This window comes from Pseudomonas sp. Pseusp11 (assembly GCF_047304405.1).
GTDB lineage: Bacteria > Pseudomonadota > Gammaproteobacteria > Pseudomonadales > Pseudomonadaceae > Aquipseudomonas.
In genome coordinates, this window is record NZ_JBGLZF010000012.1 from 113051 (window position 1) to 169299 (window position 56249).

Consider the following 56249-nt stretch of genomic DNA (forward strand, 5'->3'; position numbering starts at 1 on the left):
AACCAGATGGAGTACATCGCTGGCAGGAACACCAGCGTCATGATGGTTCCGACGAACGTGCCTCCGATCAGCGTGTAGGCCAGCGTCCCCCAGAAGACGGAGTGTGTCAGGGGAATGAATGCCAGGATTGCCGCCAGCGCTGTCAGCAGTACCGGGCGGGCACGTTGGACCGTGGCTTCGACCACCGCGTGAAACGGATCCAGCCCTTCTTGCGCGTTGTGATGGATTTGCCCAATCAGAATCAGCGTATTGCGCATCAAAATGCCCGAAAGGGCGATTAGACCGACTAAGGCGTTGATACCAAACGGCTGCTGGAAGATAAGCAGTGTCGGCACCACACCAATCAATCCCAGTGGCGAGGTGAGGAACACCATGACCATCGCCGAGATCGAACGTACCTGCAGAATAATGATCAGCAGCGTCATGGCAATCATGATCGGGAACAGCGGCAACATCGCTTTACCGGCTTTGCCCGACTCCTCGATTGCACCCGCCTGCTCGATCCGGTACCCGTCAGGCAGCTTGTCGATGACTGGCTGCAACTCCTTGATGATGACGCTTGAGACGTCCGGTGGCTGCAGGCCTTCGGCAATGTCACCACGCACGGTAATGGTCGGCGTGCGGTCACGACGTCGGAGGATCGGATCCTCCATACGAACATCGACCTCTCCCACCTGAGACAGCGGAATCCGCTGACCCGCCGTGCCCACCAGCGTAAAACCTTCTATCCTGGCGGGATCGCGCCGGATATCACCCGCAGCACGACCAACCACCTGCACCGAGCGAATGTCCTCACGAACTGCGGTGATCGGTACTCCGGCCAACAGGAACTGCAGTTGCTGCGCGACTGAGTTTGACGTCAACCCCACCGCCTCCAAGCGATCCTGATCCAGAGCGAAATGCAGCGTCGGAGTCAGCGGTCCCCAGTCGGTGTTGACGGTTCTCATCATCGGGCTCGACTGCAACACGTCCTGTACTTGACCGGCGATTTCGCGCAATTTTGACGGATCAGGCCCCATCACCCGATAGGCAACAGGGAACGGCGAATACGGACCAAATACAAGCTGAGTCACCCTGACACGCGCTTCTGGGGCAAGTCCCTCAGCAGCGGCCTCGCGGAGACGGAACTTGAGGGCCTCGCGCTCCTCCTGGCTGTCCGTCAACACCACAATCTTCGCGAACGATGGATCAGGGAGTTCCGGCGCCATCGCCAGATAGAAACGCGGCGCGCCTTGCCCGATATAAGCGGTGACGATTTTTGCCTCACCCTGCTTTTGCAGCCAGGCCTCTATCTTGGCGGTGGTGGCGCTGGTCTGCTCAATGGAGGTTCCATAAGGCATTTGCACTTCAATCAATACCTCTGGACGGTCCGAGGTAGGGAAGAACTGTTTCTTGACCAGGCTCATGCCGAGAATCGCCACGCCAAACATTGCGATAACAGTACCGGCCACCAGCCATTTGCGAGCGATGACACGCGTCAACACCTGGCGGAAGCGGTTGTAGTTAGGGGTGTTGTAGATGGCCGCGTGACCACCCTCGACCTTCTTGATGTTCGGCAACATCTTCACACCCAGGTACGGGGTAAAAGCTACCGCAACCACCCAGGAGGCAATCAGGGCAATGCCCACGATCCAGAACATGTTGCTGGTGTACTCGCCGGCTGTCGATTGCGCGAAGCCGTTGGGCATAAAGCCGATAGCCGTCACCAGCGTACCGGAAAGCATCGGTGCGGCCGTATGACTCCAGGCATACGCGGAAGCTTTGATGCGGTCGTAGCCCTCCTCCATTTTCACCACCATCATTTCGATAGCAATGATGGCGTCGTCCACCAACAGTCCGAGCGCCAGAATCAACGAGCCAAGGGTGATACGGTCAAAGTTCTTTCCAGTGGCCGCCATCACCACAAACACCACCGCCAACGTCAACGGCACAGCCGCAGCGACCACAACGCCTACACGCCAGCCCATGCTGAGAAAGCAGACAAGCATCACCACAAGCAGCGCGACGAAAAATTTGACCATGAACTCGCCGACGGCCGAACTGATATTTACAGATTGATCGGTGACCTTGGAGAGCGTCATGCCCAACGGCATGCCTTCATTGATCTTGACCGTCTCCGCGTCCAACGCCTTGCCCAGGTCAAGACCGTTCCAACCCTCACGCATCACGATCCCCAGCAACAAGGCCTCTTCACCGTTATTACGCACGAGAAAGGTAGCCGGATCTTCATAACCACGTTCGATCGTCGCCACGTCCGAGAGCTTCAGCGTCCGCCCCTGAACCGCAATGGGTGTGTCACGAATCTTCTGCACCTTGTCGAAGGCGCCATCCAGCCGAAGAAAAACCTGCGGCCCGTCGCTTTCGATCGAGCCGGCAGGCGTGAGCACGTTCTGATTATTCAGCGCGGCAAAGATGTCCTGAGGTGATACGCCCAAGGTGGCCAGCCGATCATGGGAAAAGGAAACAAAGATGCGCTCGGGTTGCTCCCCAATAATGTTGACCTTCTTCACGCCCGGAACATGCAACAGTTGTTGGCGCAACGACTCTGCATCACGCACCAACAATCGCTGCGGTTCGCCTTTGGCTTTCAGGGCGAACAGTGCAAATGTCACGTCCGAAAACTCGTCGTTGACCATTGGCCCGATGACACCCGCCGGCAGCTTCCTGGCCTCATCGTCGAGCTTTTTACGCGCCTGATAGAACTCCTCCTGCACTTGCGAGGGCGGCGTGCTATCGCGCAGTGACACCATGGTGAAGGCGAGGCCAGGACGGGTGTAGGTTTCCGTGCGGTCGTACCATTTCAGTTCTTGCAGGCGCTTTTCAAGTGGCTCTGCTACCTGATCCTGCATCTCCTGCGCCGTGGCGCCCGGCCACGCGGTAATGACCGTCAACTGCTTGACCGTAAACGGAGGATCTTCCGCACGCCCCAGCTGGAAGAACGACAGGATGCCCGCAACGGCGATCAGGAAGATCAGAAACACCGTGATGGAGCGCTCGCGAACGGCGATCGCGGAGAGATTGAAGCGCCCCTCGCTCATGGATGACTCCCTGCGACCTTGACGCCATCCGGTTGAGCCAGCCTCACCTCCTCACCATCGCGCAGCAGATGCGCGCCTAACGCTACAATCTGCTCGCCGACCTTGAGATCGCCTGCGACTCGCGCTGCGTCGTCGCTCAAGCCCAGGACTTGAACAGGTCGCCAGGCCACCTTCGCCGGTGTACCGGCGATGACCCACACACCAGTGCCTTGGCCCGGGTCATAAACGGCAGCGATCGGTACTTGCAGCCCCTGCCCTTGCGTGGTGCCTTCAGCGATCCGAAGCGTGACGGTCGAACCTATCGGTGCATTGGCCAGCGCCCCCTCAAGCACATACCGCGCCTCGAAGGTGCGTGTCATTCGGTCGGCCGAGTCAGAAAGCAGCCTCAGCTTCGCTGTAACAGCACCCGTGGTATTGCCATAAAGCGTCGCCTGCGCGGTGGATCCTGCTGCGGGGCGTAGCGTCTCGGGCAGGTGCACGATGGCTTCGCGCTGCCCCGCCCGCGCCAGTCGAACCACGGGCTGCCCCGGGCTGACGACTTGCCCGGGCTCGGCGAGCGTCTCCACCACAACACCATCGGAATCCGCAAACAGCACCGCATAACCAGAAGCATTGCGGGCTACATCAGCCTGCGCTTCAGCAGCGCTGAGCTGCGCCTTTGCGGTATCCGCTGCGGCTTTGATCTGGTCGTAAGCCGATGCGGAAATAGCACCTGCGGCGACCAGATCGCGATATCGCGCCTCGTCATCTGCAGTCTGCTTGGCTCGGGCCCGAGCGGCGATGACCGACTCTTGCTGTGCTCGCGCCTGCAACCCCAGGTCGATTGGGTCGAGACGCATGAGTGGCTGACCACGCTTAGCGGTCTGACCGGTGTCAACCAGACGCTCAAGTATCTTGCCTGATACCCGAAAACCCAGATCGCCCTGGACGCGGGCAGCCACGACGCCCGTGAAAGAACGTGAGACGTCGGACGAACCCTGAACCGCAGAGGACCTCACCAGAGGGGCATGCGTGCGTGGATCTTCAACGGTGGATGAGTCGCCACACGCCGTCAGGACGAGAGGCAACAAGCAAGCGGCAATGGGGACAGGTCGAAGCCGGCGCATAGGTTCCCTTACTTAAAAAATAGGACAGGCGCCTCATTCTCAGCCTAGTGACCATAACTGTCAATGGTCACGAACTATGAAGTACCGAACCCCATGATCTCAGCACTAGTATTGCCTAACACTGCTGGCCAACCTCGAGCTTAGCTCAAAGAGCGTCGATTGACAGATAGTGACCATAACGTAATATAGTCACAAACATCCTCAATTGAAGGTACCTCAATGCCTCCCCTCCGCCCCATTGCTCTCTTGGTGAGTGCCAGCTTGATGACAGGTTGCGCGGTCGGTCCGGACTATCACCGTCCGGACGCCCCACTGTCGGACCATTACTTGGGGCAGTCTTCTGTCGAACAGAGGCCTGGGGCGACGCCGGCCAGTCTTGTCGCCTGGTGGGAAGGCTTTGGTGATCCGCTGTTAGCCGACTTCGTCTCCAAGGCACTTGAGCAGAACCTGGATCTGGCGCAGGCGTCGGCGCGAGTCACGCAGGCGCGGGCCGGACTGGGCGCCGCAAATGCCGCTTTACTGCCCTCGGGGAACATCAGCGGACAGGCCGCGCGCTCCTACCAGTCAATCGAGACGCCGCTCGGCCAGGTGTTGAACTCAACACCTGGCTATGATCGGTACGGAAGTTCCTACGAGGCCAACCTAGATGCCAGCTGGGAGGTAGATGTCTTTGGCGGATTGCGCCGCGGACGCGAGGCTGCTCTGGCCGAGTACCAGGCTTCCCAGGCGGGCGTCGCTGCCACACGATTGGCCGTCGCTGCACAGACCGCCGATATCTACATCACTATCCGCGGACTGCAGACCCGGCTGGACATTGCGAATCGGCAAGTTAAAACGCAGCAGGAGTTGCTAGAGAAAGTCCAGTTGCTCTACAGCAAGGGGCTCGCCGCCAACTATCAGGTTCGCCAGGCCGAGGGGGCGCTATCGCAGGTCCAGGCGACAGTGCCGGTCCTGCAGACCGGTCTGGATGCTGCCATGAATGCGCTGGATGTCATGCTCGGCACGCCGCCAGGCACTCACCGCACACAACTGGCCAGTGCGGGGAGCATTCCTGTAGCGCCGCAGTTAAAGACGATGGGAACGCCGGCCGATTTGCTGCGCCGCAGGCCAGACCTCATTGTGGCTGAGCGCCGTCTTGCGGCTTCAAACGCACGCATCGGGGAGGCGATTGCTGAGTACTACCCGAAATTCTCCCTCAGCGCATTGCTGGGTAGTGCTACGGCTGTATCCGCAGGCAATCTTTTCACCAGCGGTGCCAGCCAGTCGGCGGGCGTATTGGGACTGCGCTGGAGACTCTTCGACTTCGGTCGCATAAACGCCCAAATCGACCAAGCCAAGGGACAAGAAGCCGAAACCCTGGCCGCTTACCGTCAGTCCGTGCTGCGCGCCACCGAGGATGTCGAAAACGCGCTCTCCTCACTGGTGAATCGGGAAGCTCAAGCAACCACCCTCACCGGGGGAGAGGCGTCTCTGACACAGGCTCGCCAATCGTCGTTCATTGCCTATGAGAAAGGCACGGCCAGCCTGATCGATGTCCTGCACGCCGACGAGACGATGCTGCAGGCTTCCGATGCTCGGGCACAAGCACGAACGGAATCGGCACGGGCGGCGGTCGCGGCATTCAAGGCGCTCGGTGGTGGCTGGCAGCCTCCTGAAACTCAGCCTGTTGCGACACGATGATTTAACCAGGTGACGTAGCACTTGATGCACGCACCTCCCCCCTCTTTCAGCTACTACCCAATCCGAGAGTGGGTTCGCTCACCGACTGACGCGGTCAGCAGCCAATTGCTCAATAGAAACCAACCGGAGTAAAGCGAAATGAAGTCGAACGAAAATTCCTGGGTGCTCATCACCGGCGCATCAAGCGGATTTGGCGAGGAGTTTGCCCGGCAATATGCAGCGCAGGGAAAATCGCTCGTTCTGGTAGCAAGAAGGCTGAGTAAGCTCGAAGCGCTATCGGCGCAGCTGCGCGAACGCTTCGGCGTTGATGTGATTGTCGAACAAGTAGACCTGTCCTCGATCCCGGCGATCATCGAACTGCATGAGCGACTCAGCGAACGCAATATAGTGATCGATGTGCTCATCAACAATGCGGGTCATGGATTGCAGGGGCCTTTCCTGGATCAACCTCTGGATGAGTCCCTGACCATGATTGATTTGGATATCGCCAGCCTGACAGCCCTGACACGCCTTTTCGCGGCCGACATGCGAGCCCGCAAACGTGGGCACATCCTGATGGTCGCAAGCTTGCTGTCCTTCCAGGGCGTGAAGAGTTTCGCCGTTTACTCTGCCGCGAAAGCCTATGTTCTTCGCTTCTCTGATGCGCTTCATCGCGAACTGAAAAATGACGGCGTCGTCGTTACCGCACTGTGCCCAGGAATGTCGGATACCGGATTTGCAGAAAGCGCCAAGCAACGGATCACACCGGCCTTGAAAATGGTGATGATGCAGCCTCAACCCGTCGTGCGTGCAGGAATCCGTGCGCTGCAAGCCGGACGCATGAGTGTGGTGCCCGGTTTTGGCAACAAGGCCATTACTGTCTTGACTTGGGCCACGCCTCGTCGGTTTCATCAGGGCCTTATGGCGCAGGTGATGGGAGTCTGAGGGGGGCGACAAAGAGGTCTTTTACCTCAGGGGAAAGGCCCGAGATGTGTTCTTAAAGGTCGGGAGGCAACGCGTGCTCCCGACAGGACATTCATCGTGTAACAGCACTCAATTAGAAGCGGTAACTCACAGACGTACCGAGCCCGTTCGCACTGTTCTTAAATTTGGCACTGTATGCACCTCTGTTCGCAGAGGCGTCGTTGATCCGCACGCTCTCCTCCCATAGGTAGGAATAAGCAACGTCGATCGTGACATTGTCCGCCGGAGTCCAGCCAGCACCGAAGCTGATAACCTTCCGGTCACCCGTAGGAATACGTGGTCCACGGTTGGTGTTGTTGGTGGGAGACTGGTCGACCGAGAAGCCTGCGCGAAGTACCCATTGGCTGTTCAATTTGTACGCCGTGCCGATAGCGTGAGCCCACGTATCATGCCAGTTCTGTTCTTCGGTAATCGTGCCCAGCGAGCCGCTCAACAAAGGGGGTAAACCCGTGTTCTCGATGGTTAATTCTTTAAAGCGACTCCAGCGTGTCCAGGTACTCCCCAAATATAGAGTCCAGTCATTATTGAGCTGATGAGTCACCGAGAAATCCACTGACTCTGGGGTATCCACATCCAGCGATGCGTCATAACTCCGGCCGCTGACCCCCAACACACTAAAGATGCCGTCGGTGACCTTGGTCTTGGCGTCCAAGTGGTAACTGACCTTGGAATGGTAAGTCATGCCCAAGCGAGTTTGGTCTGTAGCCTGCACCAGGATACCGGCGTTGAAACCGAGGGCCGTGTCATCGCCCGTGCTTTTGAGTTTTCCGTCATTGCGACCTGGGCTAAGTGGATTGGGCACCATCCCGGACAGCTCACCGGTGATGCGGTTGATGGTCGGACCGAACCCGATCGAAACTTTGTCGTTAAAGGCATAGCTGATGGTGGGCTGGAACGTAAGGGTCGTGACCTCACTTTTGTTGGCGTAGTAACGCCCGGCAAAACCGCTGCCATAGTCAGTCATCAGACCGAAAGGTACATAAAAACCTACACCGAACGCCCAATGCTCATCGATGGGTTTGACGTAGTAACCCATAGGCACTGTGGTGGTTGGCACCATGTCGCCGTCTTCCTGGCCTCCGAATGTACTGCGGGTTTGGCTTATGTCGGTCTTCGCGAATAGAGTCGCCGCGCCCACGCTGACCTGCTCTCTTTTCAATCGAGACATACCCGCCGGATTACCGAAGACCGTGCTCGCATCTTCAGCGGATGAGGAGCGCCCGGCAAACCCGGACCCCATCCCACTGACGCTTTGTTCATTGAGAGCGAAACCGCTTGCAAACACATTTGAATATGCGAGCACGACAGCGAGGCCAAATGGGCTCTTGAGCAACATTTTTTTCATTGTTTGAACTCTATGGGATCACTGAGATGAAGCAGTAGAAGTAACGGCCCACCATATTTATTCATGTGACCAATTCAGTCAACGGTCACAACGCGAATAAATGAAATGCCCTTCGACGACTGGAAGAAGGGCAAAGTGAAAAGCCGTTTTGGTGATGTGTCGCTTACACAGGCATGACGTAAAACCGTTAGCCGAAGGTCAAGGCATGAGGCTACGCAAAATGAGGTTGGCGGTGAGCGTGGGCGCCTCCTCGACATAATCGAGGTTGTACTGCAGGAGTAAAGGATTGACGAAAGGCCGCAAAGCCAGATGTATCGCTTCTACTGTTTCGTCCAGGGGAGTCTTGCGTTCAAATTCGCCGATCTCTCGCCCCTCCCGCACGATTTGCAACACGAAGCGTTTGATCTGTGCGTCATAAGCCTGCGTACTGGGCCAGCTTTCCGACGCCGCAAATGCCGCAATGTCATAGAGTTTTCGGTCGTTAAAGAACAGATTCACGCCTGTGGCGACCACAGTTTTGACCAATCGTCGAAAGCGTTCCGTCGGCGACAGGTCTTCTACATTGATCGCCTGCTCCACAGCCGCGACGATTTCTGCCAGACAATTTGCACAGATGGCTTCACCGATCGCCTGCTTGGAATCAAAAAATTTGTAGATGTAGGCCTTGGAAAACCCAATGGCCCTAGCCAGGTCGGAAACCGTGGTTTTGCCGTAGCCGTACTGACTGAAGTGTTCGTTGGCCGCCGCAACAATCTGGTCTCGAATGTCGTGATCGGCTGGGCCACGGGGGCTGGGCGAAGCTGAAGATATTGATGGCTGATTCATGGGAACAGCTTACTCACCCAATCGCCGACTGACAACTTGTGACCGATAAGATATCTAGTCACGAATCGGCCATTTTGAACGACTTTTCCGAGCGCCCACAAACTTCATCACTTGAGCCGGTCGACAGTGGCTGCCTCGAGGAGTTGTTGCAGCGCGACACACGACTGATTTATTGGAGAACATTATCTGATAGTCCTTCAGTGGTGAGTGCGGCCGCTCCTGACACCGTTGACTATCGGCTGTGGATTCAACCGGTTGATGAGATCGCACAGGTCAACCTCACCTTCTGCCGCTGGATTGGCTACCGCAGGAGTGAGCTGGGTGCGGCCGCCGAGACTGGTTCGGGGAACGTAACTGCGAACGAAGGTGTCATCTGTATTAGGCACCGTGGTGTCGCAATCCTGTTGGGATAGAGAGGTGGTTTTCATGAACAATATTATCTACATCGTCGGGGCAGTTGTGATTGTCCTGGGTTATTCTATCGTTTGTCGGCCTTGTATAGCCTTAGCTGCCAGCTGAGAACCGTCCTGATGGCGCCTGCCTGACAGGGTGTATTTATGTTGCTACCCCCTGCCCTCGCAACATCGCAATATCCCGCTTGGGGGGTACGCCAAACAGACGGCTGTATTCGCGGCTGAACTGCGATGGGCTTTCATAGCCGACCTGGTAGGCTGCGCTTGATACTTCCTGATGCTCGTTGAGCATCAATCGCCTCGCCTCGTTCAATCGCAACCACTTCTGGTACTGCAACGGGCTCATCGAGGTGAGCTGGCGGAAGTGGTGATGAAAGGTGGGTGTGCTCATCTGCACTCGCGCCGCAAGTTCTTCGACGCGAAGCGCCGAGGCGTAATTCAACTTCAGCCAGTCGATGGCTTTTGCGATGCGATAACCCTGGCCATCGACCGAGGTAATCTGCCGCAACCTGGCAGCCTGATCACTCTTCAAGAGACGATAGTGAATTTCGCGCTGAATCAGGGGCGCAAGCACAGGGATGGCTTCAGGCTCATCGAGTAGCGCCAGCAAGCGCTCGAACGACGCCAACATGGCAGGCGTTACTGAACCAATCCCGACACCTTTCACCACTGATCGATCACGGGTTGGCGGCAAGTCACCCTGCACTATCAGCTCAGCCAGCATGCGCAGATCGAGCTTCAAAGTCAGCCCCAGGCATGGCTGCTCCGGGCTTGCCACCAGCACCTCAGAATTGGCGGGCAAGTCCAATGAGGTGATCAGAAATCGCGACGTGTCATACGGGTAACCCTCGCCACCGACCCACAGCTGTTTCTCCCCCTGGGCGACGAGGATGATGCTTGGCTCGACCATGCAGACGACGGGCGGCGACGGATGTTCGCGCCTGAAAAAGCCCAGGCCCGCAATGGGCGTTCCGTAGTCACCTGGTTTCGGGATCTGCTCGCCAATGATCCGCGCAAGCGTTTCTTGTGGCGACAGGTGTTGAGCAGCAGTGTCGTGTTTGATCGTCATGTTCGCCTTGTACCTCTTCGCTGAACTCTAACTCGCCCGCTCGCGACCGTCCTGCAAAAAAACAGAGACTCATAGAATCAGGCAAGTAATCCAGCGCAATGCACTACAGGGAGTCTGGGCAGAGCCGGAAAATGTTCATCCGACAAAGCCATTGAGGACTCTCCCATGCTTGTACAAGCCTATGGTGCTCATGCGGGTGACAAGCCCCTTGAACCGTTGCAAATCATTCGCCGTACACCCGCCGCCCATGACGTTCAGATCGATATCGCCTTTTGCGGCATCTGCCATTCGGACTTGCACCAGGTGCGCGCCGAGTGGGCAGGCACGCAATTTCCCTGCGTACCGGGGCACGAAATTGTGGGTCGTGTATCGGCGGTCGGCGCGCATGTTGTGGATTTCAAAGTCGGCGATCTGGTCGGTGTCGGTTGCATCGTCGACAGCTGCAAACACTGTGAAGACTGTGCCACGGGGCTGGAAAACTATTGCGACGGCATGGTCGGCACCTACAACTTCCCGACCCCGGACGCACCTGGCTGGACGCTCGGCGGCTACTCACAAAACATCGTGGTGCATGAACGTTATGTTCTGCGTATCCGCCATCCCGAAAAACAACTGGCCGCCGTCGCACCACTGCTGTGTGCGGGCATCACCACCTACTCCCCACTCCGTCACTGGAACGCCGGTCCGGGCAAGAAAATCGGCGTGGTCGGCATTGGTGGCCTGGGCCACATGGGCATCAAGCTGGCCCACGCGATGGGCGCCCACGTTGTGGCGTTCACTACATCCGAATCCAAGCGCGAAGCGGCGAAGGAGTTGGGCGCTGACGAAGTGGTGGTATCGCGCAACGCTGAGGAGATGGCCGCGCATGCCAAGAGCTTCGACTTCATCCTCAACACCGTCGCAGCCCCCCACGATCTCGATGCCTTCCTGGTTCTACTCAAGCGCGATGGTGCGCTGACCCTGGTCGGTGCGCCCGCCTCGCCGCATCCATCGCCCAACGTGTTCAACCTGATCATGAAACGACGAACGATTGCCGGCTCGATGATCGGCGGTATCCCCGAGACACAGGAGATGCTGGATTTCTGCGCCGAGCACGGCATCGTCGCCGACATCGAGTTGGTCCGGGTCGATCAGATCAACGAATCCTATGAGCGGATGCTCAAGGGCGACGTCAAGTATCGCTTCGTGATCGACAACGCCACATTGGCTGGCTAAGCGAAAGGCGCCAGCGAATAACCACTCATCAAAAGGACTATCCAGTGAAAGGCATTTTGCTTGCCCTAGGGCTGCTTGCTACCTCTTTTTCTTCAACGGGAGCCGATCTGTCGAACGGCGCGGACAACTTCTACAAAAGCGAAAAAGTGACGGTAGAAAAGGTCACCTTCAAGAATCAATACGGCATGAAGGTGGTGGGCAATCTGTTCATCCTGAAGAACCTCAATCCTCAATCGAAGAGTGCCGCGATCATTGTCGGTCATCCAATGGGGGCAGTGAAGGAGCAGAGTGCAAACCTCTACGCCACAAAAATGGCCGAGCAGGGATTTGTCACACTGTCGCTGGACTTGTCCTTCTGGGGTGAAAGTGAGGGCACGCCTCGCCAGGCCGTTTCGCCTGATATCTACGCCGAAGACTTCAGTGCCGCCGTGGACTTTCTCGGCTCTCGCCCATTGGTCGACCGTGAACGTATCGGCGTCATCGGTATTTGCGGCAGTGGCAGCTTCGCCATCAGTGCGGCCAAGATCGATCCGCGTCTGAAGGCCATCGCCACCGTCAGCATGTACGACATGGGCGCCGCCAATCGTAATGGCCTCAAGCACAGTGTAACGATCGAACAACGCCAGCAAATCATTCGCGAAGCGGCGCAGCAGCGCAACGCCGAATTCTGGGGTGGCGAAGTCCGCTATACCAGCGGCTCACCACTGAAGCTAACCGGCAACGCCGTGGGTGACGAGTTCTACGATTTCTATCGCACACCGCGTGGTGAGGTCACCCCTGCCGGCGCATCGGCGCAGACAACCACCATGCCGACGCTGACCAGCAACGTGAAATTCATGAACTTCTATCCGTTCAACGACATCGAGACGATCTCCCCTCGCCCACTGCTGTTCATTGCTGGCGCCCGGGCACACTCACTCGAGTTCAGTGAGGATGCCTACAAACGCGCGGCAGAACCTAAAGAACTGCTCATCATTCCAGATGCCGGCCATGTGGATCTTTACGACCGGGTCAACCTCATACCATTCGCCAAGTTGACCACGTTCTTCAAAAGCAACCTGAAGTAGCCTGAACAGAGCCCTGGCCGGGCATCCGTTCTCACGCGCGGCCTCGTTCCCGGGGCCGCGACGCTTCGCGCATTACAGGATTCAATCAATGATCCAACACACGCTCTCAGCCCCGCGAAAACCTGAACAATCATGGGGTGCCGTATTCGCCATGTCGCTCGCCGCCTTCGTCCTGGTGGCATCGGAGTTCATGCCCGTCAGCCTGCTGACACCGATTGCTGCCGATTTGCATATCACCGAGGGGCAAGCGGGCCAGGGCCTTTCCGTCTCCGGGTTGTTTGCGCTGTTTGCCAGCCTCCTGACCGCTTCGGTGGCGGCGCGGGTCGACCGCAAGTCACTGCTGTTGTCCCTGACGCTGCTGATGATCGTTTCGGGAACCGTGGTCGCGTTCGCGCCGAACTACTGGGTGTTCATGGCCGGCCGCGCGCTGATCGGCGTGGCAATTGGTGGCTTCTGGTCATTATCGGCGGCAACTGCCATACGCCTGGTGCCTGACGACCAGATCGCTCGCGCCATGGCAGTCGTCAATGGCGGCAACGCTCTTGCGACAGTGATTGCAGCACCTCTGGGCAGTTTTCTCGGAGCCTTCATCGGATGGCGCGGTGCATTTTTGTGCGTCATCCCGGTCGCGGTAATCGCCAGCCTCTGGCTTTGGGTGAGCCTTCCTGCGATGAAGTCGCAAAGCGGTTCAGGCACTGGAAATGTTTTCAGGTTGATGAAAAGCACACCAGTCGCGTTAGGCATGGCGGCGGTCAGTGTCTTTTTCATGGGCCAGTTCATGCTATTTACCTACCTGCGCCCGTTCCTTGAAACGGTCACGCACGTCAGTATTTCCATCCTGTCACTGATGTTGCTCGTCCTCGGTCTGGCAGGCCTCGCGGGAACCTTCCTGATTGAAGCATTCTTGAAAAATGGCCTGCATCGCACCCTCATCGTCATCCCGATATTGATGGCGGCGATCGCGCTGGCACTCGTTTCGTTCGGCAGCTCTGTGACTACCACCACCGTCTTGTTGGGTCTCTGGGGGTTGGTTGCGACCGCGGCACCGGTGGGATGGTGGACATGGCTGGCCAGAACATTGCCAGAGGATGCTGAAGCCGGAGGCGGCTTAATGGTGGCGATCATCCAACTGGCCATTGCATCGGGGGCGACGGTTGGCGGGTTGGTCTTTGACTCAAGCGGCTATCGAACGACCTTCGAGTTAAGCGCCGCGTCGCTGGGCGTGGCGGCTGTTCTTGCCTTCCTGGCTGCACGCGCAGCCTCGCGGGAGCCTGTTGCATCGGTGAACATCGCTTGAAAAAACCACAAGACGCGCCAAGGCGTTTCTTGTGGTTTCGGTGGAGCAAACGTTCGGAGCCGGACGGTAAAATCAGCGTGCGCTGTCGATGATTTGGCCACCGTCCGGCGTCAGGCTGTACCCCGTCAAAAATTGCCCATCCTTGCTGGCGAGAAACAGCACCACCGGCGCAATGTCCTCTTCGGGTGATCCATAACGGCCAAGTACGTTAGTGGGTGCAGGCACATCGGCCACAGTACCCCAAGTGTCTGCGACCGGCATGACATTGTTCACCGTTCCGCAAAGAGCCGTGGACGTTGATTACCTATTCAGGGGCAGATTAATCGCTGCTGGCGCCGTTCCGGGCAAACAAAATGATCACCCTTGAAATAGCTGACAGCCGACTGTTCTATGTACAGGCTCAAGGGACAAGCTTTCTTCTCTCGATGGGGACAGACAAGACAATGCTTGTACGTGTCTCACCGTACGCGTTGATCTTCGCAATGATATTTTCGATATCGACCATTGACCTGGCATAGATCCTGATCAGGTAGGAGTCGTTACCCGTGACGTGCAGGCACTCAACGACTTCGGGTATGTCGTTGAGCGTCGCTATCAATTTGGATTTCGCAGGCTTGAGGGTGGTCATGCCGACGACAGCAGATATGCCGAACCCTAGTTTGGTTGGATCTAACTGAGCGCTATATCCCTTGATGACCCCAGAGTCTTCGAGCTTTCGCAACCGATCAGTGGTGGCGGGAATAGAAAGACCTGCGTGCTTGGACAGCTCCGTGATGGAAATGCGACCAAAGTCCTGCACCTTCCCCAAGATTTTGATGTCTATACGATCCATGTAAGCTCCCACAGCAATAAAGTATAAATTTTAATGAAAAGCACCCGGTTTTCATTAAAAAATAATGCACCAAAATAAAGCAGAGTGCTAGTCTATTTGCAGCCCGGTAAAGCCTAACAAGAACCCGGGCAATCAATAGCTCTGAATCCTTAGCATTACGCACTGCATAATAAAATATTCTCCTCCAGGGATGGTGTTCGTATGGAAGATGAAAAAATAAAGTGTGAAAAAAAATCCTATCCATCATTCGCGAATTATATTGGAACGCAAGTCCTAAGTTTTCGTGATTTCAAGATGGATCAGATTTTTATGTATCTGGCTGGCGTCGCCCTTTTCTCGGTGGGGGCCAAGCTTTTCATAGTCAGTCAACTGGGGACTGACCCCTTAGATGTCCTGATCATCTCGATAAATAAAATACTCATGCTCGGAATGGGCGTTTGTTCGGGTATCGTTTCTCTATTCTTTCTGCTGTGGTGGATGCTCTGGAACAAGAAATATGCTCCGATAAGCCCATTTATTACAACGACACTTACAGGCCTGTTGATTGACCTCTGGTCCGTGCTGGGGCTTGGAGAGTATTTGATTGTCAGAGTGAATGAGTACACGATGTTGGCGATGGGTCTGGTGCTGTGTGCTTATTCGTCTGCACTGATTATCATGAGCGGTATTGGTATCAGAATCATGGACCTTGTGGTGCTTACCATGGTGTCCAAATGGGCGTGGTCATTCACCAAAGCCAAAATGATAATTGAAATTGGCATCTTTTCAACCGGATGGCTTCTAGGCGGGCCCTTCGGTGTGGGAACCATTGCATTCTTGTTGGTCATAGGCCCTCTTATACAGCCATTCATGAATATAAACGCCAGGCGTTTTTCACTTAAGAATTATGGATTGACCAGCGTTTCTTCCGCCTATCAATAACTACTAGGGGATTGCTGCCACTGTGGCGGCGGGATTGTTTCGCCTCGACTATTTAAACCGATGATATTGACAGCAACTTCCGTGAAATGAGGAGTGAGAGATGGACACTACAAAAAATAAGAACTGGACCTTGGAAAGCACGCCTGCAAAGCTGGAAGAAATACTCCCGAACGGCGTTGTAAAGTGTCATCTTTCTCCCCGAAACTGTGTCATTCAGGAGGGTAAAGTAGGTTTTTGCAAGGTGCGCGGAAACAGAGGCGGCCGGTTAGTTACATTGAATTATGGCAAAGGCGTTCACAGCACCGAAGAGACCATCGAAACCGAGGCGGTATTCCACTTTGCTCCCGGAGAGCGAATCCTTTCCCTAGGCAATATCGGCTGCATGCTTAACTGCGGTTACTGCCACAATTGGAAGACCTCTCAGGCCAAGTATGTGACAGACAAAGATGTTTACTACTATACGCCTGAACAGGTTGTAGAAACTGCCTTGAAGCATGGTATACGCGTTATCTCCTGGACGTATAACGACCCTGTTGTCTGGCATGAATTCATCCTCGACACGGCAAAGCTGGCAAAAGAAGCGGGCTTAATCAATTTATATAAATCAGCTTTTTTTATCAGTGAAGAAGCCATTGACGAACTATTGCCAGTCATCGACATATTCTCGATTTCGCTAAAATCCATCTCCCCCGAGTACTATCGAAAAGTCACAACAGGCTGGGTAGAGCCCGTTCTGGCTGGCATCAAGAAAGTATACGATGCTGGTAAATATGTTGAAGTCAGCACCTTGATGGTTACCGATATCAGTGACGATGAGGATACCGCCAGGAAAATTAGCCAGTGGGTGCTGGATGAACTGGGCCCGAATGTACCACTCCACTTTGTAAGGTTTCACCCTGATTATAAAATGAGTAATAGCATCAGGACGCCCGTGGATAGACTCCTGAAGGCTCGGGACATTGCCCGGAGCATGGGGGTTGAGCATGTTTATCTGGGTAACGTAAATGATGTCGAGGGCACCAATACCAACTGCAATAATTGTAACGCTCTACTCGTTACCCGCTACGGTTTGAATGCTGAACTAATCGGATTGGATAGCAACGGTTGCTGTGCCCGTTGTGGGCACGACGCACACTTCAAGTTACTGGGCGAACACAAAGCGAACACACCTGTTGAACTGCGAGAGGCTGCATTGACCTCTTACGAGAAGCGAAAGTTCGAGTGGCATGGGGATATCGTATCGCTGCACGCCCAAGTGCTGAATACTGAAGACTTTGAACAGACCGTCTACCTGCGGCGCAACTATACCGACGGGCTCAACAGTGATTGGAAATCACTGACATTGCGGCCGTATGAAAGCTATCGATTCATTATTGCCAAGGCACGAATTGATGAATCAGGCCCTGAAGTCTGGCTTCCCAAGGGGGTGAACTCAAATCTTCATGAAGTATTCGACAGGGCTCACTTCCCAACCGAGTCGATTGAAGAGATTGGTATTTCGCAAAACGACATCACGCCGACCATTGGGTATGAGGGCAAGCAGAACATGTATGAGCAGGTTATCAAACTGGTGAGCAAATCATGAATGTGTCTACTGAAATTCTCCATATCAGGGTCGATGACCGAGAAGCCCATCCATCCGTGACGCCTATTTATCAGTGCAGCGCTTTTAGCGCTGACTCGGCCTTCTTCTACTCGAGAAAAGCCAATCCCAATGTGACTGAGCTGGAACAGGTTGTCGCTGCACTGGAAGGAAGCGAATACGCCTTGGCCTACAGCACCGGAATGAGTGCCATCTACATGGTGCTGGAGCTGCTGAAACCCGGTGGGTCGCTGGTGATCAACAAATATATCTATGGCTGTTCTTATAAGCTGTTTCAGCGATATGCGGCACGTATCGGTGCGAAACTGACGATTCTGGATCTCACTACGGAAAGTGGATTGAAAGAGTTGCCGTCGGACGTGGACATGGTCATTTTCGAAACGCCGACCAACCCCTTCCTGAAAGATATTGATATTCATGCGGTCAGCAAGGCGGTTAAGCAAAACAACCCACACGCTCTGGTGGTCGTTGACAACACGTGGGCCACTCCGATATTTCAAAAGCCTCTGAACTTCGGCGCGGATATTTCTCTGTACAGCGCAACGAAGTATTTCTCCGGGCATAGCGATGTCATGGGCGGCCTGGTACTCGTCAACAATGAAATGATTTATACGCGCCTCCTCGAAGGCCGCTTTTACTCAGGCTCAATATTAGCGCCTAATAGCGCATGGCTGCTTCGCAGAAGCATGCAGACATTTAACCTGCGCATGGAGAAACACAGCAACACAACCTCCAGCATGCTCAACTATCTACGGGAACTGCCCTTTATTGAGCATGTATATTATCCACGAGTCGATGGTAAACAATTGACCGGCTACGGTGGCATTGTGTTTGTTGATATTCGGCCCGATCTGGTCCCCTTTTACAAAACCTTCACCAGCTCCCTCAAATGGTTTGGAACGGGTACGGGAATGGCCTGTGTCACGTCAATGGTTGCGCAACCCTTTAGTGGAAGCCATGCCTCGATGACTGAGCAGGAAAAAGCGGATATGGGAATTGAAAAGGGTTTGGTTCGATTGTGTTTTGGTTTAGAGGCCCTTGAGGATCTTAAAGAGGATCTGCTTCAGGCATTTGTAGCCATGGAAAATATGGCCGATCAAAAAAGCGCACTTAAACCTGCGTAACAGATGTTAATCATGAGCAACGAGCCTTCAATGGCTCGTTGCTTTTTATGGAGAAGCGAGATTGCCCAGCGTACTCGAAAAAACGATATTCGAAGACCCTACTCTGAACGTTATCCATCTTCTAAATTCCATTTCCAGTGAAAATCCAGAGGCAATCTCTCTGGCGTCCGGTCGACCTGACGACGAGCAATGCGACCTGTCCCTCATCGATAAAGGGCTGGCCAGCTATACACGATACGCCGTCGATACGGAACACTCACTTGCGACACTACTTTGCCAATATGGAAAAACCACCGGGATTATCAACGGTATAATAGCCGAACACTTGCAGGTGGATGAAGGCATAAAGATTTTCAACCCTGAAAGTATTGTCGTGTGCATGGGGTTTCAGGAAGCTGCGACCTTGACACTGCTATCAATTTTTGAAGGAGGTGGTGTTTTATTAGTGCCTGACCCTGTGTTTTCCGGAATAACGGGTATTGCGAAATTATTAAGAATAAAAATTGTACCCGTTCCCGAGGACACCTTCCTCGATCCATCTGCCCTGCGCAAGGTAGCTGAAGATCTTGAGTCCAGGGGGGAAAAGGTAAAAGCGCTGTACGCGATTTCAGATTTTAGTAACCCTACTGCTAACAGCCTGTCCTATGAAGACAGAAAGGCCATGCTCTCCTTGGCCAATGAAATGAATTTTTTTATCCTGGAGGATAATGCCTACAGCTACTTCAGGTACGAGGGAGATAAAATCCCCTTGATGAAGTCAATCGACAGTAGTCGAGTATTCCTTCTTGGCTCTTTTGCAAAGTCAATTTTTCCGGGATTGCGTATGGGCTATGTAGTCGCCCCGGAGAACGCTGGGGTGATTTCCTTCAGCGCCAGGTTATGTAAAGCCAAAAGCTTGATCACCGTCAATACACCTGCCCTGTGCCAGGCAATTGTCGGAGGTTTGCTGATAGAGAACAATTACTCTTTAAAACAGCTTAATCAACCAAGAGTGTTGTCTTACAGGCAAAAAAGAAACTATATGATTGAATGCCTTGAACGTGAATTCCCGGTCAAGGCTGACTCTCGAAGAAGTGTCACCTGGAACCATCCAGAGGGAGGCTTTTTCATCAATGTACAGCTGCCTTTCACATTTGGATGTTTTGAAATGTACGAGTGCGCCAGGAACTTCAAGGTTATTGTATTTCCCACTTCCTTGTTTTCGCTGACGAATCAGGCTGTCACTCAGGTCAGGTTGTCGTTTAGCAATGCGACAGAATCAGAAATCAAACAAGCGATAGGCAGCCTCAGGGCGTACGTTGAATCCAGAATGCAGTAAAGTATCCTCCCGTCAGACCGTAGGGGATTGATGCCAAGGCTTACTCATCAGTCAATGAGAAATAAGCCTTGCCTCATTTCCCTATTAAGCTGCTGTGGCGAGCATAACGCCAGTGGCTACTTGGTAGGCACCCAGAATGGTGATGGTTGACCCGGAGAAATAGTTGATCAACCTGAGCTTTGATTGGGAAATTCTGGTCTTGAATATGGAGGAGAATCCGCTCAATCCCAGCCACCAGACAGCCGAGCCTAGAAATATACCTGTCACCATAGGCAGCACTGAGTGCTGACCGCTTTGATCATTAGCCATGCTGTCGCTCATGGCAGCAAATATCGCAATAAACGACAGGATGGTCATTGGGTTCGACAGTGTCAAAAACAGTGTACTCAAGTAGGCTTTTAACAGGTTGGCTCGTTCACCCGCCAGGGCTGTTGAGCTCGCTTTCGATCTTATTGTTTGATAGCCAATGTACGCGAGGAACACCCCCCCCAAAATACACAACCATGGCTTAAAGCTAATGAGTGTCGCTATGATGACTGTGATTCCCAGCGCACCGACAAATCCATAGATCGAATCGGCTGTGGCCGCCCCTAACCCTGTCGCGAAACCTGCTCTCCATCCAAGCGCAAGGCTCCTCTGTATGCACAACAACCCAATGGGTCCCACAGGGGCTGCAATACAAAGCCCAATGATCATCGACTTAATGAAAATCAACATAAATGCACCTCCGCAATTGATGCTTAAAGGTTAGGGGAAGTGCATCTTTTTATGAATTAATTATTAATTCCCATAGAGGCTTTTTCGATAATTTTGTAAGTAGTATTCTTATCTTTCCTTCATTATTAAGGTGAACCCTGTGATGAGCCTTACTAAACACGATCGGGATGCCATTCGCCTTTGACGATGATGCCGGCCAGGACGTTGCAGGCATTCCTGGACGACTTGGGTTTTGAAGGGCTTTGGATAAGAGGTTCGTTGGCGCATGGCGATCCGCTTGTGAGGCTAAAAATGGTGTCCACTGGGTCCATCCATATGACAGGATAGTTCGCGCAACTTGCACCGGGATCTGTTTACCAACGCATTCAAGATCGGCCCGCAATCCCCAGAGCCGCTCATGCATTCAGCCTGCGTCGCCTTCGGCATGGAGCGTCTGCTGTTGTCGCTGCTGGCGCAGATTGGAAATCCCGACACACTGCTGGCTCTTTTACGCGATGTGTTGGGCGACCATCGCGGCAGCCGCGAGACAAAGGAATGTGAATATGCGGCACTGGTTTGACGCAGGGGTGGCGAAAAGAATCGCCATCGTCTCGTTTCCGTTGATGGGGACGATGGTCGGCAATTTATTGATGATGCTTGTCGACAGGCTATGCCTGGCACACTACTCACAAGATACGCTGGCCGCCTCCGGTCCAGCAGTATTCACGAGCATGGCGATCATCGCTTTCTTCTGTAGCACCGTAGGCGTGTCACGTTCCTTTATTGCACAAGCGAATGGTCGATCGGGGCTCAGCGAGGCTTGGAATGAAGCCGCACTGGGGCTGCTCCTTGGTATTGCCTGCGGTGCCCTGCTGTTTGTCGCCGCTCCGTTGATCGCGATGATCCCACAGCTCAGCTCCCGCCCACCGCAGATTGTCAGCCTCGAATCGCAGTACATGCTCTGGGCGGCGATCTTCGGTGGCGTAATGACGATCGACACAGCGCTGTCCTCGTTCTTCAACGGTGTGGGTCGAACCCGCGAAACGCTCATGGTCGGCATCGTTGGTCAAGTAGTCGACTCAATCTTCACCGTCGGCCTGGTCTTCGGAAAGTTCGGGCTGCCCGAAATGGGAATGGCCGGAGCCGCTATCGGTACGTTGATCGGCACTCTGTCCATGCTGACGTGCTACGCAGTAATGCTGCCTCGAGAAATCTGGCTTGAGTTGATGAACATCTTCATTGCCCGTAGCGAGCGCCTACTGCCTCGGCTGTTTTTCCGGCTGCGTAGAGGTGTTCCCAGTGGCTTATCCGCCGGGGTGGATCAGCTCGGCAACACTGCATTCATCTGGATAGTCGCGGTACTGGGCTCTAGCGCGCTAGCGGCAAACAACGTCAATCTGACGATCAATTACCTGGGCATCATCCCGATCATCGGTTTGGGTATTGGTTACAGCATTCTGTGCGCCACTGCAGTGGGCAAGGAGCAATACACTGAGTTGGCAACGATCCTACGGGTGACCGTGACCATCGAGTTGTTCTACGTACTGCTGGTTTCCACCGTTCAAATCACTTTGCCACAGGTCTTGCTCAAGGCTTTCGGCGACCTGGGGCACAACCCGGAGATCGTCGCCCTGGCCATCGATACACAACGCGTACTGTGGACATTCTCCGCCGCCTTTGTCTTCTCTATGACGGGTGCAGCCGTCTTGGAGAGTATTGGCATGGCCAGATTTTCGCTGGTCGTGCGCCTGATTCTGATGTGGTTTATTAGCATTCCGTTGATCTATTACGTCGCAATGAGCAATCGCGATGTCCCGTCGTCGCTGATGACATGCTGGGTCATCGGTTCGGTGTTCGAATTTTCGATTGGCGCAATTTATTTCTGGCGAATCGCCAAAGCCATTCGAGGGGCCGAAAACCGTCTTCACGCCGATCCTCATCCGGCGAGCGAGAGCGCCCTATGAACCTGAATGAAGTCATTCGTTTCGCACCTTTAGCGATCAACAGCTTTACAGGAAGTCTGGCACAACTATCCAGACGAGGCGGTGTCCTCATCAATGAAGCACAACTGCTTGAGGCCGGCGACGGCTACCTCTGTACCGCGCAGGCCTCGATGAATGGGGCATGCCCGAATACACCTTCGCGGTTGAGAACGTCGGGCTTCGTGCTTGCAAGGCATTAGGCGCGCATGTGGCGCGATTGCCGATCGGTACAGATTGGGTCACGCAACTCAAGACGCTACTGATCGAGCACGCCGGCGTAGTCGTGTGGGTCAACTCTGCCTATCTGGTGGATTACGCGCCGGTCTACGGTAGCGACCCGGGTTATATGCACGCAGTGCTAGTGATTGGCATGAACGACACGTCCACCCACGTGAAGATTTTCGACTCACTTATCGTCGATCGCGAACCCTATGGTTGCGAGGCATGGCTGTCGCTTGAGGCGTTCGCCAGTGCGCACACTGATCGAGTGCGCACAGAGACCTACGACCAGGCGCGGGTATCGGCAGCGCGATTGCCGGCTTGGCGCCGGGCGAAGGAATCGCCGCTGCCATCCTCAGTGGAGAACTAGGCTTTATGGGCGGCGCTGCAGGAGCCGGCATCGGTAATCAGCTTGGAAAATAATTCCACCATGAATACTTGGCATGATAAGACTTTTGGCAGGACCGGCATATGGATTTGGCTTCCTGGAATAAGCCCTATTGTTCTTTTGGGAGTTTTTATTTTTCTTGCTTCTCCATACTATTACCTACAGGACTTTATAGGAGGTGAGATTTTATTAGGCCTGCCTGCTGCTTGGGGTATATTCTACATTTCCCAGGTCCGAACAGTACTGCAAGAAATTTCGCTGGATGATGATCGTATTTTAGGGAGGTTGTATTTCGGTAGACACATAGAGATCAAGGCGCCTGACATTAAGTCAATGTCTTATTATCCGATGACGTGGAAAATCCGACAAATCAACCTATTTGACCGAAATAAGCCCGGTATCAATATTGAGCTTCACAATGGCAGAATACTGCGAATAAATGCAAAAACCGAAGGGTTCGCCAGTTTGGTAGAAACATTAAAGGCGTTTGCTAAAGCATCCGACCAAATTTTTTGCAGCCTATAAAATAACTGTGATTTCTCCTCTGCACCACTCATATGGTGTCGTTCATAAATTTCGCAATTCCAAATCCAATAACGGGTACGGTTTTTGGCTGGTCGGGAACTGCTAGTTTAGATCGACATGGGAGCTGGTACGAGAGTGTATTAGGTGCAAGACTTGGAAAGTCTGCTAATATTATAACTGGAAGTATTACTGCATATGGAATTCGTGCATAATCTCATAACACCTGCCCCAGCAACATCCATGACTGCTATCATCAATAACGTCAATACTCCTCAGTTTGGTACGCAACAGTAGTGTGGTCGATAGGGTGATAATCATGATGCTCACCAGATTCGTATGTGCTCGCTCCCTGATCTTCTTAGTCTTGTTGTTCGGACTTGGATTGGGATGTTTGTCACTCTCTCAGGCTTCGGCATACGGAAACTGCCCTCCCGAAATGAATAGCCAAGCAGGGTCTTTTTTAGTTGATGCGCGTGGAGATTGGCCCTCCCTTTTCAAGCATCAGAGAGTCTTCGCTTCTTGTGATGATGGTGAGCTTGGCGAGGGCTATTCTGAAGCAGTGGCGAACCTCTTCGCCCAAGGATGGGATCAGTTCGATACATTTGCTGCACTTGCAAAAACACACCCTGACTTTCAAAATTGGGCGATGCGACATATCGATGCGACTGTCTCAGATGACGACCTAAATAGAATCATATTAAATTCCAATACATGCATTAATAATGCACCGGTGGAAAAACTTTGCAGGGTTATTCGACAGAGTGCTGAAAATGCCCTGATGGAATCTGCACGGATGCGACGATAAAATTTGGGATAGGTTCTACGCCTATGTCAGCGGCATCCTTGCTGTATGACGCCAACGGCAATATGACCAGTGACGGCAGCAATACCTACACTTGGGATTCGCGCCAGCGCCTGAGCACGCTCAAAGGCACCACGTCCGGGAGCTTCATTTATGACGCGGCCAACAGACGCAGCCAGAAGACGATTGCCGGACAGACCACCGGGTATGTTTTCGATGGCCTCAACCTGGTGCAAGAGCTGACCGGTGCCGTCCCCCCGACGGTGCGAGCCAATCTCCTCACGGGCGGTCTCGATAAAATCTTCAGCCGCACCGAGGCGGCAGCACCTACAGCTACTTGGTTGATGCACTGGGTTCAACTCAGGCTCTCACCGACAGCAGCGGAGCGCTCACCACGCAATACACCTATGACCCCTACGGCAAGACCAGCAGCAGCGGCTCCACCAGTGCTAACAGCCAGCAGTACACCGGGCGGGAAAATGATGGCACGGGAGTCTATTATTATCGGGCACGGTATGACTCTCCTAGCTTTGGACGGTTTATCTCAGGAGATCCGATTGGCTTGGCTGGAGGGCTTAATATCTATGCATATGTTCGTGGGAATCCGTTGAGTGGAATTGATCCATTAGGTCTTTTCGATATCCTCGCTTATAGCCAATGGATGAATTATCACGCACATACAAGTTCTCAGCATCAATGTACGAAGTATGTTCGGCGAGGTATCGAAGCTGGAGATGCAGATATTACTGGGCACCCTAGTGATGCGAAAAATTATGGGCTGACGTTGACAAACAATGGGTTTACGCCTATTCCTTCAGAAAATTACACTCCTCAAGCAGGTGATACCGTAGTATTTCAACCACATCCTGGCGGAAATCCGCCTGGATATATTGAAATATTCAATAGTGATCAATGGGTGTCGAATTTCAACAAAAATCATTTCTCACCAGGTATCGGATATGAAAACTCGACATATCAAATATATCGAGCACCAAATCAATAATATAAAATCTATAACATTAGCCTATTTGCGAAACCTGATATTCCTGCATGTCGCTGGAGTGCCGCTTCTATTTGCACAACCTGCCTACCCACAAGATGTCGAATCGACAGATATTGTATATCAACTATATAAGAATTATGGTTGGGAAGCGCTATTCTCATCTCCAGATGATGCCAAGAAGAGCATTGGAGACCCTCTTCTAATGCAATCGAAGGAAGAACTCGAGAAGTATTTTGATGACAAACTTGTGCACCTCATTTTAAAGGAGGCAGACTGTATTGCAACAAATCCCGGCGAGACTTGCAAGTTAGAGTTTAATCCAATATTTGCCTCACAAGATGCTTCCGCATCAGAATTGAGCATAAAGAGCATCAATCCAAGGCGCGTTGACGTGCAATTTGTTTATCCATCAAATCATGAAAAAATCAAGCTTTCGTATGTAATGATTGACTCTCCGAAAGGATGGAGAATTGCAGATATCAAATATATTGACAGTCATGCATCACTGAAGAATCTTCTGGAAAGATAAGGTAATGTAACCCCCACGGTACAAGCCAAATCTCCTCACGAGCGGCTTGGATGAAGTATTCAACCGCACCGAGGCCAGTGGCAGCACCTACAGCCACTTGGTTGATGCGCTGGGTTCAACCCCAAGCACTTGCCGACAGCACCCTTATGGCCAGACCAGTAGCAGCGGCTCCGCCAGTGTTAACAGCAGCAGTACACCGATCGAAAAAATGATGGCACGGGTCTCTATTACTATCGGGCACGGTATTACCAACCAGGTTTTGGGCGTTTTATCTCGGGAGATCCAATTGGTCTTGCGGGAGGGATAAATATATTTGCCTATGTATCGGGAAACCCGACAAATTTCATTGATCCATTTGGTTTAGAACTTACCCCAGTGCAGCAGGCAGCTGTGAAGATAGCAGCCCAAGACTGGTCAAGCTCCAACGTCCCATATGTCTGGGGCGGTGCTACGAAGACTGGGGCAGATTGTTCAGGATCCATTTCATCGATCTACAAACAAGCAGATATTGATATTGGACGAATGACAAGTGGCCAATTCTCTAGTAGCTTCCTCAAATAGAGATGTATGGAGCGCCTCACACACAGGAGGGCCAGTTTTTGCTCCCGCCAAAAGCTTCTGGTACGGCGCGCCGACTTTGTATCGTTACAAAGGAAATTAACCGATGAGCATCCCAAACATTAAGATCTTCATGATTGCAATTTCGTGCCTATTGCCGCCATTGACTGCATGGGCCAAATCACCCTGTGATGGTATTGACCGACGTTTAAACTTATCTGAAATACCGAAACTACGCATAGAGGTGGGACATCAATTAAATGTCGACAACGTAGAGATTTTACAATCTTTTAAAAGCCTTAGCTGGACGATTTTGTATGCAGCCTCAGATGAGACTGACCCTGCATTTTTATTTTATTCAGACAACCCAATCGACCATCACTTTATAACTCTATGGAGTGGCGGAGCGAAGCCTGATGAGGAGCAAGCTATTAGTTCATGGCTTCAGGAAAACGCCAAAGGCATTCCTACCAATCTAGCGAAATGTTTTGTATGGCATGTGACGAAAGATCGAGACATGTAAACAAATCTCCGTTCGAAAAGCTAAAACATCTTTCCCCATGCTGGGGGGAAGATCGATAATTTAGGCCACATCAAACAAGGTCAAGCCCGACTCCCCACATTGCTTTACGGTGAGGGCGGCAGTTGTCAAATATACGCCCCCAAGCGACAATCAGTTGCACTGGCAGCGAATGCACCCGATTAGCCCCGGAACTCCGCATTCCACCGATCGCCTTGGTGACACAATAAACACCATGAATAGAACCAACAACATTATCAGCCCTGATGGAACTGGAAGAATTACAGCATCTGTTAGTCCAATCGAATGACTAGTTTGACGACAAATGAGAACACCCTGCGTACGGGGGTAATTCTCCAGGAAAGATACTTCATTGATCTATTGAAAGGTGGTGCGCCATGATCATAAAAAAGTCGACACTTGAATTTTTGTTTACGCTACTCACACTTACAAGCTTAGGCATGCCAGCTTCGGGGAGTGATAGTTCACCCCATTGCCTAGAGGCAGTTATGATGTTTTTAACCACGCCAGAAAAGCGTACTCTTATTGCATTATCAGAAGCTAGCGAAACTGAATGCTGGTCGGTTATCGAGCAGTCGAACAGCAACCTCAACCAATTGATGCATTTGGTTGAACAAGGAAATGATTGGAGCGCTCAGTATTTAGTCGAGCACTTAAGAGTGCTAGATGGCGGAATTTTAGAAGACTCACTTATAGCGTTGGGGTTATTTTCTGACCACCATATGGAACGCTTATTGATTTTCGCAAAGAAAGGACAGCTCTCAAAGCAGGAACTCAGTGACACCTTAACCATGCTTCCACTTTCATTGAGTGATAATCCAGCGGGCCAATTGGATTATCTAAAAGCAAGAAGAAATCGAGTGATGCGTGTAACGAGAAAAAATCTATCTGAGCAAAAGACTCTAGCACTAAGCGCTATCGATAATTTTGAGTCCGAGATCAGGTCAAAAAACCCGCAACTCATTGAAAATCCTCAGCATTAGATTAGTGCTTTCATCACCCCCAAGCTCTACCGCCATCATGCTGGTGACGTCCAAAGGCGCAGCGGCGGTATCTGGCGGGAGTTTCGTGGTGTTTGCCGCGACGGTGACCGCCATCGGTGTACTGCCGGTCGAAGGCCTGGCCCTGCTGTTCGGCGTGTATCGCTTCATGTCGATGGCCATCGCCACCTGTAACACCATCGGTAATAGCGTGGCGACCGTGGTGGTATCCAAGTGGTCGGTTGAGTTCATCGAACAGACGGCGAAGGCTGAATACAGCCGCGTGTTCGGACGTAGTCCAGCGGCAGCGCTTTAAGCATCTATGGGTGGGATACCCGTGAACGACCGAAGATCGACCGCATCGCCTGCCCCTGGCTGATCACTCGCTTTTTTGTGGGGCCTCTGCAGATTGAAAAGCAGCAAACGAAGGCCATCAAACTTTACTGACGGCCAACTCTGCGGATCGCTCAAGGCAAAGCCTTGAAACTTCAACGCCGTCCACAAGACTCAAAATTCACTGTCGGTTCACGCTGAATCGTTGTCGATATTCACCAGGTGTCAGCCCCGTAATCCTGATGAAGATCTTTCGGAACGCACCGGTGTCGCTGTAACCGACATCCCACGCAATAGACTCCACATTCAAATTGCTGAATTGCAGCATTTCACGCGCCCGCCCAACGCGCAGTCTCTGACAATAATCGATAGCCGTAAAACCCGTTGCCTTTCGAAAGCGCCGAAGGAAGGTTCTTTCTTCCAGCCCTGAACGCGCTACGAGCGAAGCAAGCGCTGCATCCTTCGCTCCACTTGCCTGCAGCCAGTGTTGAGTTTTGAGCACGGCGGCATCGCCATGGGTCAGGTTCGGGGAAAACGCACTGTAGTAGCGTTGTTCTCGCCCAGGAGGATCCACCAATAAATAGCGCGCAGTTTGCGCCATGATCACAGGCCCGAGAAAACGGTCGACCAACTTCAAGCCAAGATCAATCCACGCCATCAATCCACCCGCGCTGATGATATCGCCGTCGTCGATGACCAATTTGTCTGTATCGAGATGCACATCGGGAAACCGTTGCCGAAACAGCTCGGCATGATCCCAATGCGTAGTGACCGACCGACCGGATAAAAGACCCGTTTCAGCCAACAGGAATGCGCCTCCACAGACGGAACACAACGTTGTCCCTGCACGATGATGGCTGAGTAGCCACTCAACGAAGGGCTCGGCCTCCTGTGTCGATATCTGCCCACCCAGTCGAGGGGGCATCAGCAGCACGGTAGGCGTTCCCCCCTCCTCCTCGCTTTCCTCATCGACCCTGACCGGCGTCCCGTTCGCTTCTTCAATTTGCCACTGGCTCACCCGCAGGAACACTGAGGATTTGTTGTGATGCTGCACGGCAAAGCGATCGGCAACCTTGAAGAGATCGATCAAACCGTAGATGGCGGCGAGCTGTACGCCGGGAAATCGGACGATGCCGATCTCAATGCTGGAAGGTAATGTCATTTGTCGATATTAACCCTATCTATGTCGAAATCGCCACGGGACACCTTCAGCTCTCCAGCCCATGATCCTCAACAGATTTACCGACCAATAAAAGGGCTGGCAGATGGCAAATCAAGTAGGTGCAATTGAAACTCCGCAGTGGCGAATCTCAGGCGAGTGGCTAGATGTCTGTTCGTGCAATTCGCCGTGCCCCTGCACATTCGCTCAGCCTCCTACAGGCAATCATTGCGAGGTGCTTTGGGCGTACAGAATCAATGAAGGTCACTATGGCCCGACTCCCATGGCAGGCCTGAAGGTTGTCCTGCTTGCCAACTTCACAGGCAATCTCTGGGATGGCGCCTGGCTGGATGCGGGGGTTTTCCTCGACGTAGACGCCGATGACGCCCAAAGAGCGGCTTTGGCGGCAATTTTCACCGGAGCGGCCGGTGGCTGGATGACGCAGTTTGTGCCCACACATGTGCGTGAGCTCAGAGGCGTCGAGTTTGCGAAAATTTCCGTCGATATCGAGAGCACACTTGAGCGCTGGCGGGTGACGGTCGATGACAAGGTCGAAGCGAGCGGCCAGGCCTTGAAGGGGCCGACCTCCGACCCGACGAAGCTGTTGCAGAGCTTCAACCCTCCCGGCAGCGAGGTCGGCCCGACCGACGCACCTGTTACCTGGGGCAAGAGCGTTGCCGGACGCTGGAAAGCATTCGGGTTTGATCAAAATATTCCGGCCGGCCAAGCGAGCAAGCACATTCCTTTCGACTGGCATGGGCCGGACGCACCATGATGAAAACCGTCATATCCGCTTCGCGAGCGGCGGCTTCAGTCCTCGGGCGAGGTCAACAAGGGCTGGGATGGACGATAGTTGTCGTTGCGCTCAGCCTGGCAACCTGGTTCGAGATGCTGATAGTCATGGGCAACATGGACGAGGGGCCAGGAACGCCACTGCACGACCTGCCAACTTACCTTACTGGCTGGGTTGTCATGCTGACAGCAATGATGCTGCCGTCAGAACTCAACTACATTACGGCCTTCGCGGGCATGCTGAAGTCCCGGGGAAGCAAACCCATCACACAAGCGCAGCGCATGACCTGCTTCATCGCTGGCTATGGTGTCGCTTGGGTGAGCTACGGCCTGGCTGCCTATCTCCTGGACTCCGCCATCCGGTCATTCGGCCTGGAATTCCTTGCATGGAACCGTATGGGCCCGTACTGGGCAGGAGCTGTACTTATCGTTGCCGGCGCCTTTCAGCTCTCATCCCTGAAAAATGTGTGTCTGACGGGATGTCGGTCGCCTTTCTCGTTTTTCGCTCGCTATTGGCGAGGCGGCAATGTCGGCGCCGTTCTGATGGGCGCGCGGCACGGCATGGTTTGCGTCGGCTGCTGCTGGGCGCTGATGGCGGTCATGTTCGCTGTCGGCGTCATGAGCCCCACCTGGATGGCGCTGCTGACGCTGTTGATGTTCGCTGAGAAGGTACTGCCCAATGGCCAGAAGCTGGCGACTCCGATCGCAGTGTTCCTGGTGGTGATGGGAATGTGGATCGCGATATCACCGGACACACTACCGCTTCTTAAAAATCCTTTGCTTCCCTCCATGAGCGTGTCCCATGTGCATTGACTTGTCAGTAATGACGCCGGCAAGTCACTGGCCACTGCAAGCAAAACGTCGCCTCAACTATCGAATGGAGCGTTATCGATCAGGTCGCACACGTTCGGGCAATCGAAACCATGGATGTGGCGGCGCCCGACATCCCCAAGGCCAGTGCCAATAGCCGTGCGAGGCTTCTTGCGAGCGACTTCGGCGACCGCAGCAGTGAATGCCGCTTTCATCCCGACACGGGGGTACAGCGCAAGAGTGTCGTCAATCAATGAAGGTGTGATCTCTTCAATGAAGAGACCCATCACATCGACGTGCGCGCCCATGTAAACAAGTGCAATTTCCGACTGCTTGCGATCAGCAATACCTGCACTGGAATGAAGGGCAATGGCGTCCCAGACAAGCTCGGCTTTCGACTCCGAATAGCCGTTCGCCAGCAGAAAGCGGCTGGCAGCATCGGCCCCGTCGACTTCAAAGCGCTGATCGGCAGCAAACTCATTTGTCAGTCCCAAATCATGCAATAGCGCAGCGAGGTAGACCGCCTCGCGGTCATATTTCAGGCCTCGCTTCTGTCCGATGAACTCGGCAAACCACCATGTCCGGTGTACATGGTGCAACAGCGCCGGTGGGTGGACGCGCTCTACGAGAGTGGAGGCCTTGCGGGCAAGTTCAGAGTCGGGGGCACCGAAGCCGCCAATGATGATAGGAGTGCTCATGGTTGTTTTCCTGTGAATGACGTTGGTTCGAAATTCAGTTTAAACTTCGCCGCTCGGCACAATTGACTATTTACGGATGATTCGTGCCAACACATTCATCACATTCCAGTGAGAAAGAGCGTTGAGCAGAACGACGAGAGCAAAACCTCCGCTTTCAGGCCGGGCGCAGAAGCGCGTGGTGATTTTGGGACTGCCCCCCGTGGACTCTCTCGACGTCACCGGGCCGGCAGAAGTATTCGCCTTTGCGAATAAGTTGCACCGCAGTGACGACAAGCCCTACATCCTCGAGTTGGTGGGGGTAGGCGCCGACTTACGATTGGAAAGTTGCACCGGCATTGCGCTTATGGCGCACAAGACACTCCAGCAAGAGCGTGATGAAAGTGCAGCGATTGATACCTTGATCGTGGTTTCAGGCTGGGAAGCGCAGGATCAGCTGGACGAAGCCGCCATCGACTGGATCAGGACAAGATCCGAAAATATCCGGCGAGTGTGTTCCATCTGCGTTGGTGCATTTGCCCTGGCCAAGGCGGGGCTTTTGAATGGTCGACGGGCAACGACTCATTGGCGTATGACACGCAGCCTGGCTGAGCGCTATCCCCTTGTGCAGGTCGATCCGAATCCAATCTGGGTCAAAGACGGCAATGTGTACACCTCAGCTGGCGTCTCGGCCGGGATTGATCTCGCGCTTGCGTTGGTCAGTGAAGACTTGGGCGATGGCTTTGCCATGGAAGTGGCAAAAAACCTCGTTTTGTTTCTACGGCGCCCTGGAGGGCAGGCACAATTCAGTGTCGCCCTCCAATCGCAGCATGTGTCTGGCTCGACTCTGGATGAGCTATGTGTCTGGATCAATGAGCATCTGACTTCGGAACTCACAGTTGAGATCCTGGCGGACAGGCTGTCCACAAGTGTCAGAACGTTGATACGTCTGTTCCAGCGAGAGCTGCAGACCACACCTGCAAAATACGTCGAAAATGTCCGGCTGGAGGCTGCCTGTCGATCGATAGAGCTAGGGGTTCGATCGATGGAAGAAGTCGCACGTCGCAGTGGATACCAAAGCGTGGACGTATTGAGGAAAGCATTCATACGACGTCTTGGTGTGAGTCCGAAAGAGTATGTGCACCGCTTTTCTCCAATCAGCGATTAAGTTGCCGTGACACTAATCGCCCGTAAATTGTCAATTATTTCAGATAACAGTATTTAAACTGTGTTTTGACTACTGACACATCGCAACCCTAGACGGATATAGAACAGTTCTGGCGACTGTGCGGTGTGACGCGCAACGGGCGCGCTATCACTACGGAGTTTTCATCATGCAAGGACGCAAGTATCTCGTCACTGGTGCCACGGGCAAAATAGGAACCCGCGCCATTCGCCACCTTCTAAAAGAGGGACACGCAGTTCGTGCTTTCATCCAACAGCAAGATGAGCGCAGTGAAATACTGGAGGACGACGGCGCTGATATCTTTGTGGGCGACCTCCTTGACAAGGATGACGTCAGTCGTGCGATGAAAGGAATTTCGGGCGCGTACCTGTATTACCCGGTACGTCCGGACTACGTCCAGGTAGCGGCGTATTTTGCAGATGCAGCTAAAAGAGCAAGACTCGAAGTTGTCGTCGAGATGTCGCAGATTTCAGTTCGCGAAAACTCGTTGAGCCATGCTGCGCGCAACCACTGGGTCGCAGAGCGTTTATTTGACTGGTCGAATGTCCCGACTGTCCACTTACGCCCGACGTTCTTTTCTGAATCGCTGACGTTCCCATGGGTGCTGGATCAGATCGTCAAAGACAACAAAATCACCCTGCCATATGGATCGGGAAGACATGCGCCAATCGCTGCAGAAGATCAGGCGCGTCTGATTGCGGCGCTTCTCACGCAACCTTCTGATCATATCGGGAAGACCTACTCACTCCACGGCCCTGAAGAACTCGGCCACGCGCAAATTGCTGAAGAAATCAGCAGCGTTTTAGGTCGCACTATCACCTATTCACCCTCGTCCATGATGGAGTATCGCAAACACTTGCAGACTTACAATCTGCCGGCCTTTTTGATCCAGCACTTCATGGCAGTGGCGATTGACTACCAAAATGGCATTTTCGAAGGCAAGGACGAGATTATCCGCGAGGTAACCGGAACGCCGCCTCAAACAGTCAGCGAATTCGTGCGAATGAATAAGCAGACATTCATGGCTTGATCGTGCTGATGTTTGCCGATGCCAGCTATGAGCAGCTTCGGGATCTGGCAAAAATCACCCAGAAACAGTCAATTTTTACCGTTGAGGATTACTTAGGCTTACCTGCCCAGGGCTGCCGGGTTGTCCGCCATCCCCTTCCCCCAAGAAGAAAGCATATGATTTCCGGATGGCTCTCAACTGCTCTCGCTCGCCGTAATATTCACTATGGCTGGGCCATGATCGCGGTCACCTTTTTTACCGCCCTGATCAGCGCCGCGTCGGTCGGCGCACCAGGTGTCTTCATCGTTCCGATGCAAATGGAGTTTGGCTGGAACACCGTAGAAATCTCATCAGCGCTGTCGATCCGTTTCGTGCTCTTCGGTCTGATGGCTCCTTTCTCCGCCGCGCTGATGAACAGATACGGCTTACGAAATGTCACCCTCACGGCACTGCTGGTCATCGTGATCAGCCTCTTGCTGTCACTGGGCATGACCGAGATCTGGCAGCTTTTCATCCTGTGGGGCATAGCGGTCGGCATAGGCGCAGGTATGACTGCGCTGACCCTCAGTGCCACCGTCGCATCGCGATGGTTCAGTGCTCGTCGAGGGCTTGTCGTCGGTGTTCTCACCGCCAGTACGGCAACAGGCCAGCTTATCTTCTTGCCAATCCTCGCGAACATCACCGATCACTCCGGATGGCGCTGGGCACTCGGTTTGATGTGCATCATGCTGGTGATCGCTGCACTGGCGGTGCTGCTGGTGATGAGGGATCGTCCGAGTGATATGGGCTTGCGACCTTACGGCGATGTTGGCACCGTCCCGATCCCTGCCGTTACTTCGAGTGGCGCATCGATCATCGCGGCCTCTCTGGACGCCCTCCGTGACGCGGCGAAAACCAGGATTTTCTGGATTCTGTTCGGAACATTCTTTATCTGCGGCGCAACGACCAATGGCCTGGTTCAGGTTCATTTGATCCCGATGTGCGGTGACTTCGGTATTTCGCAAGTCAAAGCAGCGGGGCTGCTGGCGGCGATGGGTGTTTTTGACCTTATGGGAACAGTCGCGTCCGGCTGGCTATCCGACCGCTTCGACAACCGTCGGCTGCTGTTCTGGTATTACGCCCTTCGTGGCCTGTCATTGATCGCGCTCCCTTTTACTGACTTCTCGATCTATGGCCTTTCGTTATTCGCCGTGTTTTACGGACTCGACTGGATCGCGACCGTTCCCCCAACGGTGAGGCTTGCCGCTTCCCGCTTCGGTGCAGAGCGCGTGGGGCTGGTGTTCGGCTGGATCTTTGCCGGTCATCAAATTGGGGCCGCTGTCGCAGCCTTCGGGGCAGGATGGTCAAGGGTGGCACTGCTTAGCTATTTGCCGGCGTTCTTTACCGGCGGCGTGCTCTGCCTGATCGCGGCCTTGACCCTATTGACGATCAGACAGCGGGATAAGAAACCAGTCGCCCAACACGCGTGATGGATGTCGTCTGCCGCTGCAAAGAGAAAGTGGCAGAAATCGTCTGGGTTATGTCACTTGCCCCCTCTACTGGCGGCATAGACTGATGTTCGCTGACACCTTGCATGACTCGCAACGTCCAGCGTTTGTGAGTTCGTCGTTGAGCGCGGAGAAGCAAAATGCATGTGAAGACCCGAGGTGCTCGGATATATGTGAACGAGAGCGGAAGCGGCGAGCCTGCGCTCCTGCTTCTCCATTACTACGGCGGTTCGAGTCGGACGTGGGACGGTGTGATCCGTGACCTTGATAGCCAGTATCGGTCGATTGCCATGGATCACCGAGGCTGGGGCGAGTCGGATGCACCCGAGCAGGGTTACACCCTTAGTGATCTTGCAAACGACGTGCAAGACGTCATTGAAACCCTCAACCTCGATCGCTACGTGATTGTCGGCCACTCAATGAGCGGAAAGGTCGCGCAGCTATTTGCGTCCGGTCAGCCGTCAGGACTTCAGGGCCTGATCCTCGTATCGCCGTCGCCTCCGTCACCAATGAACTTTTCACCGGAACAACGGGCTGAAATGTCCAGGATCTACGACAGCCGGGAATCGATCAGTTGGGCTCTCGATAACGTACTCACGGCAAAAAGCCTGACTCCGGAGCTTTACGAGCAGGTCATCGTCGACAGCCTTCGGGGCGCTCCGCAGGCTAAAGCTGCATGGCCACTGGGCGGTATGGTTGAGGACATTACCGCTGACGTCTTGTCCATCAACGTACCCGTTCTGGTGATCGCAGGTGAGCTCGATCAGGTCGATCCACCCGCTACGCTTCAAAGTGAATTATTGCCACGGATAGCCGGCGCGCGAATGCAGGTGCTGCCCGGTACCGGACACTTGTCCCCTCTGGAAAATCCCAATGAGGTTGCGGCAGCTACTCATGAATTCATGCAGGAACTGCGGACATAGCTCCAGGCACGATAAAGAGCGTTTACCTCATTGGGAGAAAGACGGAATGAGCGAATCGAGCATTCGCTTTGTGCAATGTCAGTGCTGGTTGTTCTGTTTAGGAGGTAATGATGCGCTTCTTTCCGAAAGTGATTGCTGCGCGCAAGATTGATCCTGATAAGCGAGCAAGTGCCGTCGATTTCGTCAACCGTGTGAACTGGCTGTTCGAGACATGGGATCTCGAAGAAATGATCAACTCGTTTACGGCCGACGCCAAGGTCTTCCATTTCAAGGGTGAAGTCAGCGGTGAAGCCAACATCCGCCATTTCCTCACTGAGATCTATCCCTATCTGGTTCCTGGAGTCAGTCGTTGCGGCTCGGGCCATATCGTGGATGAAGAAGAAAACGGGCTCGTTGCAGTCCGATACCACAACCTGCTCGTACGCTATGCGGTGCCTGAAGACGCTCCGAAAATGAGCGACGGCGAGCTGACCGAGAGTGACTACCTGCCGATGATCTGGATGTACTCGCCGATGCTTGACCGACTGCGCGAGACCGATAACGGCTGGATGATCGCCGAGCGCTACATAGGCGGCTCAACGACGAATCGGCAACTGACGCCGCCAGATATCTCCGCTGCCGCGATACGACCTTTCCTTCCTGGTTCCTGATGAGTATTTAAAAATGAAGATCAAGGATTCAGTCGTGTTCGTGACTGGAGCCAGTCGCGGACTCGGCCTGGCATTTGCCCGTGAAGCGCTGGCTCGCGGTGCTGCAAAAGTCTATGCAGGCGTCCGTAATCCGGAAGGCTTCATCGAGCCTGGCATCGTTCCAGTCAAACTCGACGTGACCGATCCCGCGTCCGTCATTGCTGCGGCACGGATCGCTTGCGATGTGACTCTGCTGGTGAACAACGCCGGGATTGCGGAAATAACCGAGTCTCCATTTTCCGAAGATGCTGAGGATCAGGCGCGGCGTATTTTCGAGACGAACTTTTATGGCCTGATGCGCGTGACTGGCGCGTTCCAGGCCTCCCTTCCCGACAATGGTAGCGGTGGCATCATCAATGTTCTGTCCGATGTCACCTGGAGAAGCGTGCCAATACTTGCGCCTTATTCAGCATCGAAGGCAGCCGCATGGAGCTATACCAACAACATACGTTTGTCTCTCAAAGAAAGGAGCATCCAGGTTGTCGGCTTGCATGTTGGCTTCGTGGATACTGACCTCACCAAGGACTTTGATGTGCCGAAGGCGAGCCCGATAGAAGTAGTTCGCCAAGCCTATGACGCAATTGAAACAGGGGAAAGTGAGGTTCTGGCGGACGCGGGGACTCGCGCATTGAAGCAATCGCTCTCCTCCAAAGTTCCGGGGTACATTGATCCTGAAGTTCTCGAATCGAGGGACGCCTGAACTAAATAGCACTCGCGACTCAGGTCGCCTGGAGCATTTCACTCATCAGCTATCCCACTCACATCACCGACTTTCACTTGGGCCAGATCCTGCCGGAGTGAAGCCACGTTTTCAGTGCCATTCAATTGCTCAAACTGACGCTGGGCTTCTTGCCAGAGTGGAGCGGTTCTTTTGAACAAACTCATGCCCTCCTCGGTTAGTGCTGCGAGGCGACTTCTACCGTCGGAGGGTGAGGGACTGATTGAGATCAATCCCCCTTTTTCCAGGAAGCCCGCCATTTTCCCCATCGCCGTGCGCTCGATGTCGAGACGCTCAGCAAGCGTATTGATCGCGGCAGTCTCCATTTCATAGAGCGCTGCCAATGTGAGGTATTGGGTGATTCGAAGACCCGATGGCTCAAGCTGCGCATCGTAAAAGCGAGTGATCTGCCGGCTCGCCTTCCTTATCGCGGAACAATTGCACTGGTCGATCCCTAACGGTTGGCTAACCGGCAACATCTGCATATTTCCTCGTTACTACTGATGATTATTTCAAGTGCCCAGCGGGCTGCTTACGCATAGACATCCCGGTACTTTTCGATAAACGCCTGCACGGTCAGCGCAGCCGTACCGGTGATCTTCTCCACGATGTCATTCACACCGGCAAAGACTCCCTGTTGGTAATCCTGCGCGACTTCAACCAAATGTTGTGTCAAGGCGGCCGGGAACTTGTACTCCTGCGTCATTTTACGCTCGAACTCTTCGATTGATGTCGGGGCGTACTCGATTTTCGCACCCAGCACCTCGCTCATGGCCGCCGCGATTTCGGTGTGATTCATCTCGACAGGGCCGTGAAGGCTGTAAATTTTACCTCCGTGCCCCGCCGGGTTAGCCAGGATGTGGGCGATCACGCGCCCTTGATCGTCGGTAGCTATGGGAGCGTGACGACCATTCGCAAAGGGGAATTCGATTTTTTTGTTGGCCCAAATCTCCTTGGCGAAGTGAGGGTAAGCGAGCCAGTCCGCGAAGAATGTGGGGCGCAGGTGCGTGGTCGGTACGCCCGACCAGTCGAAGACACGCTCAGAGATCCAGTGATCCTGTGCCAGATGACTCTTGGACTCACGCCGCGCGGAAATCTGCGACATGTTCACGATGGCCTCTACCCCGGCCTCTTTTGCGGCCTGGGCAAAATACGCTGCACCTTCGATGATTCCCGATGCCAGCGGATAAAGGAAATAGGCCGAACGGATGCCTTCCATCGCCGCACGAATGTCATCGATGTTGGTGAAGTCGCCGATGGCAATTTCAACGCCACGCGCCCTAAGGGCTGCGGCTCGCTCATCGTCCGTGCGCACATAAGCGCGGACACGTTTTCCCAATTTGAGCAGCTCATCGATGGTAGCCCCACCGGTACGCCCCGTTGCACCACTTACAAGAATTTCAGCTGCGCTCATGATCTTGGCTCTCTCGATTAGCTGGAGCAAATGCCCCTGGAAAACTCACATAGGAGCATATACCCCTATGTGAATTAATTTAGGTGCACATGCTCCTACTGTCAACGTGTGCGGATGACCGTTCAGCGGATGGAGGGAAGTTCATTTGCCAATCACGGGTGACTTCTGCCGATATATTTTTCCTGTCTCCGGATACGCGGACGTACTTCCAATGGCAAAGCTCACGAAACCAGTCGCCCCGCCTACAGATGCCGGGCAGAAGCGGGTTGTCATACTGGGCCTGCCACCGGTGGACGCGCTCGACGTGATCGGGCCGGCAGAAGTATTCGCTTGGGCGAACCAAATGGCTGACGGAGGAATGGCCCCCTACGTACTTGAACTGGTCTGCTCATCTCCTGACGTGCACTTGGAGAGCGAAACAGGCATTGGACTCAAAGGGCACGTTACCCTTGAGCAGGAGTGTCGTTCGAACAAACCCATCGACACCCTGCTGGTGACCGCGGGCGCCATGACCTTCGAACAAATCGATCAGGTCGCCATAGACTGGATTCGAATGCGCTCGCCGACAGTGCGTCGCGTCTGCTCCATCTGTGTTGGAGCATTTGCCCTGGCGGCAGCGGGTCTCCTGGACGGGCGCAGCGCGACGACACATTGGGGAGTCGCTCGACGCCTGGCTGAGCGTTATCCCAAGGTGAAGGTTGACCCAACCCCCATCTGGATAAAAGACGGCAACGTCTATACGTCCGCCGGTATCTCCTCAGGAATTGACCTGGCGCTTTCGCTTGTCGCCGAGGATCTGGGAAATGACCTTGCCCTGGAAATAGCGAAGAACCTGGTCCTGTTTTTACATCGTCCAGGCGGACAGGCGCAATTCAGCTTCGCACTACAGTCACAACGCGCACGCGATTCAAACCTGAACGAGCTATGCCTCTGGATCAGCGAGCATCTGCATATGGAACTCACAGTCGAGATAATGGCTGCCAGAGCCTCAACCAGCATCAGGACATTGATTCGGATGTTTCAACGGGAGCTGCAGACCACGCCCGCGAAATACGTCGAAAACGTTCGGCTGGAGGCGGTCTGCCGTTCACTTGCGTTTGGCGAGAAATCGATGCACGACATCTGTCGTCGCTACGGCTATAGCAGCGTCGAGGTGCTACGGAAAGCCTTTACACGCCACTTCGGTATAACCCCAGCGGAATATGCCCACCGCTTTGACAAGAGCTCCGAGCCGACTCAACCCTGAGAACTCAACAAGAACTCGGCAACTCGCTTGTTGAGTTGCGCGATCCTGGTATCACCAGAGGCGTGCGCAACAACGGTCGTGCCCGTGATAAGGCTTAAAAATTGCGGAAGAATGACCTCTGCCCTGCCCGGTTCCATGATCCGGGACAAGCGAGTGCCAATGAAACTGGCCCACTCGTCAAAATGCAAGCTGACCTTTGCACGCAAGTTACTTGAAGCTTCGTCGCTGAAGTCATTCAGGCCACGAGCAAAGGTACACCCTCGAAAATCCTCTTCGGAAAACCAGTATTCGAGGAAGTCAAAAACCGCCAGAAGTTCAGCTCTCGCATCCCCTCCAGCCCGCGCGGTGTACTTGTTCAGGTTCGTGAACCGAAGCCAGTGCGAAAAATCCAGATAGGCAGCAACCAGATCGGACTTCGAGGGAAAGTAGTTATAGAAAGTCCTTTTGGATACGCCACTTTCAGCAATGATTCGATCAATCCCGATCGTGTGTACGCCACCCTCGTTAAAGAGGGTAATCGCCGTTTTCAAAATACGATCGCGGGGCTTGAGAGAGGCCATTTCCTCAAGGCGCAGGTCTTTGAAGCCTGAAGCATCAATAGTCATAAGAATTCTCCAGCGTGCAGCCTATTGCAAGTACACAGATCTGTCTACTTTTCTATTGAACAGGTAGACAGATCTGTGTACTTTTGGCGTGTGGGCTCAGCCCGGCCACAAGAACCGTCCAGGATACCGGAGACAAAAAATGCCCAACCTCAATGATTTCTCGTTCAGAGCGCAACCACGGTTTAACGAATCGGAGTTCCGCCCTCTCTTCGCCAAGGCAGTCAATCTACGAACCGTGCTGATTCACTGTTTCGATCCACGTGCGTCGGAGGTTCCGGCCGTTGTCGCCCAGCATTTTGGCGAGGTCTACCCGGGAGAAAACGTGCTTGATGAAGCCGGTAACCGGGTGGGCCATACGACTACCCTGTTCCCGGTATCCGTTGCCGGGGGGCGGGCCGTCGCGGGGGTACAATCGATCGCGACCATGGTGCATCTGTTCGGCATAGAGAGAGTCGTTGTGGTGCACCACTCTTTCTGCGGCGCTACATCCTTCACCACTGATGGCATCATCGATGCGTTCAAACATGAGCACGGCAGCGATATTTCGTCCGCGTTCGACCACGACAGCATCTGTATTTCGGACTTCGAGAGTTCGCTAAAATATGACGTCGGCGTCGTCCGCGCTCATCCTGGGGTGCCACTGCATGTGAAGATCTACGGACTCTTCTACAACATTGATACCGGTGAACTCACCGAGGTCGTGAGCGATATTCCTGACAAAGTGAACGTTTGATATGAGTGCGGCGGCCAGACGCTGATCTGGTTGCCGCAGTAATAAGCCACAACCGAGCTTGGCACTATCACATTAAAGCACTTCAGTAGCTCACTCCTTTGAGCCACGTTTGAAACACATCAAACTCATCTGCGTGCCGCCGGGGGTCAGAGACCTTCGAAGTAAATCCGAACGCTACCCCCCTCCAAACGGACTTCGCCTTGCCAGCGGATCAACTTCCCGAATATTTGCTGGAGTGGCGATTGCAGCTAGATCTAGGGATGTAAGATTCCGCTCCTTGATGCGAAACAGTGTTCTTTCATAAGTCGCTTTCAGTTCGTCGAGCAGGCTAATTTGCCATCTCCAGCCAGCTTGCTGAGACCATGAGGCAAGTTACATACGGTGCAGCTACAAGAACAGCGGCAGTAAGCTGCAGCGGTGGGATGGTGGACATGGCTGGCCAGAACATTGCCAGAGGCTGCTGAAGCGGGAGGCGGCTTAATGGTGGCGATCATCCAATTGGCCATTGCATCGGGGGCGACGGTTGGCGGGTTGGTCTTTGACTCAAACGGTTATCGAACGACCTTCGAGTTAAGCGCCGCGTTGCTGGGCGTGGCGGCCGCTCTTGCCTTCCTGGCTGCACGCGCAGCAACGCGGGAGCCTGTTGCATCGCTGAACATCGCTTGAAAAAACCACAAGACGCGCCAAGGCGTTTCTTGTGGTTTCGGTGGAGCAAACGCTCGGAGCCGGACGGTAAAGTCAGCGTGCGCTGTCGATGATCTGGCCACCGTCCGGCGTCAGGCTGTATCCCGTCAGGAATTGCCCATCCTTGCTGGCGAGGAATAGCACAACCGGCGCAATGTCCTCTTCGGGCGATCCATAACGGCCAAGTACGTTAGTGGGAGCAGGCACATCCACCGCAGTACCCCAAGTGTCTGCAACCGGCATGACATTGTTTACCGTGATCCTGTCAGCGCCCCACTCCCTTGCCGCCGAGCGAGTCAAGGCGCGTACCGCCTCCTTCGCCATGTTGTAAGGGGCGTAGCCCTGCATTCCGAGGACGCCGGCCAGTGACGCAAAGTTGATAACTCTTCCCTCACCACTAGCTTTGAGGTGGGGATAACAGGCTTGCATTGTCCGCAGATAGGCAATCGGCCCCATCTCGAAATTGCGCTGCAGTTGCTCGGCCGTCAGATCCATCACCGATGAAAGGACAACCGAGGGGTCGAAGGCATTGTTCACAAGGATATCGATTCGGCCAAACGCAGCCACCACCTTGTCTACGGCAGCTTTGATCTGATCGGGATCGGCGATATCGCAGATTGCTCCTAGTGCGACGCCGCCCGCCGCCTGAATATCGGCGACGACGCGATCGACATTTTCAGCCGTGCGCGAAAGAACCGCCACCTTCGCACCTTGCGCCGCGAACAGCTTCGCTGTGGCGCGGCCGATGCCGCGACCGGCTCCAGTGACGATGGCTACTTTTCCATTGAGTCGGGACATGTTGCTCTCCAATCAGTTAGGACTTACTAAATTTGCTGTTGTTATTTGGCCGTAGGGTGACGGCACTTCACGCGCAGTGTTTTGGGTGAGGAAAGAAGCGACGAGCAACACCAGGCAAATAGCTGCTGGCAACGCACCGCCAGGTTTGCGGACACTGATGTGGGCTGAAGCGGAGAGCAGCAGGTGATAAAGCATGCCGGCGTAAGCGAGGTCGCTAAGCGGCACGTTGATGCGCAACAGAATGGCGGCCACCGCCAGGGTCTTCACTGCAATGAGAAACGTCACTAGATAGGCTGGGTAGCCGAGGTCGGCGAGTGCTTGGCGAACCCAGTCTCTTTTAACCAGGTACATAGTCGCCGAGGCCAGATACAGCAACGACAGCAGTGTCGTACTGATCCAATAAATATGGTTTCCGATCATGGGGGTTTTCCTAAGCAAGCGTTAATGCGTCGACTCAGGTCAAAGATGTCGCCTAATATGAAAAGCTACAAGTAGGATGAAAAAGTGATGCTTAGTATGGAAAACCAGACTAATGGTGGCGATCAGATCAACATGCACGAGGAAATGCGCCGTGCATTTGCGCTGCTCTCAGGCAAGTGGAAGCTGGAAATCATGTGGTTGCTGAACCAGCGGATCTATCGCTTCGGAGAACTGCGCAAGGCGATTAGCGGCATCACCCAGCACATGCTGACGGCACAACTCCGTGAGCTCGAAAACGATGGCCTCGTGTCGCGAACAGTTTTCGCGGAAGTGCCCCCTCGCGTCGAATATGAAATGACAGCAAAGGCCCGTGCGCTCGGGCCGACGATGGAGGCACTCGCGTTATGGTGGAGCGAGTATGGGAAAAGCGTGCCGGTGAAGCCAAACTCGCGCGGTCGTAAACCCAAAAGCACTTAAGCATCGGGCAAAAGTGATCTGCCAAGCGCCAGCTATATACTAAAAAATCGTGGTTGGTAGTGGTTTCGAGTGGAACCTGTTGGAACGAAAAAAGAGGCAAAAGTCTCTTTTTTCAATGCTGACAAAAAAATAGCGCGCAAAAAAAACGCCACTCAATGAGTGGCGTTTTCTGTATTTGGAGCGGGAAACGAGACTCGCATCTGGCGTCCGACTCATTGAAATCTAAGGGGTTTATTTTCCTTCCGAAGTAGGAATAGACTTAATCCTGGACTTGTTTTTTGGATGTTTCAAGAGAAACCAAGGAGAAATTCCATGGCAGTCGACTGGGCTCTGCACCTAGCTAGTTCTGGCAGTGATTGGCTTCAGTGGTGCCAGGATAGCCGCCATCAACCCAGTTTAGGCCTCATCCAAACACCGCATCACAAACAAGCTGACAATCAGGTCCAGGTGCGCACTACCCGCATTCTTGTACACGGTGATCTCCTCCTCTCCCCGCTCAAAGGTCAGCAATTGACTCAGATCGAAAAGATCCCCCTCGATCTGCGCATCACTGATCACTCCCGCTTCCAGCGGAATCAGAATATCCCCCGCCACTGCCGCCGACTGGCGGTCATCGACAAAGCCCCGCGCCTTGCCCAACAACACGTTGTCCGCCTCCTGCATGTCCGGACGGAAACCACCGACGAGGTCGACGTGAGTACCCGGCCGAACGTGACACCCGAGGATCAGCGGAGCAGATGAACTGGTGGCAGAGCTGATGATATCGGCCCGGGCATTACCAGCAGCACCTCGCTGTCCTCGCGGCTCAGCCGGCGCGCGGCCAGGACCGAATCGGCAATCGCAATACCAATTCCTCGCGCACTACCGGCTCCGCTGACAAGCGTTACCTGACCAGTCCAGTCCAGTCCGCAACCATTGCATTTTGCTCCTGTCGTCCGGGATTAGTCCCTGAGCCCATGGCAGTCTAGGGGAGAGAAATCATCTGAGCCAATCAGTCTCGAAAGGAAAGGTTTAGTGCGGTACCACATGTTCACGCCTTCGCTTTAATCGCATACAGTCCCCCAATAATCACCAACGCTGCGACAGCTCGATTACTTCGCAACTAACCCTATTTTTCAGGCGCAATTTCAGCATTGGCCATGGTCATCGTCCAGAATGCCAGGAGACATCTCGATGGATGTATCACTGAATTCTCAAATTGACCTGCCAGGTATGTTCAAGAGGTAAAAGGTCATGCAGTCGTACCCACAGATGTCGGAACAAGAACTCCTGATACAGGGAGTGGTGATGCAGGAGGCACTCCTGCGAATCCTTGACCGGCATTCTCAAGTGAGTGGTGTTGATGGCGTGGATACAGAAATCTGTATTCGCTGCTTGAGCAATGCACATTTGGGCATCGGCTTGCCTCCGTTCTCGGGCGCTTCCCTGCCCGCTTGCCTGGAGCACACGGTAGCGCAAGCATTGGCTGATGCTCCCCGAATGGAACGAGATTTCAAAATTCTGCTATCGGCTCTTGAGGCCCTGCTGTCCAGTAGTCGCTGGATAAAGCGATCCGCTTCAGAAGGGGACGATGATGCTTTCGAAGAAAAGCACCGACATGCGCTGATTTTCGATGCGCACCGCTTGGAGCGAACGGCAAATGGTCGGAGTGAAGCTTGCCACCGAGTTTCCTGGCAACTACCACCGATACCCGCTCTCCCCTTCGATTCAAGGTGTCTATATCGCGTTTGATGGCATCACTGACACCCCTGTGTTCGTTGCTGATGGTCGGTGCCGGTGACATGGCGGGCCCACTGATCGAGGCATTCACGGCATTGAGACCATCGTTGCGCCAGGTGTGTATCTGGAACCGCACTAGATCTCGCGCAGAGAAACTGGTTGCCGACCTTCAAATCCCCGGCGTTGAACTCACAGTTGTAGATGATCTAGACGCGGCACTACCTGCGGCTGAAGTTATCTGCGCCGCAACCATGAGCGACCAGCCTCTGACCCGTGGCGCCCAGGTTGCACCTGGCACACATGTCAATCTGGTGGGTAGTTGGCTGCCGCACATGCGTGAGGCCGATAACGATGTTCTGATTCGCGGCCAACTCTATGTGGACTACCGACCTACTGCCTTGGCAAGTGGAGAACTCCAGCTTCCGTTAGCGTCAGGCGTTATCTCGGTCGACGATGGAAGCGAAGATCTCCGACAGCAGCCACCTTTACCCCTCTCATGCCGGTTTCAAAGAAACTCCTTCCGGATGTCGATACTCGACCGTTCGCCAATATTGCGGTAGTTCTCCGTGAGCCACGCCTCGGCCTCGCGGCGTCCGTTGTCGCGCAGTCCGCAAAGGAAGTCCCAGCCTGCGTTGTACTTGCTGGACACGCTGAGCGCGCACATCGCTGCGTCGGATCGAATGGAGTGGATCAGCATCTCCTTCATCTCACCGCGATCGACTTTGCCTTGCTGGATGAGGTCGGTGACAAAGGCGATGGTGCGCATCTCACGCATCAGCGAAGAGTTGAAGCTGATTTCATTGATGCGATTAAGGATGCTGGCAGCTGTAATAGGCACGCCCGGGCGGACGAGTGGGTTGATGTGGACGATCACCACATCGCGCGTATTGCAGTGGTAGATCAACGGGAAAATGGCCGGGTTTCCCATATAGCCACCATCCCAGTAGTGCTGGCCGTCGATCGTGATCGCCCTGAACAATGTTGGCACACAGGCCGAAGCAAGCACCGCTTCGACGCAGACGTCCTCGTCCGAGAAGATGCGTATCTTGCCCGTCTCGACATTGGTTGCGCACAGATAGAGGTGGAACGGGCATTGCCTTCGCAAAGCGGCGAAATCGATCTGCCCCTCCAGCACCTCCCGCAACGGATTTAAGTTTTGGCGATTGAACTGGTAAGGCGAGAAGATACGAAGCGCCATGTCCGCGAACGCATACATGGGCGAATGGTCCAGCCCGAAGCTGTGCGTCCCTTTCAGCCATGGCGTCCAGCGTAACGGATTATGACGCTCGGCGGACTGCGCCACGGCGGACCAGAAATTATGCAGCGCCTGGCGTGCGCCGGCCTCGTCACCCTGCAGCATACCGTAGGCCAGCGCAACGGCATTCATCGCACCGGCACTGGTTGCGCTCACCCCCTCAATGGCAAGCCTGCCGTCCTCGAGCAACCGATCGAGCACACCCCAGGTGAACGCGCCGTGCATGCCGCCGCCCTGCAAAGCCAGCGCGACCGGCTTGCGCTCATCATTGCCCCGATGCGCTCCGTTCTTCGTGGTCATTCTTGGGCTCCTCGCCGGTGCTGAGCGGCATCGAGCGCTTGGCGCGGTGCTTCGCTCCGTTACACACTTACCGACGACACGCCGATGCTTGATTCAGCGCCCTGCGTCATCGATCGTTCACCCCCCGCTTGGTGCCCATGCATCGAGCAGCGCCTTGGCTTGTAACAAATCAACGCTGTCGAAGCCTTCGGTGAAGAAACTATAGATGTCGGCCAGCATCTGCCTGGCCGCCTCCTTGTCTTGTGTTTCCCATAGCTGAGCAAGGCTCACTGTGGCTCGTAGCTCGAGTGACTTTGCCCCTTGTTGTTGAGCGACCGAGATCGCCTTGTGAAAGCATGCTTGCGCTTGCTGCTGCACGGCAGAATCCTGTTCGTCTGCGCCCGGACATTGGAGGGTAAGAGCTCCCTTGAGCCGGTACAGTTCTGCTTCGTAAAAGTGTTCGCCTGTTCTGTCCACCATAGCCAGAGCGGCGGTCACGGCATCCAATCCTGCCTGCGGTTGCCCGGCGCGCCCGTGAGCGGCGGCCAGCAGGGCCAGAAAATAAGAGCATCCAAGCTCTGCTCCGGCTGCCTGGTAAGTGGCAATACCCTGGGTTATCTGAGCGATTCCTTCGTCAATGTTTCCCTGCTCGGTGCGAGCCCAACCCTGGAGAATATTCCCCCACGCCAAATAAAACGGAAACCCTTGTTCGAGTGAAAGCTTGATGGCGGCATCAGCACACTCTTCGGCGAGTCGTACGTCGTGCTGGAACTGTCCCAGTATCGACGTAGCAGACAGGGTGAAGGCCAGGCTGAACGGGTCGGAAATCTTATTGGCCAGAGCAAGGGCCTCCCGGCTGCGCGTGCTTGCCTGATCGGGGAAACCCAAGTACCAAAGGCACCAGGCTAAAAATGTCAGGGCGTAGCCCGGATCCATGCCGCACGTACTGGCATAGGTGCGATGACTGTCCGGGTTGTAGAGGACCCGCGCCCGCTCCTGGTGTTCAAGGGCATCGCGCAGATCACCCTGGAAAAGCAATGTCGCCCCGAGTGCGGCATGGGCTTCCACGAGCAAGTCCGGATCCTGCGCAGTTTGCGCAACACTGAGCAATCGTTCACCCAGTTCGCATGCCGTTGAGTATTGCGCACGCAACTCGTAGTAAGTCCGCAGCCCCAGCAGCACAGGGAAAAGCGAGTCGTCGCCGACTTGCTCGCATAGCGCCAGTGCACGGGTGTAGGTGGCCTCCACCTCGGGCGCACCATAGCCTCGCACGGCCATCAAGGCCGGCCCCAGGCAGAGCAGCAACGTCAGTTCCTGATGAGCACGCGCGGGCGTGTCGGGCAAATGCTCGAGCAATTCCAGCGCCGCGCCGAGGTGACGCATCGCATCGAGATGGGCGGAGTGCTGAAGGGCTTGTTGCCCGGTACGGTGCAGGTATTCCACGGCCTTCGGGACATTGCCGCTCAGCCTGTAGTGGTGCGCCAGTTCGCTGCAGTAATCCGCGATGCGGGTGGGGAACAGTGCCTCGATGGCCTGCGCCGTGCGTTCATGCAGTGCGCTACGCCGCTCCGTGAGTAGCGAGTGACCTGCGACCTCCTGGGTCAGCGCATGCTTGAACGAATACTCCACCTCCGGAAATGCCGGCCGCTGGTAAATGAACTCCGCGGCCTCCAGTCGGGCCAGCAGATCGTGCAAATCGTCGTCCATCCGAGCGACCCGCCCATCACAGATGCGCTGGATCAAACTGAATGGAAACTCCTTGCCGATGACGGAGAGCGTCTGCAGCAATTCCTTCTGCGCAACGGGGAGCCGGTCGATACGGGCGGCGAGCACACCCTGCACAGTGGTGGGAATATGCAGCGCGGCTGGAGTTTGCTCAATCCGGTAACGACCGGGTTCGCCGAGCAGTGACTTCTCCTCGACCAGCGTTTGCACCACTTCCTCCATGAAGAAAGGGTTGCCCTCCGTCTTCTCCAGGATGAGCTGTTTGAGGGGGACGAGGGTGGGATCGTCCCCAAGCAAGGCCGCGAGCATTCCCTGGGCTTCGGCCGGGCCCAGCGGTTCGAGCCGCAGTTGGCTGCAATGACCCGCGTGCGTCCACACGGGCTGATACTCGGGCCGGTAGTTCACCAGGAGCAGGATCGGGGCACTCGCCACGCGGTCGATGAGAAACACGAGGAATGCTTCGGTCTCGCGGTCCAGCCATTGCAGGTCCTCGAACAACAGTTCAATCGGCTGATCGCGGCTCTCGCGCGCCAGAAGTTGCGTAATCGCGTCGAAGATGCGATCACGCCGGATCTGAGGATCCATTTCCGCAAGCGCAGAACTGTGTTCGCCAATACCTAGCAGATAGAGCAGGTAGGGCACGAGATCCTCGAAACTGCGCTCGAGCGTCAGGGCCTTGCCCATGACCTTTTCCCGGCACCGCCGCTCGTCGTCCAGGGCAGTGATCTGGAAGTAGTTCTTCAGCAGCTCAATGAGTGGAAAATAGGCAAAGGCCTTGCCGTGCGACACCGAGAACGTTTCCAGCACCAGACAGCCGCGCCGCGAGCGCTCCTTGAATTCATGGAACAGCCGCGACTTCCCGACCCCGGCCTCGCCTACCACCGCGACGACCTGCCCGTGGCCCGCTTTAGCCTGATCGAGTGCCTGATGCAGGTGATCCAGCTCGGCCTCACGGCCGACAAACCTGGCCAGCCCGCGATGTGCCGCCAATTGCAGGCGCGTGCGCAGCGCGCCGATGCCCTGCACCTCGTACACGACGAGCGGCTCGGAAATGCCTTTGACCTGGGTGGCCCCCAGCGTCCTGAACTCGAAATAGCCCTCCGCCAGCTTGTGGGTGGACTCGCTCACCAGGATCGACGATGGCGCAGCGATTCCCTCCATCCGGGACGCAATGTGGATCGTGTGCCCGACCGGGTCGTAATCGGTGTGCAAATTGTCCGTGCGGATCGAACGCACGACGACCTCTCCGGTGTGGATGCCAACGCGGATTTGCAGCGGAATGCCTTTCTCCAGACGAATGCGGTCGCTATGTCGGTGTATCGCCTGCTGCATGCGCAATGCCGCATACAGCGCCCGCTGCGGATGGTCTTCATGGGCGATGGGGGCGCCAAAAAGCGCGAGGATGCCATCGCCCAGCGACTTGGCCACGTAGCCTTCGTAGTAGTGGACGGCTTCCATCATCAGCGCAACGACGGGCTCGATCAGGTTTTGGGCCTCTTCCGGATCGAGGTTGTGGATCAGGGCCATGGAACCGGCCATGTCGGCAAACAGCGCCGTAACGGTCTTGCGTTCGCCGGCGGTCTCGCCCCGGGCTTCCATGGCCGCGTGTTCGGCGCGGATGCGCTCGGCAAGATGGTGAGGCGTGTAATGAATGGGCTCTGAAGAAGGCTGCGAGCGCGGTGATGGCACAGCAGACGCATCGGTCAGCGACGCGCCACATTCACTGCAGAATTTGGCGGACAGGCCCGCCTCGTGACCACAGCGCGGACAGTTGCGAGACAGCCTGGCGCCGCACGCGTTACAGAAGCTGGCCCCGGAGGGATTCTCGGATCCGCAGTTTGCGCAGCGCATACGACCTCCTCCCTTGCCTGGTGCCTGTTTCTTAACATTAGGCGCCGTACCCGATGGCGGCAAGACGTGAGCGGATGAGGCGATTACCGTTGGAGAAGACGAGGGGCGACAATGCCAAGCCACCGTCTCAGTGCGCAAATAAGCCTTGCGCGATTTCCGCAATAGCCCTGCCTCCTTTTATCGCCTTCCGACCAGAAACCCACAGAGGGGACTTGCGCAACCAGTATTATGGTATACCATCATACGCAAAGACACTCTTAACCCCACAACGGAGCAGCTCATGAGTTTCGAAATTCGCAAGATCGTCAGCTATGTCGAAGAAACCTTTATCGAAGGCGGCAAGGCTGCCGACAAGCCCGTGACCATGGTCGGGCTGGCCGTGGTAATGAAAAACCCTTGGCTCGGCCGTGGGTTCATCGAAGACCTGAAACCGGAAATCCGTGCCAATTGCTCCGACCTCGGCGCGCTGATGGTTGAACGCCTGGTGGGCATCATCGGCGGTGCCGAGAAGATCGAAGCCTACGGCAAGGCTGCTGTGGTCGGCGCCGACGGCGAAATCGAGCACGCCTCCGCCGTGATCCACACCCTGCGCTTCGGCAACCATTACCGCGAAGCGGTCAAGGCCAAGAGCTACCTGAGCTTCACCAACAAGCGCGGCGGCCCGGGCACTTCGATCCAGATTCCGATGATGCACAAGGACGACGAAGGCCTGCGTTCGCACTACATCACCCTGGAAATGCAGATCGAAGACGCGCCGCGCGCCGATGAAATCGTCGTGGTACTGGGTTGCGCCGATGGCGGCCGCCTGCACCCACGCATCGGCAACCGTTACATCGACCTGGAAGAACTGGCGGCCGAGAACGCCCAGTAATCCGATCAGTCACCACAACAAAAAAGGCATGCAGGAGCGCTCCATGATTCGGCTCACCGCTGAACGCACCCCGGCTGGCACCAGTTACCTGGCGACCGGCCAAGGCCAGCCCGTGGTTTTGATCCACGGCGTGGGCCTGAACAAAGAAATGTGGGGCGGCCAGGTCGTTGGCCTGGCCACGAAGTACCGTGTGATTGCCTACGACATGCTGGGTCATGGCGCCAGCCCGCGCCCGGAAAGCGGCACGCCCCTGCTGGGCTATGCCGACCAGTTGCTGGAGTTGCTCGACCACCTGCAATTGCCTCAGGCGACAGTAATCGGTTTTTCCATGGGCGGGTTGGTAGCGCGGGCGTTTGCCTTGCATTACCCGCAACGCCTGCAAGGCCTGGTGGTGCTTAACAGCGTGTTCAACCGCAGCCCCGAACAGCGTGCCGGCGTCATCGCGCGCACCGCTCAAGCGGCCGAGCATGGTCCGGACGCCAACGCCGAAGCCGCGTTGTCGCGCTGGTTCAGCCGTGAATACCAGGCAGCCAACCCGGCACAGATCGCCGCGCTGCGCCAGACCTTGGCGGGCAACGATCCGCAGGGCTATCTGACCACGTATGAGTTGTTCGCCACCCAGGACATGTACCGCGCGGAAGATCTGGGCAGCATTCAGGTGCCGACACTGGTCGCCACCGGCGAACTGGATCCCGGCTCGACACCGGAAATGGCCCAGCAACTGGCCGAGCGAATTCCCGGCGCGACCGTTGCCGTGCTCGCCGAGCAGCGGCATATGATGCCCGTAGAATCGCCGCGCCTGGTCAACCAGCTGTTGCTGGAGTTTCTCGACACGGCAAACGCTCGACAAAACCAAATAAAGGGGATCGTTGCATGACACTCGCACGCTTCCAGATGTGCATCGGCGGTGAATGGGTCGATGCCCTCTCCGGCAAGACTTTTGAAAGCCTGAACCCTGCCCTGGCGCAAGCCTGGGCTGAATTACCCGATGCCGACGAAGCCGATGTCGAGCGCGCCGTGCAGGCTGCGCAGACGGCTTTCGACAGCCCGGCCTGGCGCGGCCTGACCGCCACCGCTCGCGGCAAACTGCTGCGACGCCTCGGTGATCTGATCGCTGAGAACAAAGAACAACTGGCGCAGCTGGAAAGCCGCGACAACGGCAAGCTGATTCGCGAAACCCGCGGTCAGGTCAGCTACCTGCCGGAGTTTTTCCACTACACTGCGGGTCTGGCCGACAAACTCGAAGGCGGCACCCTGCCCCTCGATAAGCCCGATCTGTTTGCCTACACCGTGCATGAAGCCATGGGCGTGGTCGCGGCGATCATTCCCTGGAACAGCCCGCTGTACCTGACCGCGATCAAACTGGCGCCGGCCCTCGCGGCCGGCAATACCATCGTGATCAAACCGTCCGAGCACGCCTCGGCGACCATTCTGGAGCTGGCGCGCCTGGCGCTGGAAGCCGGGATTCCGCCGGGGGTGGTCAACGTCGTCACCGGCTACGGCCCAAGTACCGGCGCCGCCCTCACTCGCCATCCGCTGGTACGCAAGATCGCCTTCACCGGCGGCGCGGCCACCGCCCGGCATGTGGTGCGCAGCAGCGCGGAGAACTTCGCCAAGCTGTCGCTGGAACTGGGCGGCAAATCACCGAACATTATCTTTGCCGACGCCGACCTCGACAGCGCCATCAACGGTGCGATTGCCGGGATCTATGCGGCGTCCGGCCAGAGCTGCGTTTCCGGCTCGCGACTGCTGGTGCAGGACGACATCTACGACGAATTCGTCTCGCGTCTGGTCGAACGCGCCAAGCGCATCCGCATTGGCAACCCGCAGGAAGACAGCAGCGAAATGGGCCCCATGGCCACCGCGCAGCAATTGGCGGTGGTCGAAGGCCTGGTGGCCGATGCCATCGCCGAAGGTGCGCGCCTGCGCTTGGGCGGCAAGCGTCCAGAGAATCTGGGCGATGGCTGGTTCTATGAGCCGACGCTGTTCGAGTGCGACCGCAACTCGATGAAGATCATGCAGGAAGAAGTCTTCGGCCCGGTGGCCTCGGTCATCCGCTTCAAGGACGAAGCCGAAGCGCTGGCGATTGCCAACGACTCGCAGTTCGGCCTCGCCGCCGGCATCTGGACCCGCGACCTGGGCCGCGCCCATCGTCTGGCCCGGGACGTGCGCTCCGGGATCATCTGGGTCAACACCTACCGTGCGGTATCGGCCATGGCGCCGATCGGCGGCTTCAAGAACAGCGGCTATGGACGCGAAAGCGGCATCGATTCGGTGCTGGCCTACACCGAGCTGAAAACGGTGTGGATCAACCTCTCTCAGGCACCGATGCCTGATCCCTTCGTGATGCGCTAGGAGACCGCCGACATGATCGAACCCGGCATTTATAAAGACGTCATGAGTTCCTTCCCTTCCGGGGTCACGGTGGTCACCACCCTGGACCCGGACGGCGGCATCGTCGGCATCACCGCCAGCGCCTTCAGCGCGCTGTCGATCGACCCGGCGCTGGTGTTGTTCTGCCCCAACTACGCCTCCGACACCTACCCGATCCTGCGTGACAGCAAGCAGTTCGCGATTCATCTGCTGTCCGCCGACCAGACCGCCGAAGCCTATGCGTTTGCCGGCAAAGGCAAGGACAAGGCCAAAGGCATCGACTGGCACCTCAGCGAACTGGGCAACCCGCTGTTGGGCAACGCCACGGCGATCATCGAGTGCGAGCTGTGGCGCGAATACGACGGCGGCGATCACGCGATCATCGTCGGCGCTGTGAAGAACCTGATTCTGCCCGAGCAACCGGTCACGCCGATGATCTATCACAAAGGCAAGCTGGGCCCCCTGCCCGCGCTGGCCTGATATTTTTCTTCTGGGCGCAGATTCATGTGGGAGCGCCCTCACTTTCTTAGGAGCCGGCATGAGCCCAGCAGCCTCGCAACTGTTCCGTCAGCAGGCCTACATCGACGGCCAATGGCTCGATGCGCCCGACGGTACCTGCCAAGACATTTTCAACCCGGCCACCGGCGAACTGATCGGCCAAGTGCCCAACCTTGGCGCCGAACACGCACGCCAGGCCATCGCCGCCGCCACTAAAGCCTGGCCGGCCTGGCGTGCTCTGACCGCCAAAGAGCGCAGCCAGACACTCAAACGCTGGCACGCGCTGATGCTCGAAAACGCCGACGCCCTGGCGGAAATTCTGACCCTGGAACAAGGCAAACCGTTGGCCGAAGCCAAGGGTGAAATCCTCTACGCCGCAAGCTTCATCGAATGGTTCGCCGAAGAAGCCAAGCGCATCTATGGTGACACCATTCCCAGCCACAAAGCCGATGCGCGCATTGTGGTCAGCAAGGAACCGATCGGCGTGGTCGCGGCGATCACTCCGTGGAACTTTCCGGCGGCGATGATCACCCGCAAGGCCGGACCGGCACTCGCGGCCGGTTGCCCGTGTATCGTCAAACCGGCCCCGGAAACCCCGTTCTCGGCGCTGGCCATAGCCGCATTGGCGGAACAGGCCGGGATTCCACCGGGCATTTTCAACGTGATCACCGGCGACGCGGTGGCCATCGGCGCCGAGCTGACCACCAGCCCGCTGGTGCGCAAACTGTCGTTCACCGGCTCCACCGCCATTGGCAAACTGCTGATGGCGCAGTGTGCCCCGACGCTGAAGAAAGTCTCGCTGGAACTGGGGGGCAATGCGCCCTTCATCGTGTTCGACGATGCTGATCTGGAGCGCGCCGTGGAAGGCGCGCTGATCGCCAAGTTCCGCAATGCCGGGCAAACCTGTGTCTGCGCCAATCGCTTCCTGGTGCAGAGTGGCATTCATGATGCTTTTGCCGAGCGACTGGCCGAGCGTGTGGCGCAACTGAACGTTGGCAGCGGTTTCGAAGAAGGCATCAACCAGGGGCCGCTGATCAACGAACGCGCCGTGGCCAAGGTCGAAGACCATGTGCAAGACGCCCTCGCTCAAGGCGCACAGCTGCTTTGCGGTGGCGACCGCCATGCGCTGGGCCACGGCTTCTTCCAGCCAACGGTGCTGGCCGGCGTAACCGGGGAGATGAAAGTCGCCCAAGAGGAAACCTTCGGCCCACTGGCGGCGGTGTTCCGCTTCGACACCGAAGCCGAGGCCGTACACCTGGCCAACGACACCGAATTCGGCCTCGCCGCTTATTGCTACACCCGCGATCTGGGCCGCGCCTGGCGCATGAGCGAGGCATTGGAATACGGCATGGTCGGGATCAATGAAGGGCTGATTTCCACCGAAGTCGCGCCTTTTGGCGGCATCAAGTCCTCGGGGCTGGGCCGCGAAGGCTCCAAGTACGGCATCGAGGATTATCTGGAAATCAAATACACCCTGATGGG

At 55.3% G+C, this 56249-nt stretch carries 57 protein-coding genes and 4 pseudogenes (2 of these 61 running past the window's edge); 42 read left to right on the forward strand and 19 right to left on the reverse strand.

Annotated features, from left to right (window positions below):
• Nucleotides 1-3038 carry the 5' portion of an efflux RND transporter permease subunit gene (locus ACCC96_RS12405; protein WP_413695958.1) on the reverse strand. It extends 112 nt beyond the left edge of the window, so only the first 3038 of its 3150 coding nucleotides appear in the window; the start codon lies at nt 3036-3038; its stop codon lies off the left edge, out of view.
• Nucleotides 3035-4144 (reverse strand): efflux RND transporter periplasmic adaptor subunit, encoded by a 1110-nt coding sequence (locus ACCC96_RS12410; protein WP_413695959.1) that lies wholly within the window; start codon nt 4142-4144, stop codon nt 3035-3037. The genes ACCC96_RS12405 and ACCC96_RS12410 overlap by 4 nt, the downstream gene beginning before the upstream one ends.
• 219 nt (nt 4145-4363) lie before the next feature.
• On the opposite strand from ACCC96_RS12410, the gene ACCC96_RS12415 reads away from it, so the two are divergent.
• Together ACCC96_RS12415 and ACCC96_RS12420 are read left to right on the forward strand one after the other, a co-directional pair.
• Nucleotides 4364-5824 carry an efflux transporter outer membrane subunit gene (locus ACCC96_RS12415; RefSeq protein WP_019578526.1) on the forward strand — a complete coding sequence of 487 codons (1461 nt, stop codon included), beginning with the start codon at nt 4364-4366 and terminating at the stop codon, nt 5822-5824.
• Nucleotides 5825-5962: 138 nt separating this feature from the next.
• A complete protein-coding gene (locus tag ACCC96_RS12420) occupies nt 5963-6748 on the forward strand; it encodes an SDR family NAD(P)-dependent oxidoreductase (protein WP_413695960.1) in 786 nt (261 codons plus the stop codon).
• Nucleotides 6749-6860: 112 nt separating this feature from the next.
• Here ACCC96_RS12420 and ACCC96_RS12425 read toward each other — a convergent pair whose 3' ends face one another.
• Both ACCC96_RS12425 and ACCC96_RS12430 read right to left on the reverse strand, forming a co-directional pair.
• Nucleotides 6861-8132 (reverse strand): OmpP1/FadL family transporter, encoded by a 1272-nt coding sequence (locus tag ACCC96_RS12425; RefSeq protein WP_413695961.1) that lies wholly within the window; start codon nt 8130-8132, stop codon nt 6861-6863.
• A 198-nt stretch (nt 8133-8330) separates the two neighbouring features.
• Nucleotides 8331-8957, reverse strand: a complete 627-nt coding sequence (locus ACCC96_RS12430; protein ID WP_018927737.1) for a TetR/AcrR family transcriptional regulator — start codon at nt 8955-8957, stop codon at nt 8331-8333.
• Between the two features lie 38 nt (nt 8958-8995).
• On the opposite strand from ACCC96_RS12430, the gene ACCC96_RS12435 reads away from it, so the two are divergent.
• The gene (locus ACCC96_RS12435) at nt 8996-9370 is read left to right on the forward strand and encodes a hypothetical protein (RefSeq protein ID WP_413695962.1); all 375 of its coding nucleotides are present in this window, start codon (nt 8996-8998) and stop codon (nt 9368-9370) included.
• 142 nt (nt 9371-9512) lie between these two features.
• Here ACCC96_RS12435 and ACCC96_RS12440 read toward each other — a convergent pair whose 3' ends face one another.
• A complete protein-coding gene (locus ACCC96_RS12440) occupies nt 9513-10439 on the reverse strand; it encodes an AraC family transcriptional regulator (RefSeq protein ID WP_204125129.1) in 927 nt (308 codons plus the stop codon).
• A gap of 165 nt (nt 10440-10604) precedes the next feature.
• Between ACCC96_RS12440 and ACCC96_RS12445 the strand changes: the two genes are divergently transcribed.
• The 3 genes from ACCC96_RS12445 to ACCC96_RS12455 all read left to right on the forward strand — a co-directional run bounded on the left by ACCC96_RS12445 (nt 10605) and on the right by ACCC96_RS12455 (nt 14018).
• Complete coding sequence (locus tag ACCC96_RS12445; RefSeq protein ID WP_413695963.1) at nt 10605-11654, forward strand: NAD(P)-dependent alcohol dehydrogenase; 1050 nt, start codon at nt 10605-10607, stop codon at nt 11652-11654.
• Between the two features lie 44 nt (nt 11655-11698).
• On the forward strand, nt 11699-12721 hold the full coding sequence (locus ACCC96_RS12450; protein ID WP_413695964.1) for an alpha/beta hydrolase: 1023 nt from the start codon (nt 11699-11701) through the stop codon (nt 12719-12721).
• 88 nt (nt 12722-12809) lie between these two features.
• Complete coding sequence (locus ACCC96_RS12455) at nt 12810-14018, forward strand: MFS transporter (protein ID WP_413695965.1); 1209 nt, start codon at nt 12810-12812, stop codon at nt 14016-14018.
• Nucleotides 14019-14090: 72 nt separating this feature from the next.
• Here the strand turns inward: ACCC96_RS12455 and ACCC96_RS12460 are convergent, their stop codons facing one another.
• Together ACCC96_RS12460 and ACCC96_RS12465 are read right to left on the reverse strand one after the other, a co-directional pair.
• Nucleotides 14091-14279, reverse strand: a complete 189-nt coding sequence (locus ACCC96_RS12460) for a short-chain dehydrogenase/reductase (protein WP_413695966.1) — start codon at nt 14277-14279, stop codon at nt 14091-14093.
• Nucleotides 14280-14418: 139 nt separating this feature from the next.
• The gene (locus tag ACCC96_RS12465) at nt 14419-14850 is read right to left on the reverse strand and encodes an Lrp/AsnC family transcriptional regulator (RefSeq protein ID WP_413695967.1); all 432 of its coding nucleotides are present in this window, start codon (nt 14848-14850) and stop codon (nt 14419-14421) included.
• 201 nt (nt 14851-15051) lie between these two features.
• Here ACCC96_RS12465 and ACCC96_RS12470 point away from each other — a divergent pair, with 201 nt between their 5' ends.
• From ACCC96_RS12470 to ACCC96_RS12485, 4 genes are all read left to right on the forward strand, one after another.
• On the forward strand, nt 15052-15771 hold the full coding sequence (locus ACCC96_RS12470; RefSeq protein ID WP_413695968.1) for a YczE/YyaS/YitT family protein: 720 nt from the start codon (nt 15052-15054) through the stop codon (nt 15769-15771).
• Between the two features lie 100 nt (nt 15772-15871).
• Entirely contained in the window at nt 15872-17356 is a 1485-nt protein-coding gene (gene amrS / locus ACCC96_RS12475) for an AmmeMemoRadiSam system radical SAM enzyme (RefSeq protein ID WP_230172118.1), read from the forward strand.
• Nucleotides 17353-18498, forward strand: coding sequence for a trans-sulfuration enzyme family protein (locus ACCC96_RS12480; RefSeq protein ID WP_413695969.1), 1146 nt, complete (start codon nt 17353-17355; stop codon nt 18496-18498). Before amrS ends, ACCC96_RS12480 begins: the two co-directional genes overlap by 4 nt.
• Before the next feature lie 61 nt (nt 18499-18559).
• Nucleotides 18560-19816 (forward strand): PLP-dependent aminotransferase family protein, encoded by a 1257-nt coding sequence (locus ACCC96_RS12485; RefSeq protein ID WP_413695970.1) that lies wholly within the window; start codon nt 18560-18562, stop codon nt 19814-19816.
• An 84-nt stretch (nt 19817-19900) separates the two neighbouring features.
• Here the strand turns inward: ACCC96_RS12485 and ACCC96_RS12490 are convergent, their stop codons facing one another.
• Nucleotides 19901-20533 carry a LysE family translocator gene (locus ACCC96_RS12490; protein WP_413695971.1) on the reverse strand — a complete coding sequence of 211 codons (633 nt, stop codon included), beginning with the start codon at nt 20531-20533 and terminating at the stop codon, nt 19901-19903.
• Between the two features lie 337 nt (nt 20534-20870).
• Between ACCC96_RS12490 and ACCC96_RS12495 the strand changes: the two genes are divergently transcribed.
• From ACCC96_RS12495 to ACCC96_RS12560, 14 genes and pseudogenes are all read left to right on the forward strand, one after another.
• Complete coding sequence (locus tag ACCC96_RS12495; RefSeq protein ID WP_064617124.1) at nt 20871-21092, forward strand: hypothetical protein; 222 nt, start codon at nt 20871-20873, stop codon at nt 21090-21092.
• Entirely contained in the window at nt 21076-22476 is a 1401-nt protein-coding gene (locus ACCC96_RS12500) for an MATE family efflux transporter (RefSeq protein ID WP_413695972.1), read from the forward strand. The genes ACCC96_RS12495 and ACCC96_RS12500 overlap by 17 nt, the downstream gene beginning before the upstream one ends.
• The gene (locus ACCC96_RS12505; RefSeq protein ID WP_413695973.1) at nt 22473-22694 is read left to right on the forward strand and encodes a hypothetical protein; all 222 of its coding nucleotides are present in this window, start codon (nt 22473-22475) and stop codon (nt 22692-22694) included. Before ACCC96_RS12500 ends, ACCC96_RS12505 begins: the two co-directional genes overlap by 4 nt.
• 17 nt (nt 22695-22711) lie before the next feature.
• Nucleotides 22712-23083 carry a hypothetical protein gene (locus ACCC96_RS12510; RefSeq protein ID WP_413695974.1) on the forward strand — a complete coding sequence of 124 codons (372 nt, stop codon included), beginning with the start codon at nt 22712-22714 and terminating at the stop codon, nt 23081-23083.
• A gap of 60 nt (nt 23084-23143) precedes the next feature.
• Nucleotides 23144-23626 carry a hypothetical protein gene (locus tag ACCC96_RS12515; protein ID WP_413695975.1) on the forward strand — a complete coding sequence of 161 codons (483 nt, stop codon included), beginning with the start codon at nt 23144-23146 and terminating at the stop codon, nt 23624-23626.
• Between the two features lie 316 nt (nt 23627-23942).
• Nucleotides 23943-24431, forward strand: coding sequence for a hypothetical protein (locus ACCC96_RS12520; RefSeq protein ID WP_413695976.1), 489 nt, complete (start codon nt 23943-23945; stop codon nt 24429-24431).
• Nucleotides 24432-24765: 334 nt separating this feature from the next.
• Nucleotides 24766-25431, forward strand: a complete 666-nt coding sequence (locus tag ACCC96_RS12525) for an RHS repeat-associated core domain-containing protein (RefSeq protein WP_413695977.1) — start codon at nt 24766-24768, stop codon at nt 25429-25431.
• Complete coding sequence (locus ACCC96_RS12530) at nt 25388-25960, forward strand: hypothetical protein (RefSeq protein ID WP_413695978.1); 573 nt, start codon at nt 25388-25390, stop codon at nt 25958-25960. The genes ACCC96_RS12525 and ACCC96_RS12530 overlap by 44 nt, the downstream gene beginning before the upstream one ends.
• Nucleotides 25961-26209: 249 nt before the next feature.
• Nucleotides 26210-26263 (forward strand): annotated as a pseudogene (locus ACCC96_RS12535) (hypothetical protein); the annotation flags it as partial.
• Nucleotides 26264-26269: 6 nt separating this feature from the next.
• Nucleotides 26270-26521 carry an NlpC/P60 family protein gene (locus tag ACCC96_RS12540; RefSeq protein WP_413696010.1) on the forward strand — a complete coding sequence of 84 codons (252 nt, stop codon included), beginning with the start codon at nt 26270-26272 and terminating at the stop codon, nt 26519-26521.
• Between the two features lie 103 nt (nt 26522-26624).
• Nucleotides 26625-27041 (forward strand): hypothetical protein, encoded by a 417-nt coding sequence (locus tag ACCC96_RS12545; protein ID WP_258673609.1) that lies wholly within the window; start codon nt 26625-26627, stop codon nt 27039-27041.
• A 395-nt stretch (nt 27042-27436) separates the two neighbouring features.
• Entirely contained in the window at nt 27437-28042 is a 606-nt protein-coding gene (locus ACCC96_RS12550; RefSeq protein WP_413695979.1) for a hypothetical protein, read from the forward strand.
• Between the two features lie 31 nt (nt 28043-28073).
• Nucleotides 28074-28355 (forward strand): annotated as a pseudogene (locus ACCC96_RS12555) (cation:dicarboxylate symporter family transporter); the annotation flags it as partial.
• Nucleotides 28356-28357: 2 nt separating this feature from the next.
• Entirely contained in the window at nt 28358-28486 is a 129-nt protein-coding gene (locus ACCC96_RS12560) for a chromate resistance protein ChrB domain-containing protein (protein ID WP_413696011.1), read from the forward strand.
• 67 nt (nt 28487-28553) lie between these two features.
• Here ACCC96_RS12560 and ACCC96_RS12565 read toward each other — a convergent pair whose 3' ends face one another.
• The gene (locus tag ACCC96_RS12565; protein ID WP_413695980.1) at nt 28554-29534 is read right to left on the reverse strand and encodes a GlxA family transcriptional regulator; all 981 of its coding nucleotides are present in this window, start codon (nt 29532-29534) and stop codon (nt 28554-28556) included.
• A 103-nt stretch (nt 29535-29637) separates the two neighbouring features.
• Between ACCC96_RS12565 and ACCC96_RS12570 the strand changes: the two genes are divergently transcribed.
• Together ACCC96_RS12570 and ACCC96_RS12575 are read left to right on the forward strand one after the other, a co-directional pair.
• Nucleotides 29638-30306: a DUF1326 domain-containing protein gene (locus tag ACCC96_RS12570; RefSeq protein ID WP_413695981.1), complete on the forward strand. Its 669-nt coding sequence runs from the start codon at nt 29638-29640 to the stop codon at nt 30304-30306.
• Nucleotides 30303-31136 (forward strand): DUF2182 domain-containing protein, encoded by an 834-nt coding sequence (locus ACCC96_RS12575; RefSeq protein ID WP_413695982.1) that lies wholly within the window; start codon nt 30303-30305, stop codon nt 31134-31136. Before ACCC96_RS12570 ends, ACCC96_RS12575 begins: the two co-directional genes overlap by 4 nt.
• Nucleotides 31137-31189: 53 nt before the next feature.
• Here ACCC96_RS12575 and ACCC96_RS12580 read toward each other — a convergent pair whose 3' ends face one another.
• Entirely contained in the window at nt 31190-31831 is a 642-nt protein-coding gene (locus tag ACCC96_RS12580; RefSeq protein WP_413695983.1) for an HD domain-containing protein, read from the reverse strand.
• Nucleotides 31832-31952: 121 nt separating this feature from the next.
• On the opposite strand from ACCC96_RS12580, the gene ACCC96_RS12585 reads away from it, so the two are divergent.
• From ACCC96_RS12585 to ACCC96_RS12610, 6 genes are all read left to right on the forward strand, one after another.
• A complete protein-coding gene (locus ACCC96_RS12585; protein WP_413695984.1) occupies nt 31953-32975 on the forward strand; it encodes a GlxA family transcriptional regulator in 1023 nt (340 codons plus the stop codon).
• 166 nt (nt 32976-33141) lie between these two features.
• The gene (locus ACCC96_RS12590) at nt 33142-34023 is read left to right on the forward strand and encodes an NAD(P)H-binding protein (protein WP_413695985.1); all 882 of its coding nucleotides are present in this window, start codon (nt 33142-33144) and stop codon (nt 34021-34023) included.
• 2 nt (nt 34024-34025) lie between these two features.
• Nucleotides 34026-35471 (forward strand): MFS transporter, encoded by a 1446-nt coding sequence (locus tag ACCC96_RS12595; protein WP_413696012.1) that lies wholly within the window; start codon nt 34026-34028, stop codon nt 35469-35471.
• Nucleotides 35472-35629: 158 nt separating this feature from the next.
• Nucleotides 35630-36412, forward strand: coding sequence for an alpha/beta fold hydrolase (locus ACCC96_RS12600; protein ID WP_413695986.1), 783 nt, complete (start codon nt 35630-35632; stop codon nt 36410-36412).
• Nucleotides 36413-36522: 110 nt separating this feature from the next.
• A complete protein-coding gene (locus ACCC96_RS12605) occupies nt 36523-37062 on the forward strand; it encodes a nuclear transport factor 2 family protein (RefSeq protein ID WP_413695987.1) in 540 nt (179 codons plus the stop codon).
• Between the two features lie 13 nt (nt 37063-37075).
• On the forward strand, nt 37076-37801 hold the full coding sequence (locus ACCC96_RS12610) for an SDR family oxidoreductase (RefSeq protein ID WP_413695988.1): 726 nt from the start codon (nt 37076-37078) through the stop codon (nt 37799-37801).
• 38 nt (nt 37802-37839) lie between these two features.
• On the opposite strand, the gene ACCC96_RS12615 is transcribed toward ACCC96_RS12610, so the two are convergent.
• Both ACCC96_RS12615 and ACCC96_RS12620 read right to left on the reverse strand, forming a co-directional pair.
• On the reverse strand, nt 37840-38304 hold the full coding sequence (locus ACCC96_RS12615) for a MarR family winged helix-turn-helix transcriptional regulator (RefSeq protein WP_413695989.1): 465 nt from the start codon (nt 38302-38304) through the stop codon (nt 37840-37842).
• A gap of 47 nt (nt 38305-38351) precedes the next feature.
• The gene (locus ACCC96_RS12620; RefSeq protein WP_413695990.1) at nt 38352-39233 is read right to left on the reverse strand and encodes an NmrA family NAD(P)-binding protein; all 882 of its coding nucleotides are present in this window, start codon (nt 39231-39233) and stop codon (nt 38352-38354) included.
• A gap of 211 nt (nt 39234-39444) precedes the next feature.
• On the opposite strand from ACCC96_RS12620, the gene ACCC96_RS12625 reads away from it, so the two are divergent.
• A complete protein-coding gene (locus ACCC96_RS12625; RefSeq protein WP_413695991.1) occupies nt 39445-40479 on the forward strand; it encodes a GlxA family transcriptional regulator in 1035 nt (344 codons plus the stop codon).
• Here the strand turns inward: ACCC96_RS12625 and ACCC96_RS12630 are convergent.
• Entirely contained in the window at nt 40470-41084 is a 615-nt protein-coding gene (locus ACCC96_RS12630) for a TetR/AcrR family transcriptional regulator (RefSeq protein ID WP_413695992.1), read from the reverse strand. The genes ACCC96_RS12625 and ACCC96_RS12630 overlap by 10 nt on opposite strands.
• Nucleotides 41085-41223: 139 nt before the next feature.
• Here ACCC96_RS12630 and ACCC96_RS12635 point away from each other — a divergent pair, with 139 nt between their 5' ends.
• Nucleotides 41224-41817, forward strand: a complete 594-nt coding sequence (locus ACCC96_RS12635; RefSeq protein WP_413695993.1) for a carbonic anhydrase — start codon at nt 41224-41226, stop codon at nt 41815-41817.
• Between the two features lie 408 nt (nt 41818-42225).
• Nucleotides 42226-42483, forward strand: a pseudogene (locus ACCC96_RS12640) (MFS transporter); the annotation flags it as partial.
• Between the two features lie 72 nt (nt 42484-42555).
• Here ACCC96_RS12640 and ACCC96_RS12645 read toward each other — a convergent pair.
• On the reverse strand, nt 42556-43299 hold the full coding sequence (locus ACCC96_RS12645) for an SDR family NAD(P)-dependent oxidoreductase (RefSeq protein WP_413695994.1): 744 nt from the start codon (nt 43297-43299) through the stop codon (nt 42556-42558).
• Between the two features lie 12 nt (nt 43300-43311).
• Nucleotides 43312-43719 (reverse strand): DoxX family protein, encoded by a 408-nt coding sequence (locus ACCC96_RS12650; protein ID WP_413695995.1) that lies wholly within the window; start codon nt 43717-43719, stop codon nt 43312-43314.
• A gap of 87 nt (nt 43720-43806) precedes the next feature.
• Between ACCC96_RS12650 and ACCC96_RS12655 the strand changes: the two genes are divergently transcribed.
• Nucleotides 43807-44196: a winged helix-turn-helix transcriptional regulator gene (locus tag ACCC96_RS12655; protein ID WP_413695996.1), complete on the forward strand. Its 390-nt coding sequence runs from the start codon at nt 43807-43809 to the stop codon at nt 44194-44196.
• Between the two features lie 396 nt (nt 44197-44592).
• Here ACCC96_RS12655 and ACCC96_RS12660 read toward each other — a convergent pair whose 3' ends face one another.
• Entirely contained in the window at nt 44593-44958 is a 366-nt protein-coding gene (locus tag ACCC96_RS12660; RefSeq protein WP_413696013.1) for a hypothetical protein, read from the reverse strand.
• 17 nt (nt 44959-44975) lie between these two features.
• Nucleotides 44976-45101: pseudogene (locus ACCC96_RS12665) on the reverse strand (hypothetical protein); the annotation flags it as partial.
• 858 nt (nt 45102-45959) lie between these two features.
• On the opposite strand from ACCC96_RS12665, the gene ACCC96_RS12670 reads away from it, so the two are divergent.
• A complete protein-coding gene (locus ACCC96_RS12670; protein WP_413696014.1) occupies nt 45960-46475 on the forward strand; it encodes a hypothetical protein in 516 nt (171 codons plus the stop codon).
• Here ACCC96_RS12670 and ACCC96_RS12675 read toward each other — a convergent pair.
• The gene (locus tag ACCC96_RS12675; RefSeq protein WP_322834095.1) at nt 46421-47470 is read right to left on the reverse strand and encodes a patatin-like phospholipase family protein; all 1050 of its coding nucleotides are present in this window, start codon (nt 47468-47470) and stop codon (nt 46421-46423) included. The genes ACCC96_RS12670 and ACCC96_RS12675 overlap by 55 nt on opposite strands.
• Before the next feature lie 117 nt (nt 47471-47587).
• On the reverse strand, nt 47588-51025 hold the full coding sequence (locus ACCC96_RS12680) for an adenylate/guanylate cyclase domain-containing protein (RefSeq protein ID WP_413695997.1): 3438 nt from the start codon (nt 51023-51025) through the stop codon (nt 47588-47590).
• Nucleotides 51026-51305: 280 nt separating this feature from the next.
• Here ACCC96_RS12680 and ACCC96_RS12685 point away from each other — a divergent pair, with 280 nt between their 5' ends.
• The 5 genes in view from ACCC96_RS12685 to ACCC96_RS12705 are tightly spaced (at most 58 nt apart) and all read left to right on the forward strand, a layout consistent with a single transcriptional unit that may run on beyond the window.
• Nucleotides 51306-51896, forward strand: coding sequence for an amino acid synthesis family protein (locus ACCC96_RS12685; RefSeq protein WP_413695998.1), 591 nt, complete (start codon nt 51306-51308; stop codon nt 51894-51896).
• A 43-nt stretch (nt 51897-51939) separates the two neighbouring features.
• Complete coding sequence (locus ACCC96_RS12690) at nt 51940-52773, forward strand: alpha/beta fold hydrolase (RefSeq protein WP_018927717.1); 834 nt, start codon at nt 51940-51942, stop codon at nt 52771-52773.
• Nucleotides 52770-54251, forward strand: coding sequence for an aldehyde dehydrogenase (locus ACCC96_RS12695; RefSeq protein WP_413695999.1), 1482 nt, complete (start codon nt 52770-52772; stop codon nt 54249-54251). The genes ACCC96_RS12690 and ACCC96_RS12695 overlap by 4 nt, the downstream gene beginning before the upstream one ends.
• 12 nt (nt 54252-54263) lie before the next feature.
• Nucleotides 54264-54749 carry a flavin reductase family protein gene (locus tag ACCC96_RS12700; protein WP_413696000.1) on the forward strand — a complete coding sequence of 162 codons (486 nt, stop codon included), beginning with the start codon at nt 54264-54266 and terminating at the stop codon, nt 54747-54749.
• Between the two features lie 58 nt (nt 54750-54807).
• Nucleotides 54808-56249, forward strand: the 5' portion of a protein-coding gene (locus tag ACCC96_RS12705) for an NAD-dependent succinate-semialdehyde dehydrogenase (RefSeq protein WP_413696001.1). 10 nt of this gene lie beyond the right edge of the window; only the first 1442 of its 1452 coding nucleotides appear in the window; its start codon is at nt 54808-54810; the stop codon falls past the right edge of the window.

Bases quoted from the DNA above. Each gene is read 5' to 3' on its own strand.
- ACCC96_RS12410 (WP_413695959.1), bottom strand. From the start codon at position 4,144: ATGCGCCGGCTTCGACCTGTCCCCATTGCCGCTTGCTTGTTGCCTCTC.
- ACCC96_RS12415 (WP_019578526.1), top strand. From the start codon at position 4,364: ATGCCTCCCCTCCGCCCCATTGCTCTCTTGGTGAGTGCCAGCTTGATG.
- ACCC96_RS12420 (WP_413695960.1), top strand. From the start codon at position 5,963: ATGAAGTCGAACGAAAATTCCTGGGTGCTCATCACCGGCGCATCAAGC.
- ACCC96_RS12425 (WP_413695961.1), bottom strand. From the start codon at position 8,132: ATGAAAAAAATGTTGCTCAAGAGCCCATTTGGCCTCGCTGTCGTGCTC.
- ACCC96_RS12430 (WP_018927737.1), bottom strand. From the start codon at position 8,957: ATGAATCAGCCATCAATATCTTCAGCTTCGCCCAGCCCCCGTGGCCCA.
- ACCC96_RS12440 (WP_204125129.1), bottom strand. From the start codon at position 10,439: ATGACGATCAAACACGACACTGCTGCTCAACACCTGTCGCCACAAGAA.
- ACCC96_RS12445 (WP_413695963.1), top strand. From the start codon at position 10,605: ATGCTTGTACAAGCCTATGGTGCTCATGCGGGTGACAAGCCCCTTGAA.
- ACCC96_RS12455 (WP_413695965.1), top strand. From the start codon at position 12,810: ATGATCCAACACACGCTCTCAGCCCCGCGAAAACCTGAACAATCATGG.
- ACCC96_RS12460 (WP_413695966.1), bottom strand. From the start codon at position 14,279: ATGCCGGTCGCAGACACTTGGGGTACTGTGGCCGATGTGCCTGCACCC.
- ACCC96_RS12465 (WP_413695967.1), bottom strand. From the start codon at position 14,850: ATGGATCGTATAGACATCAAAATCTTGGGGAAGGTGCAGGACTTTGGT.
- ACCC96_RS12470 (WP_413695968.1), top strand. From the start codon at position 15,052: ATGGAAGATGAAAAAATAAAGTGTGAAAAAAAATCCTATCCATCATTC.
- amrS (WP_230172118.1), top strand. From the start codon at position 15,872: ATGGACACTACAAAAAATAAGAACTGGACCTTGGAAAGCACGCCTGCA.
- ACCC96_RS12480 (WP_413695969.1), top strand. From the start codon at position 17,353: ATGAATGTGTCTACTGAAATTCTCCATATCAGGGTCGATGACCGAGAA.
- ACCC96_RS12490 (WP_413695971.1), bottom strand. From the start codon at position 20,533: ATGTTGATTTTCATTAAGTCGATGATCATTGGGCTTTGTATTGCAGCC.
- ACCC96_RS12500 (WP_413695972.1), top strand. From the start codon at position 21,076: ATGCGGCACTGGTTTGACGCAGGGGTGGCGAAAAGAATCGCCATCGTC.
- ACCC96_RS12505 (WP_413695973.1), top strand. From the start codon at position 22,473: ATGAACCTGAATGAAGTCATTCGTTTCGCACCTTTAGCGATCAACAGC.
- ACCC96_RS12515 (WP_413695975.1), top strand. From the start codon at position 23,144: ATGAATACTTGGCATGATAAGACTTTTGGCAGGACCGGCATATGGATT.
- ACCC96_RS12520 (WP_413695976.1), top strand. From the start codon at position 23,943: ATGATGCTCACCAGATTCGTATGTGCTCGCTCCCTGATCTTCTTAGTC.
- ACCC96_RS12530 (WP_413695978.1), top strand. From the start codon at position 25,388: ATGAAAACTCGACATATCAAATATATCGAGCACCAAATCAATAATATA.
- ACCC96_RS12545 (WP_258673609.1), top strand. From the start codon at position 26,625: ATGAGCATCCCAAACATTAAGATCTTCATGATTGCAATTTCGTGCCTA.
- ACCC96_RS12550 (WP_413695979.1), top strand. From the start codon at position 27,437: ATGATCATAAAAAAGTCGACACTTGAATTTTTGTTTACGCTACTCACA.
- ACCC96_RS12565 (WP_413695980.1), bottom strand. From the start codon at position 29,534: ATGACATTACCTTCCAGCATTGAGATCGGCATCGTCCGATTTCCCGGC.
- ACCC96_RS12570 (WP_413695981.1), top strand. From the start codon at position 29,638: ATGGCAAATCAAGTAGGTGCAATTGAAACTCCGCAGTGGCGAATCTCA.
- ACCC96_RS12575 (WP_413695982.1), top strand. From the start codon at position 30,303: ATGATGAAAACCGTCATATCCGCTTCGCGAGCGGCGGCTTCAGTCCTC.
- ACCC96_RS12580 (WP_413695983.1), bottom strand. From the start codon at position 31,831: ATGAGCACTCCTATCATCATTGGCGGCTTCGGTGCCCCCGACTCTGAA.
- ACCC96_RS12590 (WP_413695985.1), top strand. From the start codon at position 33,142: ATGCAAGGACGCAAGTATCTCGTCACTGGTGCCACGGGCAAAATAGGA.
- ACCC96_RS12600 (WP_413695986.1), top strand. From the start codon at position 35,630: ATGCATGTGAAGACCCGAGGTGCTCGGATATATGTGAACGAGAGCGGA.
- ACCC96_RS12605 (WP_413695987.1), top strand. From the start codon at position 36,523: ATGCGCTTCTTTCCGAAAGTGATTGCTGCGCGCAAGATTGATCCTGAT.
- ACCC96_RS12610 (WP_413695988.1), top strand. From the start codon at position 37,076: ATGAAGATCAAGGATTCAGTCGTGTTCGTGACTGGAGCCAGTCGCGGA.
- ACCC96_RS12615 (WP_413695989.1), bottom strand. From the start codon at position 38,304: ATGCAGATGTTGCCGGTTAGCCAACCGTTAGGGATCGACCAGTGCAAT.
- ACCC96_RS12620 (WP_413695990.1), bottom strand. From the start codon at position 39,233: ATGAGCGCAGCTGAAATTCTTGTAAGTGGTGCAACGGGGCGTACCGGT.
- ACCC96_RS12625 (WP_413695991.1), top strand. From the start codon at position 39,445: ATGGCAAAGCTCACGAAACCAGTCGCCCCGCCTACAGATGCCGGGCAG.
- ACCC96_RS12630 (WP_413695992.1), bottom strand. From the start codon at position 41,084: ATGACTATTGATGCTTCAGGCTTCAAAGACCTGCGCCTTGAGGAAATG.
- ACCC96_RS12635 (WP_413695993.1), top strand. From the start codon at position 41,224: ATGCCCAACCTCAATGATTTCTCGTTCAGAGCGCAACCACGGTTTAAC.
- ACCC96_RS12645 (WP_413695994.1), bottom strand. From the start codon at position 43,299: ATGTCCCGACTCAATGGAAAAGTAGCCATCGTCACTGGAGCCGGTCGC.
- ACCC96_RS12650 (WP_413695995.1), bottom strand. From the start codon at position 43,719: ATGATCGGAAACCATATTTATTGGATCAGTACGACACTGCTGTCGTTG.
- ACCC96_RS12655 (WP_413695996.1), top strand. From the start codon at position 43,807: ATGCTTAGTATGGAAAACCAGACTAATGGTGGCGATCAGATCAACATG.
- ACCC96_RS12670 (WP_413696014.1), top strand. From the start codon at position 45,960: ATGGTCGGTGCCGGTGACATGGCGGGCCCACTGATCGAGGCATTCACG.
- ACCC96_RS12675 (WP_322834095.1), bottom strand. From the start codon at position 47,470: ATGACCACGAAGAACGGAGCGCATCGGGGCAATGATGAGCGCAAGCCG.
- ACCC96_RS12680 (WP_413695997.1), bottom strand. From the start codon at position 51,025: ATGCGCTGCGCAAACTGCGGATCCGAGAATCCCTCCGGGGCCAGCTTC.
- ACCC96_RS12685 (WP_413695998.1), top strand. From the start codon at position 51,306: ATGAGTTTCGAAATTCGCAAGATCGTCAGCTATGTCGAAGAAACCTTT.
- ACCC96_RS12690 (WP_018927717.1), top strand. From the start codon at position 51,940: ATGATTCGGCTCACCGCTGAACGCACCCCGGCTGGCACCAGTTACCTG.
- ACCC96_RS12695 (WP_413695999.1), top strand. From the start codon at position 52,770: ATGACACTCGCACGCTTCCAGATGTGCATCGGCGGTGAATGGGTCGAT.
- ACCC96_RS12700 (WP_413696000.1), top strand. From the start codon at position 54,264: ATGATCGAACCCGGCATTTATAAAGACGTCATGAGTTCCTTCCCTTCC.